Source organism: Kouleothrix sp. (assembly GCF_046328425.1).
In the GTDB taxonomy this organism is placed as follows: domain Bacteria; phylum Chloroflexota; class Chloroflexia; order Chloroflexales; family Roseiflexaceae; genus Kouleothrix.
Genome location: NZ_JAXLWP010000044.1, coordinates 1 through 48,376 on the forward strand (window position 1 = coordinate 1; position 48,376 = coordinate 48,376).

Below are 48,376 nucleotides of genomic sequence, written 5' to 3' on the forward strand. Positions count from 1 at the left end.
AGATCCACGCCCCAGCCCTCGTTGATGATCGTCCAGATGATGATCGAGGGGTGGTTCCAGTCGCGCTCGACCATGCCGCCGATCGTGGCCTTGGCGCGGGTGCGCGCGCCGGCGGTCAGGTTCTCCCAGTTGGGCAGCTCGGTCCAGATCAGCAGGCCAATGCGGTCGGCCGCGTCGTAGTAGCGCGGGTCGGTGATCTTGATATGCGTGCGCAGGCAGTTCAGGCCCATGTGCTTGGCCTTGGCGAACTGGTCGTCGATCTCGTCGTCGCTGAACGGCGTGTAGATCATGCCGGGGTAGTAATCCTGGTCGAGCGCGCCGCGCAGGTACAGAATGCGGTCGTTCAGCATGAGGTGGCCGTTGGGCGAAGTGCTGATCGTGCGCATGCCGAAGTTGGTCGCCAGTGTGTCGAACGGAGGGCTGAAGACGAAGGACGAAAGCTCAATTTCATTCGTCTTCTTCCCTTCGTCCTTCGTCCCATCCTCAAACAGCGCCGCCTCCAGCCGGTACAGGTGCGGCGAGCGCGTATCCCACAGGATGGGGTTCTCGATCGGGATGGCGATCGTGGTGCTGTTCTCGCCGCGCGCAATGCGCTGCTGGTGCTGGCTGGCCTGGCCGTCAGGCGCGGTGAGGCTCAGCGTCAGCAGCAGGTCGCGCTCGGCTGGCCGGCTGAGCTGGGCCAGAACCACAGCCTGCCGCCCCGGCACGTCGGGCGTGACCTTGAGCTGGGCGAGGTGCGTGGCGGCGCGGGCTTCGAGGTACACGCTCTGCCAGATCCCGCTGATCGGGCCATACCAGCTCTGCTTGCCGTGCGGAATCTCGGAAAACGGGTACTCGGGGAAGCGCGCGCTGTCGTCGTTCGGATCGATCACGCGCACCACCAGCTCGTTCGGCCCGTCCAGGCGCAGCGCTGCGCTGGCGTCGAGCTCGAACGGCAGGTAGCCGCCCTCGTGCTCGCCCAGCTGGCGGCCGTTCAGCCACACCGTAGCCAGGTAGTCGACCGCGCCGAAATGCAAAATAGCGTTGGGCTGCTCGTGCCCCGAGGCGAGCTGAGAGCTGAACACTGCCAGCTCGGAGCTCCGCATATCGAAGCGGCGCCGGTACCAGGCCACGCCGCTGTAATCGCGCATATCGTCGAACTGGGCCTGCCATGGGCCTGGCACCTGGATCGCGCGCGGGTTCGCGAGCGTAGCCGGGCGCAGCGTGCGCTCGGGGTCGGGGAAGAACTCCCAGACGCCGTCGAGATCGAGACGTTGTCGGTGCATTACCATTCCCTCCGTTCCGGAACAGCGAATCCTTGGCTGCCTGAAAAGGGTGGCTTGGAGGGACGTTGTCTCTCCGGGAGGCTTTGCGCGGTCGATTGATCGCGGCCGGCAAGGGGTGCGCGAGGGGCGCCGCACTTGCACTCCCTGCTTTTCAGGCAAGCTCTTGGCGAATTGCCGGGGCGCCAGCGTCAGAGTGCGGTCACGCGCACCATGTCGAACGCTGCTGCGGCGAGGTGCGCGTACAGGCCAACCTGCGTGGCCTCCGCCGGCACCGCGATCTCGCCAAGCCACCGCGCCTCCCACCAAATCTCCAGCCGGTCGCCGCGTTTGCGCAGGCGCAGCTGCTGGGGGCTGGCGGCGTCGAAGCCCGGAAGCTCGAATAGCTGGCGTTCCGCGCCGGCGGCGAGCACCCAGCCCGCCGCGCCCTGCTCGATCGCCAGCAGTGGCCCGAGATCGCCGGGGCGCGCGGCCGGGTAGCAGCCGTAGCCGCCGCCGGGCGCGAGCGGCCCGGCCAGCCTGGCGTTGACCACCAGCTCGTACGCGGCCGGCAGCGGGCCTTTGGCGAGCGCAGCGTGCGGCCGCGCGCCGCTGAACCAGAGCTGCCGCTCGCGCAGGCTCCAGCCGTCGTCGCCCTCGGCGCCATGCCAGCCAAGCGCAGCAAGCTCGGTTCCCTCCTCCTCGAAACAATCCTCCCAGCCGGCCGTCAGCGCGAACCCGGCGAAGGCCGCAGCGCAGCCCTGGGTATACAGCCCGATCGTGGAGGGCGCGCCAGGCGGCGCCGCGCCGCGATACAGCGCGCGCCCGTCGAGCGAGATCGTCACGCTGCCGCCGTTCAGCTCGGCGCGCGCCAGGTGGTAGGCCGCAAAATCGAAGCCAGCCGGCAGGGCGATCTCAAGTGGCGCGGCGCCGTTCTGCCGCCACACCCGCGCGTGGCCGGCCTGCGGCAGCAGCCCGAAGCGCAGCCACGGCGCGCCGCCGGCCGCCAGCACAATCCCCAGCGCGCCCTCGAGCGCAGCGGGCGCGCCAGTGTCTGGCAGCGCGCGCAGGCTCAGCTCGGCCACGAACATCGCCTCGGCGGCGCGGCAGGTCGCCTCGGCCAGCGGCGCGGCGTCGCTCTGGATGGCCTCGCCACCGCCTGCCGCCCATGCTCCACCCGCGCACGCCCAGCCCGCGCCCAGCCCGCCGGCGCGCCGCTGATCGAAAAAGTCGGCGAAGGAGGGCGAGTTTGGCACCGGCTGCGGCGCGGTGCTGGGGCCAAGCACCAGCATACGCTCGCCAGCCCAGTCGAGCCGGTCGATCGCCAGCACGCGCGCGCTCAGGTCGCCCGACCAGCGATGGTAGACGCAGAACAGCTGCTGGTTGTCGGGGCCGCGCACCACCGAGTTGTGGCCCGGCCCGATCACCTGGCCCGGCAGCGTCCGCAGGATCGGCAGCACAGCCTCGCCGTCGGCGGCCTGGCGCCACTCGCCAGGCGCGTCGGCGCGGTCGGCCACGGCGTAGCTCACACCGTAGCTCGGGTTCTGCCAGTTGCCACCGCTGAACATCTGGTAGTAGCGCTGTTTGTGCTTCAGCACAAACGGCCCCTCGACGGTATGCCAGCGCACGCCGCCCTTCTCGGCGCGCTGCGGGTCGTACACGTGCCAATCGTAGCGCGGCAGCGTCACTGGCGCAGGCTGCCCGGCCAGCGTGAACGGGTCGATCAGCCGGTCGCGCACGGTGCCGGTGCCAATATGGCTGCGCTCGAGGAAGTCGGTGGCGTAGAACAGATACCACGCGCCGTCGTCGTCGATCAGCACGTGCCCGTCGATCGCGAACGGCTCGCGCGTAAGCCGCCGGCCGCTGTCGGCGAACGGCCCAGCCGGGTGCTCGGCCACGGCCACGCGCATCTGCATTGTCGCCTCGTCGCCAACGCTGTAGTACATGTAGAAGCGGCCATTCGCGTAGGTAACCTCGGGCGCCCAGTAGTGCGGGTGCGGCTCGGCCAGCGGCTCCATCGCGCCGCCCAACGGCTGCCAATGCACCAGGTCGCGCGAGCGCAGCACGCCGAAGCGCCGGCCGTCAGGCGTTTCGCCGGTGCAGTAGGCCCAATACTCGCCGCAATACTTCAGCACAAATGGGTCGGGGAAGCTGTGGGAATACACCGGGTTGAGGTAGGTTTGTTCCATAATCTGCGGCTTTATCCTGGCATGGCGCGGTAGATCACATAGCGCGGTCTATAATCATTGGTTGTGCGCCGTAGCGTGGCGTGCCCCTCAAGCCTGTTCGTGCGCCGCCCCGATCTGCTCGATCTCGCCGATCGCCGCCGCCGGGTCGGCCACATACTGGCGGAAGCGCTCGACCAGCGGGGTGGCGCGCCAGCGCGGCTCCTCGCCGAGCGTATACAGCCCCAGCTCCAGGCGGTACGCTTCGAGCGGGTCGCGTCCGAAGCGGTAGCGCCAGTCGATCATGGTGAACAGCGGGAACCAGGTGTAGCCCATCACCGGAACGCCCGCGCCGCGCAGGCGCTTGATCGCCGCCACCGAGGTTTCGAGCCATCGCGCGCGCACGCGCTCGTTGCCCTTGGCGCTGGTCTCGGTCACGATGATCGGCGCGTTGTAGCGGCGGTAGTAGTCTTCGATCAGCGCGGCGAAGCCGGCGCCGTCCTTCTCGGCGGCGCGGTACACCAGCCGCCCTTTCGCGTCGACGCTGATCTGCTGGGTCGACCACTGCGGGTAGAAGTTGAGGCCGACGACGTCGAGCGTGAGCGGCGAGCGCGCGAAGGCCGCGAGGTCGTTCGGGCTGGCGCCGTTGCGCAGCAGCCAGCCGAACAGCGGATGGCTAGCCGTGACGCGCCCGGTCAGCAGGTCGTAGCACAGAAAGCCGCGGCGCTGATCTTCGGCCGCCAGCACCTCCAGGTCTTCTCGCGCCGCGCGGCTCAGGCCGGTGGCCTCGACGTGCACAAAGCGCGCGTCGGGGTCGGCCTGCTGGATGGCCGCGACGGTGGCGCGGATGCCGCGCGCCAGCTGCATCATGATCGCGATGTAGCCGCTGTCGCCGCGCAGGTACGGCGGCCACAGGCCGCGCTTGCCGCACATCAGCGCGTTGACGATCGGCTCGTTCAGCGGGGTGTACCAGTGCGAAAGGTGCTTGTAGCGCTCGGCGAAGGCCCCGGCGTAGCGTGCTACCGCGCCTGGGTACTCGGCGCTGGCGAACTCGCGGCGCAGCCAGAACGGGCAGCCGTAGTGCATTAAGTCGACGATCGGCGTGATGCCAAGCTCTTCCACCAGGTACGGCAGCACCTCGTCGGTCCAGCGCCAGTCGAACTCGCCCGGCAGCGACTCAACGCGGTACCACGGCACACCCCAGCGAATCGCCTTGACGCCGATCGCCCGCGCCAGCGCCAGGTCTTCGCGCCAGTGCTGGTAGTGGCCCATCAGCTCGTACTCGTCGAGCGCGCGGTGGCCGTTGCGCGTCTGCGGCACAAATGTGTCTTCGATGCCGGTGGCCCAGATGAAATCTTCAGGGCGTGGCCCTAGTTGCATGTGTTGCATTGCTTTATGGTACTGGCTACTTTCTGTGCTGCGATTTTGGCGCTCCGCGCCAAAATCGCAGCACCATCAAGGAAAAGTACCGCTCTGCCGAAGGCAAAAACGCCGGCCGCGTAGGTCGTATCGTCTACAGCTGGCGCGGAGCGCCAGAATCGCAGCGCCGCCGATTATAAGCCATACACCCGCACGTAGTCGAAGTTGGCGGTGAAACCGGCGCCGCCCATCGACACCAGCCCGATCTTGGCGTTCTTGCCAAGCTTGTGCGTCCAGACGCCGCCGCGCTCCCACAGCTGGCCGTCGCGGCTGGTGTAGGCGCGGTACTGCTCTGCGCCGGCGGCGGTGCGCTTCACGATCCGCAGGTAGGTCCATTCGCCGGGCGGGCCAACCACGGTGTTGCCGTAGCGCGGGTAGCCGGCCGGCACCGGCGCCAGCTCCTTGGCGAACTCGGTCTGGCGCGTGTTCCAGATCGATACGTGCGCCAGCTTGACGAAGTTGTCGTCGTCGCCGTAGATCACGAGCCCCGCCTGCACATAGTTGAAGCAGCAGCCCTCGGCCGGCACGTTGAGCTTCACCTTGGTTTCGACCATGTAGTTGCCGTTGGGCGTGTCTTCCAGCAGCACCGACGCGCTGTTGCTACTTTCGAACAGGTCGGCGTTTTGGGTATCGAAGCGGAAGGTGCCGGCATCGAGGCCGTACGTGCCGGCGGCCGGCTGGCGCACCCAGCTCCAGCGCGCGCCGAGCGTGCTGGCGTCGAACTCGTCGGAGAGCGCGGCCACCGTCCGGCCGGGCGTATCGGGCGTGGCAAAGCGCGGGCGGTAGTTTGTGCGCTCGCCGGGCTGCGCCGCCGGCGCCTGCTCGGGCTTATCCGAGGCCCAATCGCCGCCGCGCACCGTCGGCCAGCCATCCTGCCAGTCCACCGGGTCGAGCAGCGCCGGGCGCTTGGTGAAGCCGACCTGGCGGGCGAAGTACGGGTCGTTCACATCCACGGCGTGGTAGATCGTCCACCACTGGCCGTCGAAGTCCTCGAACACGGTGTTGTGGCCAGGGCCAACCCAGCGGTTGCCGTTCATGCTCAGCGCCACCGATCCGCCCACCCGCCCGTCGGTCGGGTCGGTTGGCGTCTCGTCGTCGTTCAGGTCGAGGCCGGAGCGGTCGACGAACGGCCCGGTCGGGCTGGCCGAGCGGCCGACAAACACACTGTAGCCGGTCAGCGGGCCGCGGCAGCAGTCGGTGGCCGACACAAACAGGTAGTAGAAGCCGCCGTGCGCCACGACATTCGCGCCCTCGTACTTGTTCGCCACCGCCACATTCTTCTGGCTGGCCTGGCTGGTGCTGAAGCCGTCTTCCGACAGCACGCGCACCGACACGCCGCCGAAGTAGCTGCCATAGTAGATGTAGTCGGGGCCGCTGGTGCGCAGCACCTCGGGGTCGAACACCCAGCGGCGCGAGCCGGGGCAGCAGTCGGCGGCGTGCGGCTCGATCACCGGCGTGTCGCGGTGCACCCAGGGGCCAAGCGGCGTCGCGGCGGTGGCCACGCCAATCGCGCTGCCGCCGCCCGGCAGGGTGGTGTCGGTGATCGTGTAGTACAGGTGGTACTCGCCGGTCTCGGGGTAGAACTGGATCTCGGGCGCCCACAGCCCGGCGTCGGCCGTGGCATAGCTGGGCCGGCTGGCAAACGCGTCGCCCATATACGTCCAGCGCACCAGGTCGGCCGAGCTGAACATCGGGATCAGGTGGAAGTTATAGCCGCCGCTGGGGTTTGTATCGGTGTCGTTCAGCGGGTCGGTGGTGCAGTACATAAACCAGCGTCGCTCGCCCTTCTGGCCGTAGATCGCCGTCGGGTCGGCGCAGCTCTCGGCCGTGCCGCCGCCGGGGATACGCAGATCGAGCGGGTTGCGGTAGGTGCCGGTTGCGGCCCGCGCCGGCTGCGCGAGGCTCGCCAGCAGCAGCGCCAGCAGAAGCGGCATCCAGCGCCGCGCATGACTTCGTTGCATGTGTTTCTCGCTTTGGTTGGGCCTACACGGCCGGCATCGTCGGCATGCTATAGGCTTGGCTGGAAATAAAAGGAGTTCGGAGGGGCAAGGCCCCCCGGCTGGCCTATTTCCGATAAAGCCTTATGGCTTCGGCATGGGCGCGCGGCTGGGCGGCTGCACCACCGGCGTGTCGCCCTGCCACGTCAGCCGCGCCAACGAAATGCGGCGGTAGGCCACAGTTGAATCCCACGAGTGGTACATCAGCCAGGTTTCGCCATGCTTGCCCACCACCACGTCCTGGCCGCCCGGCCCCAGCGCCACGCCGCTCTTGAAGTCGGTGGCCAGCAGCGGCCCGTTGCCGGGTTTGCTGAACGGCCCGGTCGGCGCGTCGGCCACCGCGTAGCCGATTGCGTAGTCGGCGCCGGCGTAGCTATTGGCCGAGTAGAACAGGTAGTACTTGCCGCCGTGCTTCCACAGCGTCGGCGCCTCGACGAGCTGGCCCTCCCAGCTCTGGTCTTCTTTGATCAGCTTGGTCGGCTGGCCGCTGAGCGTCAGGCCATCGGCGGCTACCGGCTGGATGTACAGCCAGGTGTCGAGGCCACAGCAGTTGCCGTCGTTCTTCCACAGCAGGTAGCGCTGGCCGTCGTCGTCGGCGAACGCGCTGGCGTCGATCGAGCCGCCCAGGTCGGATTGGCAGATCAGCGGCTTCGCGCCCGCGCCCTTGAACGGCCCGGCCGGCTGCGCGCTGGTGGCCACGCCAATGCACTGCTTGTCGCTGGCGGTGTCGCGCGCCACGAAGTACATTGTGAAGGTCTTGCCGCCGTCCCAGCTGGTCACCTCGGGCGCCCAGATCAGCCCGAAGTTCAGCGCGGCCCAGTCCGGCTGGATCGGCAGCGCGTCGTCGAGCATCTGCCAGGCCACCAGATCGGCCGAGCGCGCCACCTGGATGTTCTTGCCGGCGCTGTTGGTTGCGTAGGCGTAGTACTCGCCGCCAACCTGCAGCACGTCGGGGTCGGGGAAATCCTGGTCGATCACCGGGTTGGCGAACTGATCCGGCCCCGGCGTGGGCAGCGCGGTTGGCGCGGCGCTCGGCTGTGGCGTCGGCTGCGCTGCTGTTGGCGCGGCGCTCGGCAGCGCGGTCGGCGCGGCGCTCGGCTGTGGCGTCGGCTGCGATGCGGCCGGCTGGCCGGCGCCGCACGCCGCGAGCACGCAGGCCAGCAGCCAGCCCGCGATCAGCACCGGCGCGCGCTTCATGGGCACACACATGTATCGTCGCTCCACTGTTTCGCGGCTGCACGCTGCCGCCCACGCTGTTTCTGTATCGCCTGGTAGCCGGCGTGCCTGCGCGTGCGCAGCCGGCCGCTCAGCCCTTCAGCCCGGTCATGGCCACATTCTGAATGATGTAGCGCTGCAAGAAGACGTACAGGATCAGCACCGGCGCGGCCGTCACGACGGCGCCGGCCATCAGCTTGCCGTAGTCGAAGGTATACTGGCCCTGAATGGTCGCCAGGCCCACCGGCAAAGTCTGCAGCTCGCGGTCATTGAGGATCAGCAGCGGCCACAGGAAATCGTTCCACGACGTAAGAAACGTAATGATCGCCAGCGTAGCGATCGCGCCCTTGGCCAGCGGCAGCGACACGCGCCAGAAGGTCGTCCACACCGTCGCGCCATCGATATACGCGGCCTCCTCCAGCTCTTTGGGGATGCTCTGGAAGAACTGGCGCATGAAGAACACGCCGAACACGCCCGAGAGGCCCGGCGCGATCACGCCGCGGTAGGTGTTCAGCCAGCCCAGCCGCGCGATCGTCACGTAGTTCGGCACCAGGAACATGATCCCGGGCATCACCAGCGTGGCCAGCAGCAGCCCGAACAGCAGGTTGCGGCCGGCAAACTCCATGCGCGCGTAGGCGTAGGCCGCCAGCGAGTCGATCAGCACCACCAGCGCGGTGAACGCCGCCGCCACGCCCAGGCTGTTCACAAACCAGCGCAGCACCGGGATGGACGGATCGTTGAAAATATTGGTGAAGTTCTCGACCGTAGGCTCGCGGGGGATCCAGGTGGGCTCGAGCGTCTCGACGAATGGTTTAAAGGCGGTGCTAAACATCCAGATCAGCGGCAGCATAAAGAACAGGCCGATCAGGATCAGCACGAGGTAGAGCGCGAGCCGCGCCAGCATGGTGACGCCGGCCGGGCCGCCGCTGACGCGCTCGGTCGGTGCAGGTACTGCTGCCATAGCAAAGCTCCTCGTATGCGCTTATTCCTGCTCGTTGCGCCCAAACACGCGGAAGTTGATCGTGGTGAGCACCAGCAGCGCCGCCGCCACCAGGATCGACATCGCCGCCGCGCTGCCCATGCGGTTCTGGGCGATGCCCTCGTCGTAGATCTTCTGCACAATCGACTCGGTGCCGATCACCCGGCTCTGCGTGCCGGTCATGATGAACGACTGGCCGAACAGGTTGGCCGAGGCGATCAGCGTGATCGTGACGACGAAGATCAGCACCGGGCGCAGCATGGGGATGGTGATGCTGGCGAACTGCTGGAAGCTGTTCGCGCCGTCGATGCTGGCGGCCTCGTACAGCGTGTCGGGGATGTCTTGCAGCGCCGCGAGGAAGATCACGGTGTTGAAGCCGATCGTCCACCACACCGTGCAGATCGTGATCGCCAGCCAGGCCCACGGCTGCGTGCCAAGCCACGATACCGACTGCAGGCCCAGGCGCTGCATGTAGCTGTCGATCAGGCCGCCCTGCTCGAACAGCCAGCGCCACAGCACCGCCGCCACCGTCACCGAGAGCGCGTACGGCGCGAAGTACAGCCCGCGGAACAGGTTGCGCCCGCGGTAGCGGCCGTTCAGCAGCACCGCCAGCAGCAGCGCGCCGATCACCAGCGGCGGCACGCTGTACAGCAGGAACCGCGCGGTATTCGCCACCGATTGCCAGAAATCGCCAAACTGGATGCTGCTGCGGTTCCACAGCAGGTTGGCATAGTTCTGAAAGCCGACAAACGGCCGGTACTCGGGGCGCAGAAAGTCGAAGTCGAACAGGCTGATGTAGATGCCGTAGAAGAATGGGTAGCCGAGAAACGCCGCAAAAAACAGCAGGTGCGGCAAAACAAACAGGTAGGGCGTGGCGCTGAAGCGCCGCGCAGGTGCGCCGCTGGCCGCTGCTCGTGCGGCGCGCGCGGGTTGAGATGTTGCCATACGCAGCCTCCCACTAGAGCATTCGCTCGCCGCCGCAGCGCGCCCGGCCCCTGGCGTGGGGCAGGCGTGCTGCGGCGGCACAGCGCCGGCAATCGTTCGCTATTTGTACTTGGCTGCGTTATCCTGGATGATCTTGTCCGACTTCGCGGCCGCGTCGTTGAGGCCCTGCTTGATGTCCTGGCTCTGGCCGAGCAGGTAGGCGTTCAGCGCGGGCTCGAAGCCCTGGCCCCACAGCGCGCCTTCCAGGCCGGGCACCGGCGGCAGGAACTTCACCGCCTCGACCTCTTTGGCAAATGCCGCCACCGGCGGCGAGACGCTGGCGAGGTCGGCGCTCTCGCGGGCCGACTTACGCGCAGGCACCTGGCCGGCTTTGGCCCACTGCACCGAGTTCTGCGAGAGCCAGCCGACCCAGCAGCCCGCAGCGGCCTGCTTGGCCGGGTCTTCGGTGGTCATGGCCAGCTGGTGCGAGTTGCCCCACACCGAGTAGGTGCTGCCAATCTGCGGCATCTCTGCGAAGCCGACGAACGGCAGCTTGACCATGTCGCTGATATGCCACGGGCCGTGGAACACCATCGCGGCCTTCTGCTGCTGAAACAGCTTCACTTCGGGGTCGCCCGCGCCATTGACCTGCGGCGTGGTTTTGGCTTTCAGATCGTGGATGTAGGTAGCCGCCTGCACGCCGGCGTCGCTGTTGAAGGTAGCCTTGCTGCCGGTGGCGTCGGTGATGTCGCCGCCGAACTGGCGGATCAGCGCCTGGAACCACGCGCCCGTCTGGAACGCGGTGCCGAGCGCCACGCCGGCCACGCCGTCTTTGTTCAGCGCGTCGACGGCCTTCTCGAACTCTTCCTTGGTCATGGGCCGGTCGGTCGGCACGGTGATGCCGGCCTTCTGGAACATGTCTTTGTTGTAGTACAGCACCAGCGGGTGGGTGTCGAGCGGAATGGTATAGCGCTTGTCTTTCACCTGGCCGGCGTTCCACACCGCCTCGGTGAACTGGCTCTGCAGTGCGTCCGCGCCACCGGCTTCGGTCAGCGCGGCATCCGACATAGGCTTGAGCACATTGCGCGCGACCATCTCGCCAATATCGCCGGCGCGGATCACGGTCATGTCCGGCAGGCTATTGCCGGCCGCAGCCGTGTTCAGCTTCTGCAGGTAATCCGGCTGGGCGGTGTGCGTCACCTTGATGCCCAGGCTGTTTTCCTGGCTGAACTTGTTGGCCAGCCCGGTCATTTCGTCGCCGTCGGGGCCGGTGAGCGGGCTCCACATGGTAATCTGCTGGCCTTTGCCCGCATCGGAGCATGCTCCGGCGCTGGCCGATCCGCCGCCGCTCGGCGCGCTGGTGGCCGCCGCCCCGCCCGCGTTGCTCGGCGCGCTGGTGGCCGCCGCCCCGCCGCCCGTGTTACTTGGGGCGCTTGTCGCCGCCGCCCCGCCGCCCGTGCCGCCACCGCAGGCGGCGAGGATCCCGGCGAGCATCGCCATGAGCAGCGCCAGACCCCATCGTCGTGACATGGCCTTCATCGCATTCCTCCCTTAGTGAGTCCTAAGCGATCAATATGCCACGCGCTACACCCGGCGACCTGTGCACCGATCAGCCGGCAATTGGGCGCGCGGTGGAACGGTAGCCGACTCGGAGTATCAATGCCTGGGGATAGTTGCCGAATCGGTCACCGAAAAGATTCAAGCCTCCGGGATGCTCGGCGTCGGGCTTCACGCCAATGCGTACGGCAATAAACGGCTGATCCTGCAATTTTAGTTCCCTCAACGTCACACCCGAGAGCCGCATGCCGTCTACTTCGGTAGCCTGGTCGTTGATATGCCATACTTTCAGCAGGCCGTACTGCGTGTTGCGCGGCGTCCACCATTCCGGCGTCAGCCGCCCGCGCTCGCCGCCAAAGTCGCCCGGCGATGTCCAGGTGCCAACCTCTACGCCGTTGATCCACACCGTGATATCCGAGGGCCAATCGCGGTTGTAGAGCGGCGCCTCCGAGCAGACCTCCATGCTCAGCCGGAGCGACTCGGGCTCGGCCAGGCCGGGCAGGCGGTTGGGGAAGCGATACTCGACATAGCCATGGCGGAACCACAGCAGCTGGGCGTCGGTGCGGCCCGGCTCGTAGAACGAGGCCGGGTCGTCGAGCAGGCCAATAATGCCGGTGCTGCTGAGCAGGCCGCAGGTGGGCGCCGCCTGGCAGTCGACAAACGCGCCGATCGGCATGGTTTGCTCGACGGCCTGGTCGCGCGGCTGCTCGCCCACTGGCAGGTCGATCACGATCCGGTCGTACATTCGCGCCGAAACCTTACGCAGGCCACGGCTGGCAGGCTCGAACTCAGTGCGGATCAGCCCGGCCTCCTCGAGTGTTTCGATGTGCAGCGCGGCTGTGGAGGTTGGAAGATCCAGCGCAGTGGCGATGTCGTTGACGCTCGCCAGGCGCGCGGCCAGATAGCGCAGAATGCGGATCCGGTTGAGCGAGTCGAGCGCTTTAAGCACCCGTTCTAGCTGCGTGCTCTCGGTCGAGTCGTCCAACACCAGGATGCGGCCGCGTGGGTCAAGCGTGGTCACGGCTTGCTCGCTTTCATTCCAATAAGTCTGGTTGAAATCGACTGTGCCGGCCGCTTATTGCCACGAATATATTGTTTCATTCCAATATATTTGTAATATAAACCCGGCAGCGGCACTTGTCAAGAGGGATTTGGGCCAATTGTACCAGGAAGTTAGGAACATTCCAATATTCCTGAAACAGCCACGCGCCCCGGCTCGCAGAATGCGAGCCGGGGCGCGTGGCCGCCAGTGGCGGGCTGCCGAAGCGTCAGTGTGCGGCGCGGTAGTGCAGCGCCGGCAGCTCGCGCAGCCGCGCGGCCGCGCTTTCGGCGGTGATGTCGCGCTGGGCCTCGGCCAGCAGCTCAAAGCCGACCATAAACTTGCGTACGGTGGCCGAGCGCAGCAGCGGCGGGTAAAAGTGCGCGTGCAGATGCCACTCCGGGTGCTCCTGGCCATCGGTCGGGCGCTGGTGAAAGCCCATGGAGTAGGGGAACGACACATTGAACAGGTTGTCGTAGCGCGTGGTCAGAGAGCGAAGAATATCGGCCAGGCCCGCGCGCTCGGCGGCCGTCAGGTCGGGCAGCGCGCCGACCGGGCGCCGGCTGATCACCAGCGTTTCAAATGGCCAGACCGCCCAGAACGGCACCAGCGCCACGAAGTGGTCGTTCGCCACCACCAGCCGCGCGCCGTCGCCCTCCTCGATCGCCAGGTAGTCGCCGAGCAGCGTGCGGCCATGCGCGGCGTAGTACTCGGCCTGGGCGGCCTGCTCGCGCGCCACGTTGAGCGGCAGGTGCTCGGTGGCCCAGATCTGGCCGTGCGGGTGCGGGTTGCTGGCGCCCATCATAGCGCCACGGTTCTCGAAGATCTGCACATAGCCGATCTGCGGCAGCGCGCCAAGCTCCTGGTACTGCGCCACCCAGATATCCACTACGCTGGCAAGCGCGGCCACGTCCATCTCTGCCAGCGTCAGGTCGTGGCGCGGCGAGAAGCACACCACCCGGCAGGTGCCGCGCTCGCTCACCGCGCGCAGCAGCGGCGTGTCGGCGCCCTCCGCGCCGCGCGCAAACTCGCCGGCCGGCGTATCGGGCAGCAGCGCGGCAAAGTCGTTGGTGAACACAAACGTATGCTCGTACTGCGGGTTGTGTAGCCCGCCAGCGCGCTCGTTGCCGGGGCACAGGTAGCAGGCTGGGTCGTAGGCCGGCCGCTGCTCGGGCGCAGTCTGCTCGACCTGGCCTTGCCACGGGCGCTGCGTGCGGTGCGGCGACACCAGCACCCACTCCTGGCTCAGCGGGTTGTAGCGGCGGTGCGGGTGATTGCTTAAGTTGAACATAGCAACCCTCTCTTCGATCGGCTGTTGCCCTATTCTAGCAGAATTTCGCGGCCGGGCACGAATCTGCTACAATGGCGCAGACTGCCACCCCCGCCGCGCGGGGCCGGCCACATCACTCGTGTTGCTGAAAGGAGAACGCCATGAGCGATACATTTGCCGCGCAGATCGACGCGCTGGCCGCCTTCCCGGCTCAGCTCGCGCAGCAGCTCAGCCAGCTGAGCGACGCCGAGCTGCACTTCCGCCCGGCCGACGGCGAGTGGTCGATCCTCGAGATAGTCGGCCACATGCTCGATGTCGGTGCGCTATGGCCCGGCCGCGTACGCCAGATGCTGGCCAGCGAAAACCCCGCGCTCGCGGCGGTGGATCCCGACTGGGTGCGCCAGCGCGACTACCACCGCAAGCAGCTCGCCTTTCTGCTACACGCCATGGCCGAGTCGCGCGCCGAGTATGTCGAGTTTCTGCGCACCCTGCGGCCCGGCCAGCTGGCGCGCCCCGGCCTGCACCCCACGCGCGGCCCGATCACCGTCGGCGAGAGCATCGCCGCGCTGGCCGATCACGACCGCATCCACAGCCAGCAGATCGCCGCTAACCTGGCGGCCTACCGCGCGTAAGCCCGCCGCAACCGGCCCAAAGCAAAGGAACCATACCACAGTGAGCCAAGCCGATCTTGTCACATTCAGCGATGTGCAGGCCGCCCGCGCCCGGCTGAGCGGCGCCGCGCACGTTACCCCCGTCGTCACCTCGCGCACGCTCGATGCGCTGGCCGGCCGCCAGGTGTTCCTCAAGTGCGAGAACCTGCAGCGCGGCGGCGCGTTTAAGTTCCGCGGCGCCTACAATACGATCTGCCAGCTGCCCGCAGACGCGCGCGCCCACGGCGTGCTGGCATTCTCGTCGGGCAACCACGCCCAGGGCGTGGCGCTGGCCGCCCAGCTGCTTGGCACCCCGGCGGTGATCTGCATGCCCAGCGACGCGCCGGCCGTAAAAGTCGCCGCCACGCGCGGCTACGGCGCCGAGGTGATCTTCTACGACCGGCTGCGCGACGACCGCGAGGCATTCGCGCGCGCGATCGCCGCCGAGCGCGGCATGACGCTGGTGCCGCCCTACGACGACCCGCGGATCATAGCCGGCGCCGGCACCGCCGCGCTCGAGCTGGCCGAGCAGGCGCCCGACCTCGACGCGCTGCTGGTGCCGATTGGCGGCGGCGGCCTGATCGCCGGCAGCGCTGTGGCCATGCACGGCGCGCGCCCCGCCACACAGGTAATTGGCGTCGAGCCCGCCGGCGCCGACGACACCCGCCAATCGCTGGCCGCCGGCGAGCGCGTGCGCGTGCCGCCACCCGGTACCATCGCCGACGGCCTGAGGATTGTGATGCCCGGCGCGCTCACCTTCCCGATCGTCCAGCGCCACGTAGCCGATGTGCTGGTCGTCGACGACGACGAGATCCTCGCGGCGGTGCGCTTCGCGCTGCTGCGGCTCAAGCTGGTGATCGAACCATCCGGCGCGGCGACGCTGGCCGCCCTGCTGGCCGGGCGCGTGCCCGCCGGCCTTGGCCGCGTCGGCGCGATCATCAGCGGCGGCAATATCGACCCGCCGGTGCTGGCCGGGCTGTGGTAGCGCGCCCGGCCGCTCTGCCGGTTGACGTTCCGTAGCGCCGCCAGTATAATCGGCGCACGTTTCCCCACAGGCATATAAGAAAGGACGCGACGATGGCGGTCTTTAAGGACTACGAGGATATTCATGCCTGTATGGGCCGGCTGTACGACGAGGCCAAGTGCGACTCGCGCGTCGCCCCGAAGATCAAGGACTCGCACCTGGTGATCCAGTTCCGCTACGAGGAGCCGCACGCGGTTGTCACGATCAACGCCGCCTCCCCGCCTACCCAGGATGGCGCCTACTTCGACGTGCTCTGGGGCGACGACACCGGCCTGAAGCCGGATGTCGAGATGAGAATGAAAGCCGACGTGGCGCACCATTTCTGGCATGGCAAAGTGAACCTGATGGCCGCGCTGGCCCGGCGCCAGATCATCGCCAAAGGCCCCATCCCCAAGATCCTGAAGCTGCTGCCCGCCGTCGAGCCAATGTACGACATGTACCCGCGGCTGTTGCACGAGATCGGCCGCGACGACCTCGTGCTCACATAAGAATGCTCGGAACAAACCTTGCTGCGTACCATCGCTGGCCCTCCCAGAGCGATGCACTCCCGGCGCGCCAAGCCGGAACCAGCGGCTTGCATGCCGGTCGCAGGGCGCGCTACAGTGATGGTTCGGCAGAGCGGAGGCCCGAGGCATGGACACGGAAGAAATGTATCGGCGCGGCGTCGCTGATGCCGATCGCGGCGAGCCACACCCGTTCTACTACGAGCACTACTACCAGTATCGGCGCGGCTACGACCGCGCCAGGCATAGCCGAGGTTTGCCAGGCGGCTTCTACGACCGGCGCAGGCGCCGCGTGCTGCGCTTGGGCGCTGTTGGGGCAGTGCTGATTGTGGGCCTGGCCGCGCTGCTCTTCTGGCGTAACCGATCGCCGGCCACCACCGCCGCGCAGCCAACCCGCACGCAGCCGGTCGCGGCGGCAAGCGCGCCGCCGCCGCGCTCGCCGGTGTTCCCAACGCCAACCATCCCGCCCACGCCACCCCAGGCCGGCCTGCATGTCGGCGGCAGCGCGCGGGTGGTGAATGTCGCCGGCGCGGCGCTGCGCAGCCGCAAGGAGCCGATGCTCAAGGCCGCGGCGACGGCTGCGTTTAAAGAGGGCGAAACCGTCACCATCCTTGAAGGCCCGATCGAGGCCGATGGGTTCGTCTGGTGGCGCATTCAAGGCCCCAGCGGGGCCGGCTGGAGCGCCCAACAATCGCGCGACGGCACACCCTGGCTGCAGGCCAATACCTCATAGAGCGATCTGATACCGGCTGTACAAGCGGCACCGATCATTGGCATAGACACGATCACCACCTGCGCAATCTGTGGATGATCGAGCTATAAGCACAGCCGTGACTTTCTAGCAAAACAGACGTCGTATGCTGCGGCTGCTCTCACATCCGACTACAACGTATAGCACGATGTTGGCGCGTTTCGCCTGATGTTTGAATACGTGCATAACGCATAGGAGGCTTCCAATGGGGCTTTTTGGCAACAGCGACGACATGAAGAAAGTCGGCGAGGACATGCAGAAGCTGAGCGAGCAGATCGCCGACCTTCAGCAGAAGCTCGCCGCGAAAACCACCGAGGCCGACGGCCTGCGCACGCAGGCCGCCCAGGGCGCGGCTAGCTCGGTCGCGCTCGAAGACGCGCAGGCCGAGATCGGCGTGCTGCGCCAGCAGCTGGCCGACATGAAGGCCGCCACCGAGGCGGCTTCGGCAAGTGTGCTCGGCAGCATCAGCAAAGCCAGCGCCGAGGCGCCCGCCGCCCCGGCCGAGGAGGCCAAAGCTGCGGCGCCTGCAGCGGCCGCAGGTGGGCTCACCGCCGGCGCATCGGCGTGGGTGACGCGCGCAGGTGGCCTGCCGCTGCGGCTGCGCTCGGCGCCAAGCCTTAGCGGCGAGATCCTCGACCGGCTGACGCCTGGCACCGAGGTAACGCTGCTCGACGGGCCGCAGCCGGCCGATGGCCACAGCTGGTGGCATGTGCGCAGCGCCGGCGGCGAAGGCTGGGTGGCCGGGGAAGATCTGCGCACCCAGCCCGACTAAGCCCGCACGCCCTGCACCGCTCACCCCCGCGCTCGAGCTCGAGCGCGGGGGTGTCGTTCTTTCCGTGGCCGAAAAGACACGAGCTACGCGGTGCGCGTTTTTGCCTTCGGCAGCGCGGTACTTTTTCATGGATGGTGCTCGGATTTTCGCGCTTTGCGCAAAAATCCGAGCACAAAAGAACGTACGGTACCATGCTGCCGCAGGCAGAACAAGCCCATAGCGCAGGCGACCGCGTAAGTCCTGTAAAAGAGAGATGCAATGAATTCGACCTTTCTGCCCAGCAGCGTGGCTCGGCGGCTGGTGGCTGTGCTCTTCTTCGCCCAGTGCCTGAGCTCGGCGGCGCTGATCGCCAACATCCAGGTGAACCCGATCGTTGGCTCTAGGCTCGGCGGCAGCGACTCGCTCGCCGGCGTGCCCGGCACGCTGCTGCTGATCGGCGCGGCGGTGTCGGCGCACGTCTCGGGGCGGTTCATGCAGCGCTTCGGCCGGCGCCCTGGCCTGGCGCTGGGCTTCGTGGTGGGCACCTGCGGCATGCTGCTCAGCGGCGCAGGCGTAGTGCTCGGCAGCTTCGGCGTGTTCCTCGTGGGCGTGGCGCTGATGGGCGCGGCGCGCGGCGCGGCCGACCAGAGCCGCTACGCCGCAGCCGACACCCAGCCGCCCGAGCATCGTGCCCGCGCGATCAGCACGGTTGTGTTCGCCGGCACTGTCGGCGCGATCGCCGGCCCGTGGCTGGCAAGCTCGCGCGGCAACCTGCTCGGTGGCCTCACCGGCGTGCCCCAGGCCGGCCCAATGTGGGCCGGCGCGCTGCTGTTCGCGATTGCCGGCGTGCTGGTGTTTGTGCTGCTGCGGCCCGACCCACTCGCCGCTGGCTGGGCTGGCCAGCCGCACCAGCCGCACGCCCCCGCCGAGCGTGGCCGCACGCTTGGCGCCCTGCTGCGCCTGCCGGCCGCGCAGCTGGCGCTGGCCTCAATGGTGGTAGGCCAGGCCACCATGGTGCTGGTGATGTCGGTCACATCGTTGCATATGGACCACAATCACCACGGCGGCGACGAAATCTCGCTGGTGTTTATGGCGCATACAATTGGCATGTATGGCCTCTCGATCGTCAACGGCGGCCTGATCGACCGCCTGGGCCGGCGCGCCGCCATCGCTATTGGCGTGGGCTTGCTGGTGGCCGGCGGCCTGCTCGCGCCGGCTTCGCTGCTCGCCGGCTGGCTGACGCTGGCGCTGTTCCTGATCGGCCTGGGCTGGAACCTGTGCTATGTCGGCGGCTCGACAATGCTGGCCGACATGCTGGCCCCGGCCGAGCGCGGCAGCCTGCAGGGCAGCGTTGAGCTGATTGTCAACCTCACCTCGGCTAGCTGCAACCTGCTGAGCGGCGTGATCCTCGATCATTTCGGCTACACCACCCTCGGCGTGGCCGGCGCCGCGCTGGCGCTCGTGCCGCTGTTGCTGGTTGGCCTGCACTGGCTGCGCCCGGCGCGCCGCGCCCGCGTGGCCTGAGCCGGCTTGGCGCGCTGCCAGGTACTACCAAATCCGGCAAAGCACCTGCTGTACGGTGAGAGTTCGGGTGCGACGAAGCCGCACCCGAGCTTTCTTTTGTGCTGCCCGGCTTCGCCGGGCAGCACAGCGGAACAGACAAAGCGTGGGTTCGAAAAATGGTGCATGGGCCGCATATATCTTTGCAATCTATTGACAAAATATTTGCAAAATGTTATACTTGCACAAGTTATAGTATCCATAACAGTAGAGAGAGCCCATGAACAAGCGCTCGCCCATGGCATTCATCTTCCTCACCGTGTTTATCGACCTGCTTGGCGCCGGGATTGTGCTGCCGCTTCTTCCGTACTACGTCAAAATCATCGAACAATCCGAGAGCGCGGCCCTAGCCGAGAACCGCGCGATCATCGTCGGGCTGCTAGCGGCCTCGTTCTCGCTGATGCAGTTTCTGTGCGCGCCGGTGCTGGGGGCGCTCTCCGACCGCTTCGGCCGCCGGCCGGTGCTGCTGATCAGCTTGCTTGGCACTGGCATCTCGTATATTGTGTTCGGCCTGGCCGATCGGCTGCTGGGCTTCGGCGCTGCGGCGGTGCTGGCGGTGCTGTTTGGCGCGCGCATCCTCGACGGCATCACCGGCGGCAATATTTCTACGGCCCAGGCGTATATCGCCGACATCACCACCCCCGAGAATCGCGCCAAAGGCATGGGCATGATCGGCGCGGCCTTCGGCCTGGGCTTTATGCTCGGCCCGGCGCTGGGCGGCCTGCTCAGCGGCATCAGCCTTGAGGCGCCGGCCTTCGCGGCGGCTGCGCTGGCGCTGGCCAATGTTGCCTTTGGCTACTTCATGCTGCCCGAGTCGCTTCCGGCCGAGCAGCGTATCGCCGTGCCGCTGGCGAAAATGAACCCGCTGGCGCGGCTGAGCGGCGTGCTGAGCAACCAGGCAATTCGCCCGCTGCTGGCCGGCGTGTTTATGCTCAACCTTGCGTTTGCGGGCATGCAGAGCAACTTCGCGGTGTACAGCGACGCGCGCTTCGGCTTCGGGCCCCGCGAGAACGCCTTTATCTTCGCGTTCATCGGCCTGATGGCGGTGATCATGCAGGGCTTCCTCATCCGCCGGCTGGTGCCGCGCTTTGGCGAGATGCGGCTGGCGGTGGTTGGCCTGGCGCTGATGGCCGTGGCGTTTACGCTGATCGCGCTCGCGCCGCAGCCCTGGACGCTCTACCCGATCATGGGTCTGCTGGCGGCCGGCAGCGGCATGGCCACGCCCTCGCTCACCAGCCTGATCTCGCGGCGCGTGGCGCCGCAGGCGCAGGGCGCCACTCTTGGTGGCACGCAGGCGCTCAATAGCCTGACCATGGTGCTCGGCCCGCTGCTGGCCGGCGCGCTGTTCGACGTTCTCGGCCTCCAGGCGCCCTACTTCGTCGGCGGCCTGCTGGTGGCCGGCGCGCTGGTGCTGATCGGCATAGCGGTGCGCGCCTCGGCGCCTGCGGTCGTGTCGACCGGCATGCCCTCGCTCTCGCCCGAAGTCGAGTAGTACTGGCTCTGCTGGATCGCTTTCGTTTTGCGATACCTTGCCCGGCAAAGCCGGGCAGGGTATCGCAAATTTCGGGGGTGGCTTCGTCGCCCCGCAGATGCTGTTTCGCGCCCCTCTGCCCACGTGGGAGAGGGGCGTTTGGTTGGCGAGCGGAGCCACACCGAGCCTGTGGTATACTGCGGCACGCAATCGCTCAGTGCCAACGAGGTGTGCTGTGGGCAACGCTACCGGGCCGATCATCGCGATCGGCGACCTGGTGTGGGATGTGCTGGTGAAGCCGTATACAATGCTGCTGCCGGGCGGCGACACGACCGGGCGGATCGCGCTGGCGCCGGGCGGCTCTGCCGCGAACGTGGCAACCTGGATCGCGCGGGTGGGCATGCCGGCTGGCTTTGTGGGGAAAGTCGGCGCCGACGTGTTCGGCGACCTGGTGGTCGGCGACCTCGAGCGCGAGCAGGTGGCGGCGTATGTCAGCCGCACCACCGAGCACGACACCGGTGTGATCCTGGTGCTGATCGACCGCGCCGGGCAGCGCAGCATGGTGACGAACCAGGCCGCCGATTTCCAGCTGATGCCGGCCGACTTGCCGCTCGACGCGCTGCGCGCCAGCAGCCACGTGCATATCACCGCCTGGTCGCTGTTCACCGACCCGCCGCGCGCTGCGGCGCTCCGCGCCGCGCAGGTGGCCAAGGCTGCCGGCGCCACAGTGTCGTTCGATCCTGCCTCGTACCAGATGATCCGCGAGATGGGCCACGACCGGTTTGCGCGCATTACCGCCGCGCTGCCGGTAGATATCCTCTTCCCGAATCGCGAGGAAGGCCAGGCGCTCACCGGCGAGCACGCCCCCGAGCAGATCGCGCAGGAGCTATTCGAGCGCCATAACGGCGCGGTGATTGTGCTGAAGCTCGATAAAGATGGCTGCTTTGTCAAGGCGGGCGACCACGCCCAGCACTACCCCACCGGCGATGGCCCGGTGATCGACGCGACCGGCGCGGGCGATGCGTTCGATGGGGCGTTTCTGGCGCGCTACCTGCGCGACGGCGACCTGGCGGGCGCCGCGCGGTTCGCCAACGATATTGGCAGCTGGGTCGTCGCGCGCTATGGTGCTCGCCCGCCGATCGACGACGAGCTGCGTGCTATTCTGAAGCGATCGTAGCGGCTAGATGTCGGAGTAGAGGCTCGGCCGCAGGCCGCGCGCCTCGAGCAGGCCGCCCAACTTTTGCAGCCCCAGACGTACGCGCGTCTTGATCGTGCCGAGCGGCCGGTTGAGCTTGGTGGCGATCTCCTGGTGCGACATGCCGCCAAAGTACGCCAGCTCGATCGCCTGGCGCTGCGCCTGCGGCAGCTCGCACAGCACCTCGGCGATCACCCGGCGCTGCTCGGTGGCCCAGGCCGCCGCCGGCACGTCCATCTGCTCGTCGATCAGCTGCTGGATAATCGGGTGCTCTACGTCTTCGTACACCGGCGTGGGCCGCGAGCGCAGCCGGCGCAGCTCGTCGATGCACAGGTTGTGCGCGATCCCAAACAGCCACTGCGCTACCCGGCCACGCTCGCGCTCGAAGCTGGCGCTGCGCCGCCATACTCGCCAGAATACCTCTTGCACCAGGTCTTCGGCCATCTCGGGGTTCTTGAGCATCCGCAAGCCCATGCGGTAGACGATCGCGGCATAGCGGTCGTACAGCACCTCGAGCGCCTGGCTGTCGCCCTGCGCAATCGCCGCCATCAGATCGAGATCGCTCGTGGCAGGGCTTCCATCGTGCTGTCGCGCACTGCTAACAATCGGCCGGGTGGCTTTTCCGAGCGTGTTTGCAGCCATGGCAGGTGCCTTCCTCATTCGCTGGTCGGTGTCGCCGGTTCTTGAATGGCCGCATTATACAGCCTTTGCACAGCCTTGTCAATAAATTGAACAGCTATTGCAACATTTATGCCAGGAACTTGTGCAACACGTCGCTCTCCGGCCGGCGCCGCTTCACCAAAACCGAACAGCTTCCGAGCCGCATTCGGGCGCAAAGCGTACGTATATATATGGTATACTGCGCGGCATTGATCACAAACCGCCTGTTTCGGCCTGCGACACAGCCGTGCGTGCGCATACGTGGCGCTGAACAGGCTTCGCACAGAAAGATTGAACCTTCATGCTGCGTACCCGCCTCGAGAGGATCTTTCTCATTCTGCTGGTCACCGTTCCACTGCTCGGCACTCTGTTTGCAATCTGGCTGCTCTGGCAGCGCCTCGTCGGCTGGCGCGATGTCGCGATCTTGGCCGGCATGTATCTCTTCAGCGCGCTTGGCATCACAATCGGCTACCACCGCATGCTGACGCACCGCAGCTTTGAAGCGCACCCGGCGGTGCGTTTTTTCTTTCTGATGCTCGGCTCGATGGCGATGGAAGGCCCGGCGCTCGACTGGGCTTCGATCCACATTAAGCATCACGCCAACACCGACGCCGACGACGACCCGCACAGCCCGCTGCACGGCTTTTTTCACGCGCACATGGGCTGGTTCATGAATGTGTACCACGCCGAGCCCGAGACGTATGGCCGCTGGCTGCTGAAGGACAAGCTCGTGATGTTTATGAGCAATACGTTCTTTGTGTGGGCGGTGCTGGGGTTTGTGATCCCGTACCTGCTGGGCGGCTGGCGCGGGGTGCTCTGGGGCGGGCTGGTGCGGGTGTTCCTGACGCACCACGTCACCTGGAGCGTGAACTCTGTCTGCCATACCTTCGGCGGGCGCATGTTCGACACCGCCGACGAAAGCCGCAATCACTGGCTGGTGGGGCTGCTGGCGTTTGGCGAGGGCTGGCACAACAACCACCACGCCTTCCCGCGCTCGGCGTTTCACGGGATGCGCTGGTGGCAGTTCGACCTTTCGGCCTATATCATCCGGCTGCTCGAGGCCACCGGGCTGGTGTGGAATGTCTGCCGCGTGTCGTTCGAGAATATGCAGGCGCGCCTGGCACGCCGCCCCGAAACACCCTCGGCCTAGTACTGATACGCTGTTCGCTTGATCACGTATAGATTGTGTTGCCCTACGTGGCTTCGCCACGTAGGGCAACACAAAGAAGTTCAGGGGCGGCTTTGCGCCCCCGAACCCCCACCATAGCGCAGGCGCTCAGCGCGCCGATCACGGCCGCACGTGGCCATCGCCCTCGATCACCCATTTGTAGGTTGTCAGCTCGCGCAGCGCCATTGGCCCGCGCACGTGCAGCTTTTGCGTGCTGACTGCGATCTCGGCGCCTAGCCCCAGCTGGCCGCCGTCGTTGAAGCGCGTCGAGGCGTTCACGAACACCGCCGACGAGTCAACCGCCGCGACAAACCGGTCGGCGGCGGCGCGGTCCTCGGTGACGATCGCGTCGGAGTGGTCGCCATAGCGCGCGATATGCTCCAGCGCGTCGTCCAGCCCATCGACCACGCGCGCCGAGAGCACCAGCGCCATGAACTCGGTGCCAAAATCGCTGGCCTGTGCCGGCACAACGCGCTCGCCCGCCAGGCCGGCACCCTTCAAAATCGCCAGCGACTCTTCGTCGGCGCGTAGCTCGACGCTATGCGCCAGCAGATCGCGGGCAATCGCCGGCAGCGCCTCGGCGGCAATGCTGCGGTGCACCAGCACCGTGTCGAGCGCATTGCAGACGCTTGGGCGCTGCACTTTTGCGTTGCGAATGATTGGCACTGCCTTGGCCAGGTCGGCCGCCGCGTCGACATATACGTGGCATACGCCGATCCCGCCGGTGATCACCGGAATGGTTGCTTTCTCGCGGCAGAACTGGTGTAGCGCCGCGCCACCGCGCGGGATGATCACGTCGACATAGCGGTCGAGCCGGAGCAGCTGCTCGACCAGTGCGCGATCGGGGTCGTCGATCACCTGAATGGCGTCGGCCGGCAGCCCGGCCGCCGCGAGGCCGGCGCGGATCACGCCGGTGAGCGCCGCGCACGAGCCGACGATCTCTTTGCCGCCGCGCAGGATCGCCGCGTTGCCCGATTTCAGGCACAGCGCCGCGATGTCGACGGTGACGTTCGGGCGGGCCTCGTAGATCACGCCCACCACGCCCAGCGGCACGCGCCGCCGGTGTACGCGCAGCCCATTCGGCAGCAGCGCCTGGTCGAACTGCTCGCCGACCGGGTCGGGTAGGCGCACCACGGTGAGGGTATCGGCGGCGATCGCCTCCAGCCGCGCCCGCGTGAGCAGCATCCGGTCGAGCAGCGCGGGCGACATACCGGCCGCGCGCCCGCGCTCCATGTCGCCGGCATTGGCCGCCAGCACTTCGTCGGCGCGCTCGAGCAGCGCCGCGGCGATGGCCTCAAGCGCGGCATTCTTGCGCGTGGTATCGGCCAGCGCCAGCGTTCGGGCGGCCGCGCGCGCGCGCTGGCCGATCTCGTTCAGGTCAATCATTCGGTTTCTCTCTCCGTGGTAACACGAGAAACGCAGTGGCCCGCGTCGCCAGTTGATTCTGCCTGCGGCAGCATGGCACTGCCGATCTTCTGCGCACGATCAATGAAAAGTACCGCTCTGCCGAAGGCAAAACACCCACCGCGTTTCTCGTGTCCTGGTAAGCCGCACGCAGCTGGCGCACTCTGTGGTGATGGATCTGCGTGCGATGCCGCAGCCGCAACTGCGTAAGCTCGGCATCTACTGGCCGCCAGGCGACTACAGCAGCACCATATCGTCGCGGTGCACAACCTCAGGCCCGTAGTCGTAGCCAAGCGTCTCGGCGATCTGGTTTGAGCGCATCCCCTTGATCATCCGCAGGTCGCGCGCGCCATACTGCGCCAGGCCGCGGGCGATCTCCTGGCCGGCGCCGTTGAAGATCCGGATCGTCTGGCCGCGCTCGAAATCGCCCTCGACGCCGACGACGCCGGCGGGCAGCAGGCTTTTGCCGCCCTCGGTGAGCGCGCGCGCCGCGCCGCTGTCGGCCAGCACCCGGCTGTGGCGCGCCACCTCGGCAAGCACCCAGCGCTTGCGGCTTTCGAGCCGGCTGGCGATCGCCGGAAAGCGCGTGCCAAGCAGCGCGCCGTCGAGCACCTGCAGAATCACCTCGGGCGTGGCGCCACTGGCGATCACCACCGCCGTGCCGCTGTGCGTCGCAAGGTCGGCGGCGTGGATCTTGGTGAGCATGCCGCCGGTGCCGCGCGTATTGCTGCCGCCCGCCAGCGCGTAGATCGCGTCGTCGATCGCGCGCACCTCGGGGATGAGCTTCGCGGCGGGGTCGCGGCGCGGGTCGGCCGAGTACAGCCCGTCGATATCGCTCAGGATCAGCAGCAGGTCGGCGTCGACCAGGTTGGCCACCAGCGCCGAGAGCGTATCGTTATCGCCAAGGCGGATCTCGTCGACCGCCACCACGTCGTTTTCGTTGATGATCGGCAGCACGCCGTGCAGCAGGCAGGCCAGCAGGGTATTGCGGGCGTTGAGGTAGCGGTGGCGGTCGCGCAGGTCTTCGCGCGTCAGCAGCGTCTGGGCCACCGCAATGCTGTACAGGTCGAAGATCTGCTCGTAGATGTGCATCAGGCGGCTCTGGCCCACCGCCGCCAGCAGCTGTTTGAACGGTAGGTCTTTGCGCCGTGGCGGGAACTGCAGCCGCTCGCGGCCGGCCGCCACCGCGCCCGAGCTGACCAGCACCACCTCGACGCCGCGCGCGCGCGCTGCGGCGATCTGGCGCACCAAGTCGACCAAGCGCGGGCGGTGGATGTGATCGGTGCCGGCGGTGAGCACGTTGGTGCCGAGCTTGACGACGATGCGTTTGGAAAGCATAGATCAGAAGTCAGGAGTTATGAGCCAGGCGCCGGGCGCTAGCAGAGCAGCTGCTTCCGACGCCCGACGCCCGACTGCTTATGCTAGGGGACAAGCCGATACCCCACGCCCCACTCGGTCAGCAGGATCTTCGGGTCGCGCGGGTCGGTTTCGATCTTGCGGCGCAGGTGCCAGATATACACCTTGAGGTAGTCGTTATCTTTGGTATACTCCTGGCCCCACACGCCGCGCAGCAGCGCCTCGTGCTCCATCACCGCGCCGGCGTTCTCGGCCAGCAGCAGCAGCAGATCGTACTCGGTAGGCGTCAGGTCGACGATGTCGGCGCGCACGCGCACCTCGCGCTTCTGCTTTTCGATCTGGATCTCGCCGTTGCCGGCGGTGACGGGCCGGTTGGGCGATGGCACGCGCCGCAGCAGCGCACGCACGCGCGCCATCAGCTCGTCCATGTTGAACGGCTTGCCGAGGTAATCGTCGGCGCCGCTGTCGAGGCCGGTCACGATATCCTGGCTCTGCACGCGCGCCGTGAGCATAAGCACCGGCACCTGCGAGAACTCGCGCAGCTTGCGGCACGCCTCCCAGCCGTCCATCTCGGGCATCATCAAGTCCATGATCACCAGATCGGGCTGGTGCTCCTGGGTCATCATCACGCCTTGCACGCCGTTTTCGGCCTGGAGCACGGCAAAACCCTCGTGCTCAAGGTTGATCCGCACAAGCTCGCGCAACCCCGATTCATCGTCGACGATTAGAATTCTCCGTTGCTGCATACACCCCTCGCTCGCCTGTCAGCGTTGCGCCGACGTTTCTTGCTGTAGTTTGTTGAATAGCGCCTCGACATCCTGTGTCGTCATCGCGCTAAAGAGCAGAAAGCGGACGTTGCCTTCCCGATCGATCAAGAAGCTGGTTGGCAGTACATACACCTGGTAGGCCCGGTCAACGCTGCTGTCGCCGTCGAGTGCGATCGGGTATGTGACATGATGCTCGGTAAGGAATTTGCGAATATCGGCGTCGCCGTCGGCGCCTTTGCGCTCGTTCTCGCGCACATTCACGCCGATGATCTGCAAGCCCTGGGCGCTGAGCTTCTCGTAGGCGGCCTGAAGCGCGGGCGTTTCTTCGCGGCAGGGCGCGCAGTTGGTATACCAGAAGTTCAGCAGCACGACTTTGCCGCGGTAGTCGCTCAGGCGCACTTGCTGGCCGTCGAGCGTGGGCAGCGCGAAATCGCTGGCCGGCCGGCGCACCTCGGCTGCGGGCGGCAGGCTCGCCGCCGCCTGCTGGCCCGAGACGACCCACACCACCGCGATGACGATCAGGCCAAGCAGCGCGCCACCAACCGCCATTGCGATCTCGCGCCGGCTGAGGCCACGGCGGGGCGCGCGCGCGCCTGCGGCTGGCGCGGCGCCAATGCTGGCATCGTAAGCCCTGCGGCGGGCCGGGTCGCGCAGCACGGCGTAGGCACGCTCGATCGCGGCCCCACGCTCCTCGGCAATCTGCTTGAATTCATCGCCCAAGTCGGCGACTCGTTCGAGACTATAGCGTTCGCGCTGGCGCTGGTACGCCGCGTCGATCTCATCGGCGCTTGCCTGCGCGGGCACACCCAGCATGGTGTAGAATGTTTCCATCGCTTTATATAAGAAACGTTAGCAGAGCGTATTTTAACACATTCGGATCGGGGTGTGTAGGGGCAATTTTTACTTTTTACAGTTGCCCGCACTACGCCGCCGATCCGGTATGGGCTTCGCCGTTCGCAAGGCCGTAGCAGTACGCCCCCGGTCAATAGGGTGTCAGGCCGCCGGCTGCGCGCCGGCAGCCTCGGCCTCGCGCCGCAGCAGCGCCCACAGCGCGGCTACATGCTCGCGCTCGGTGCCGATCGAGCCGATCGAGACGCGCACCATCCAGCGGCCGTCGAGCGTGGCGGGCGTGATATACGCGCCGCCCGAGCGGTTCACGCGCTCGGCCCATGCCAGCGTGTGCCGGTCGAGCGCCTCGCCCTGCAGGCCGGCCGGCTCGTGGCGCAGGCACAGCGTCTGGAGCGTCAGCGGCGCCAGCACGCGCCAGCCCGGCGCGCCGGCCACTTGCTCGGCGAGCCACTGCGCGTTGGCCATGTCGCGGCGCAGCCGCGCCTGAAGGCCGGCCACGCCCTGCTCGCGAACGAGGCACCACAGCTTCAGCGCGCGGAAGCGCCGGCCCAGCGGGATGCCCCAATCGCGCAGATTTTTCACCCGGTCGTCCACCGTGCTCTGCAAATAGCTCGGGTTGGTGCTCATAACCCGCACCAGGTGCTGCGGGTCGCGCACGTAGTACAGCGAGCAGTCGAACGAGACGCCCAGCCACTTGTGGGTATTGAGCACAATCGAGTCCGCGCCTTCGACACCCTGCCACATCCAGCGGCACTCCGGCAGGATCATGGCCGACCCGGCCATGGCGGCGTCGACGTGCAGCCACAGGCCGTGCTGGCGCGCCAGCGCCGCAATCGGCTCAATCGGGTCGAGCGCGGTGGTGGTGGTGGTGCCGGTGGTGGCCACCACCGCGCAGGGCACCCGGCCATGCGCCAGGTCGTCCTCGATCGCGGCGGCCAGCGCGTCGGGGCGCATGGCGTAGCGCTCGTCGGTGGCAACAAGGCGCAGGTTGGCGCGGCCGTAGCCGGCCAGCAGCGCGGCCTTCTCCACCGAGCTGTGGCTCTGGCCCGAGGCGTAGACGACCAGCGGGCGCTCTTCAGCCTGCAGGCCGCCACGCGCCAGCGAGTAGCCCGACGAGCGCTCGCGCGCGCACAGCAGCGCCAGCAGCGTGCAGGCCGAGGCGGTATCCTGGATCACACCGCTCCACGCGCCCGAGAGGCCAACCATCTGGCGCATCCAGTCGGCCACGACTTCCTCCAGCTCGCTCAGCGCCGGGCTCGATTGCCACGACAGGCCCAGCACGCCTAGGCCAGTGCTGAGGTAGTCGCCCAGCACGGCCGCCAGATCGCTGTTGGCGGGAAAGTAGCCGTGGAAGTTGGGGTGCTGCCAGTGCGAGAGGCCTGGGACGATGATCTGGTCGAGGTCGCGGAAGATATGTTCAAACGGCTCAGCTTGCTCGGGCGGTGCTGCCGGCAGCTGGTCGCGCACCTCGCCCGGCTCGGCGCGCGACATCACCGGCAGCTCGGCCACGCTGGCGCGGTAGTCGGCAACCCAATCGATCAGCTGGTGGCCGATCCGGCGAAACTCCTCGGGGGTCATGGTGTGCTCCTGTTTGCTTGTAGCGAGAGGGCACCATTGTACATCGTTTCGCGGCGACACCTCGGCGCGCCGCCCCAACGGCGCGCCGCCGGGGCGTGCCTGGCACCCGGCGGCAGTCGCGGCTGTTCATATCAACTTCGTTTGCTATGCGCTGCTGGCTTCGCCGGGCAGCGCATAGCAAAAGGAGGTTTCGGGGCGGCGAAGCCGCCCCAACCCCCCCCAAATACAGCAAGTGTTCAGGCGGATGTGGTATCAGCTGGGCTGGCGGCTATGCCGCGCCCGCCGGCGGGATGTTGTGATTCTGGCAAAACATATTCGTCGGGTCGTAGCGGCGCTTCAGCGCGGCCAGCCGCTCGTAGTGCGCGGGCGTGAAGCCGGCGCGTGTGCGCTCGGCGCCATAGTCGCCATCGCCAAGCCAGCTCGGCAGCACGCCGCCGGTCGAGTGCGGCTGCATGGCCTCAAAGATCGCCTGGGTGTTGCGCTTCACCGGCTCGGCCTGTTGCGGGCTCGTCAGCACGTCGATCGTCTGCATGATAAAGGGAGCGTAGCGCTGGCTGAACGAGGTGCTCTCGGGTGGAACCCGCGTCATCGCGCCGCCCAGGTGGCGAATCTCGAACACCGTGACCGGCGCGCGGCCCTCGGCGCCCACCAGCTCAAGCACGGTTGCGATCGTCGCGGGCGACAGATGCTTCAGCATGGTGGTCTTGCGCCAGGCCGGCATCGGGTCGGCCGGGTCGTTGGCAATCGTTCCGATCGCGGTGTAGGGCATGGTCTGGAAGGTATCGGCGAGCATGCCGCCCAGCGCGCGCAGCGGCTCCAGCAGGCGCTCGCCCTCGCTGGCCGGGCCGGCGTAGGCCGCGCGCACCGTGATGATCGCCCTGCCGCGCAGAAACTCGGGCAAGTGCGGCAGCGGCGGCACGCGCATCAGCACCACCGACGACGTCATCTCGTCGGGCAGCGACTCGGCCCAGCGGCTATATGCCGGCAGCACCTCGGCCGCGCGCTCGATCGGGAAGAACAGCGCGCCGCCATAGATTTCGCTCAGCGGGTACAGCCGGAACTCAAGCGCGGTGACAATGCCGAAGTTGCCGCTGGCGCCGCGTAGCGCCCAGAACAGCTCGGGCTCGCTCGCCGCGCTCACGCGCCGCAGCTGGCCGTCGGCCGTCACAACCTCGGCCGCCACTACGCTGTCGACGGCCGCGCCGTACTTGCGCAGCAGCCAGCCAAACCCGCCGAACAGGCTGTAGCCCACCACGCCGACGGTTGGGCTCGAGCCGTTGAGCGGCGCCAGCCCGTGCGCGTGCGCGGCCTGCACCACCGCGCCCCAGCGCACGCCGGCCTCGACGCGCGCAGTGCGCGCGGCCGGGTCGATCGCCACGCCCTGCATGCGGCTGGTATTGACGCGCAGGCCGCCCTCGAACGGAAAGCCGAAATTGTGCCCGGTGGCGTGCACGCCTACCGGCAGGCGCTGCATGCGCGCGAACTTCACCGCCGCCACTACGTCGGCCGCGCTCGCGGCCATCACCACCACCTCGGGCGAAGGCAGGTCTGAAAGGCCGTAGCCGGCGCGCGCGCTTTCGTAGCCCAGCTGATCGGGGGTGTACACCCGGCCCGGCAGGGCCATAGACAGCAGATCCAGCGCAAACGGGTCGATCGATGATGCTGGTGCAATCGTCTGATATGTCATGGCGTGTAGCTCTCCTTATGGCTCGCTTGTCGTTCGTGTCGTTGACACGCTGTTTCAGACGCGCGAGCCTACGGCAGGGTTACAGCCATCTACGGCAGCGGCTTGACTTCGCGCACAACCACGCGGCGGCCTGGGTCGGTGAATGGCGACGCGCAGCTTGCCAGCGCGAGGTGCCGCACGCTATACCACCAGTAGCCCATGCTCTGCCAGTCGGCGCGCCATGTCTGCCGCGCGACGATCGTGCTGGGGTAGCCGTAGGTCGGATCGTACTCGACCTGCAGGTCGACGGCGTCGCGGCAGACGCATCCGCCCGACGGATCGACCTGAGCGCAGCGGTCGGGCGGCGCGCTCGACTTGGCCACAAACGTAAACAGCCAGCTGATCGTCCACAGGTTGGGGTGCTGGCAGGTATTGTTCAGCACGCGCACCAGCCGCTCGTCGCGCACCTCGACGATCTGGGCGCACGGTCGCCCGCCGACAATCTCGCGGGTGTGCAGGGTGTAGTGGGCCAGCGGCCGCGACTGCCACAGCCTCAGCGCAGCCGCGTAGCGCGCGTCGGCCTGCGCGCCGCAGCCCGCCAGCGCCAGCACCAGCAGCGCACATAGGCACGCGCGTGGTGGCATATTGGTGTCTCCTTACGCTCGCGCACACTGTAGCCGCAGCCGTGGCGGATGTCAACCCGGCGCGTTGCGGGCTGCGCGCGGCGCCGTAGGGCTATTGACGCGCCTATGCCCGCGCCGTATAATGCCGCCGGAAACAGGAGTGAGGAGCTGGCATGAAGCTATTGGTCTTTGTAACCGAATATAGTGCCGCCGACGCCGCCGTCGACGCGCTGGTCGAGCAGGGGTTTCGCGTCACGCGCCTCGCCTCGACCGGCGGGTTTCTGCGCAAGGGCAATACCACGCTGCTGGTGGGCGTCGAAGACAGCGCCGTCGATCAGGCGGTGGCGCTGGCCCGCCGCGCCGCACCTGGCTCGCTAGTGATCACCCTCGACCTGGAGCGCTACGAGCGGATTTGAACATTCTCTATGTCGCCAGCGGCATCCCCGTGCCCGGCACGCTTGGCGGCTCAACCCATACGCTTGAGGTTGCGCGCGGGCTATCGGAGCGCGGCCATACCCTCCACGTGGTCGCATGCTCGGGCGCTGGCTGGGGTGGCCTCGCCGCGCTGGCCCGGCCGATCTCTTCACGCCTCGGCGGCGTGCACGTGCACCACATCAATGTGCCCAAGGCCGCGTCGCTCCTGGCAGCCCCGCTGATCCTGCGGCTCGCGCGCGCCATCCACCCCGACCTGATCATGGAGCGCTACTATAACCTGGCCGGCGGTGGCATCCTGGCCGCGCGGCGCCTTGGTTTGCCCTCGATCCTCGAGGTGAACGCCCTGATCGTCGACCCGCCCGCCGTGCTCAAGCGCCGCCTCGACGACGCGCTGGGCCGGCCGCTGCGGCGCTGGGCGCTGGCGCAATGCCGCTGGGCTGGCCGGATCGTCACGCCGCTACATACCACTGTGCCGCCCGAGATCGCGCGCGCCAAGATCGCCGAGCTGCCCTGGGGCGCCAACACCAGCCGCTTTCCGAGCGCCGAGCTGGCCAGGCCAACCGGCATCCCAACCGTCGTGTTCCTCGGCTCGTTCCGCGCGTGGCATGGCGTTGTCGATTTCGTGAAGGCCGCCGCGATGCTGCTGGCGCTCGGCCGCGACTGCCAGTTTCTGCTGATCGGCGATGGCCCCGAGCGCGCCGCGGCCGAGCGGCTGGCGGCGGCATGGCCAGGGCGCTTCACCTTCACCGGCGCGGTTCCCTACGACGACGTGCCCGCGCTACTGGCCGGCGCGGCGGTAGGCGTGGCGCCATTCAACACCGCGCCGCACCCGGCCCTGCGCTCGGCCGGCTTCTTCTGGTCGCCGCTCAAAGTCTACGAGTATATGGCCGCCGGCCTGCCGGTGATCACCGCCAATATCCCGCCACTGAACCAGGTGATCCGCGATGGCCAGGAGGGCTGGCTGTTCGCCGAGGGCGATATCGCCGGGCTGGCTGGCGCAATTGCCCGCGCGCTCGACAACCCCGCAGCCGCGCGGGCGGCTGGAGCCCGCGCCCGCGCCCGCGTGGCCGAGCGCTACTCGTGGGCGAGCCACTGCGCCGCGCTCGAAGCGCTCATGCGCGAGCTGACCGAGCCCGCAGCCAAGGCGCGCGTATGAGCGGCCCGCTGCGCGTGCTGATGCCCAGCGATGTGTTTCCACCGCGCTGCGGCGGCGCCGGCTGGAGCGCGCACACCCTGGCGCTGGCGCTGATCGCGCGCGGCCACGCCGTCACCGCGATCGTGCCACGGCGTGTGGCAGCGCGCCACGCACGCGCGGCCCAGCTTGAAGACGTGCTGGGCGTGCCGACAGTGCGCGTCGACTACTGGGCGCCGGCGGCGCCGATCGTGCAGAACTACTTCCGCCACGAGCGGCTGTGGCCGCGCCTTGCCGATGCGCTCGTCGACTCAGCTGCCACCATGCCAGCGCCCGGCGTGCCAGCTCCAGTTATTATTCACGCCCAGCACGTGCAGGCCGCCCCGGCAGCGATCGCCGCCGGGCGCCGGCTTCGCGCTCCGGCGATCATCACCGTGCGCGACCAGTGGCCCTGGGATTATTTCAGCACTGGCCTGCACGCCAACCGGCTGCCCTACCCGCGCCAGACGTGGGCCTCGCTCGCGGCCGATCTGCCGCTGCGCCTGGGGTTTGCGCGCGGCGTGCCGGCGCTGGCTGGCATCCCATATATGCTCGCGCACCTGCGGCGGCGCCAGCAGGCGCTGCGCCAGGCCAGCGCGGTGATCGCGGTGAGCGCGTATATCGCCGGCCGGCTTGCGCCATTCGTCGCGCCCGAGCGGCTCCACGTCATCCCGAACATGGTCGATCTCGCGGCCGTCGACGCGGCGCTCGCCGCCCCACACACGAGCCTGCCGATCGGCAAGCCCTACCTGCTGTTCGTCGGCAAGCTCGAGCGCAACAAAGGCGCGCAGCTTCTGATCGAAGTGTTCCGCGCACTTCGCGCGCAAGAAGCTGAAAGCGCGGGCAGCGATGGCGCGCATCCGCTCGCCGCGCCCGAGCTTGTGATCGCGGGCGACGGCCCGCTGCGCCCGGCGCTGGAGCACGAGCTGGCGATGCTCGGCGTACGTACGCGCTTCCTCGATTGGGCCGCGCACGACGATGTGCTGCGGCTCATGGCCGGCTGCGAGCTGTTGCTGTTTCCTTCGGCCTGGGGCGAGCCGCTGAGCCGCGTGCCGCTCGAGGCGGGCGCCTGCGGCGCGGCTGTGCTGGCCATGCCCACCGGCGGCACGCCCGACATCATCCGCGATGGCGTGAATGGCGCGCTCGAGGCTACAACGCGCGGCTTCGCTAGGCGTATGGCCGCGCTCATGGCCGACCCGGCAGGCCGAAAGGCGCTTGGCGCAGCCGCCCGCCACACCGTCGAGCAGCGCTTTTCGCCGGCTGCGGTCGCGCCGCGCGTCGAGGCGCTCTACCGCGAGCTGGCAGCCGCGTTCATTATTTGAAAAATCGCGGCTTGACTCGCGTATGCGTATTCGTATACTTGCTGTATACTGGGCTCAGGGCTAGCATACATCCGGTAGAATTGCTCCAGCCCGCCCTTCCAACACGAAGCTCACCGAAACGTTACCTGTACCTCGGCACCAAACCATGGCGCACTAGCTGCCTTGGCATAGCTGCGCCATTCTAGCCATACGAAGAAGCAGAAGCGAACATAAGCGGGGTGACTATGACGTCATCGGTTTCGCCATTTGAACTTCCTGTCCCGGCGGGCCCCAACGATGTCATCACTTCGCTTCGGCGCGGTCTTACCATCCTCGAGCTGCTGGCCAACGAACCCGAGGGTCTGCTGGCCAAAACGGTAAGCTTCCGCACTGGCCTAAACCTAAGCACCTGCTACCACCTGCTGAATACGCTCATGGCCGCCGGCTATGTCGCCAAGCAGCCCAGGACTCAGCGCTTCGCGCTCACCGGCAAGATCAGCTTTCCCACCCTCACCTCGATCGAGCAGGCGCACCTGCTGCCGCAGCTTCAGCCGCACCTGCACACCCTGCGCGACCTCACCTCGGAAACCGCCTACCTCTCGCTGCGCCACCACAACGAGATCGTCGTCAGCGCGATTGTCGATAGCCCGCAGGCGCTCAAGGTATCGCTGCTCCATGTCGGCTACAACGGCGCCGCGCACGCTATGGCGCTTGGCAAAGCCATTTTAGCCTACCTCGACGAGCACGATGTTTCGGCGTACCTGTTCCACTGCGGCATGCCTGCGCTCACGCACAAGACTATCTCGGAAGAGGCGGCGTTTAAGTTCGACCTCGCGAACGTGCGCTTGCGCGGCTACAGCCTCGATCTGGAAGAGTTCGTGGCCGGGGTTTGCTGCATTGGCGCGCCGATCTTCGGCGTGGCCGGCCGCGTGGTCGCGTCGCTGGCGATCTCGCTGCCGGCCAGCCGCTACTACGCCGGCAGCGACGCGCTGGTGCGCCACGTGTGCGACGCCGCCGCCGCCGCGACGCGCACGCTTACACTGCTGCGCTACGCCCAGCCCTCAAGCTACGCGGCAGTTCCCTAGCCTTATACCAAATTCGCTTGATGACTGACACTTTGGTGGGGGTTTGGGGCGGCTTCGCCGCCCGCTCTTAGAGCCTGTTTGAAAAGGGGTGCGCGAGGGCTATGCCCTCGCACTTCCCTTCTGGCGGGTGGCGGCCACATTCGTGGCCGCCACCCGCCAGAAAAGTGGAAACTTGGAGGGACTTTGTCCCTCCAAACCACCCTTTTCAAACCGCTTCTTATGGGATGCCCTGCACGGCCACGCCGGGCGCCCCAAAACGAAACTGATCAAACAAAGACCAGAGCGACCGCGCATGTATGCTGCGCAATCGCTCTGGCCGTGGATGTGCCTGCCCGCCTACGCTGCGCTAGCGCGCGCCGCGCACCCGCCGGGCCAGCGTCGCGCCCACCAGCAGCAGCGCCAGCGCGCCCGCCAGCAGCAGCGCCGTCGGGTCGCTGCCGCCGGTTTGAGGCAGCGCGGTAGGCGCAGTGATCGAGATCTGCACCATCTCGGGCTTGCCGTTCGCCGCGATCACCGGCGCGTCGGGGCCGGGGAACTCGTAGGTGCCAATCTTGCCGGCGTCGATATGCAGCATCGGCCAGACCTTGGTGTCAACCTTCAGATCCTGCGACAGCTCCACCTTCACGTTCGGGTTCTCGCCCTTCTTCACCGCCGTCTCGCCAAGTACCGCGCCCGGCCCGCCGCCGTCGTCGATATGCACGACGATCCAGCCATCCTGGCCGGCGCTCACATTCGCCACCGTGATCGTCTTATTGACGATCGGCTGATCGGTGGCCGTGACCTTGCCGGTAGCCTGCGTGGCCGGCGCGGCGCCGGCCAGCGGCGCGACAGCCAGCGCGGCCAGCAGCAGCGCGGCCAGCAGCCCAAGCGTACGAACGTACCGAAACATGCCACCCCTCCTTATTATCGGCTTCCAGTGCTACCCATTAAACGTTGACCAAAGCAATTTTTGCAGCTCGGAGCGGTCGGTGGCCGGAATCGCCCCTGCGCTGAGGGTGCCGTCGAGCACGCGCGGCCCGCTTGGTGCGCCACTGCCACCAGCCGGCTCGATCGTGACAAACATGGCCTGGTAGCTGCTGATCGGCTCGCGGGCGCGTACTAACACCCAGCCGTTGCCATTGTGCGCGTCGAAGGTGCCGCCGCTCACCTGCTCGCCGCCGTGCACCAGCCACACCTGGTACTGCTGCCCAGGCGGCAGATCGACCAGCTGCTGCGCCACCAGGCACGCGTCGGCGCCCTGCGGCGTAAGCCAGAAATGCCCGCGCGCCGTGCTGCCGTTTACCGCATACCAGTGCAGCGAGGTGTCGTTCAGCAGCGCGATCATGGTTTGCCAGCTTTGGCGATCCTCGGTGATCAGCGCGGCCTGTGCCCGAAGCTGGCTCTGGAGCGAAATATTCCAGCCAAGCAGCGCCAGCGCCAGCGCCGCAAAGGCGTAGGCCGCCCATACCGGCCGCGCCAGCCGGGGCCAGCGCGCGCGCGGTGCCGCCTGGGATGCCGCCGCCGGCCGTGGCTGCGCCGCGCGCTCGACCGCGCCGATGATGCGCGCCCGCAGCTCGGGCGAAGGGTCGTGCTGGGGGGCGTCGTAGGCCAGCAGCCCGGCCACAGCGCGGTATTCGCGCAGATCGCCTCGGCAGCGCGCACACAGCGCCAGGTGGCCCAGCGCTTCGGGTGAGGCGTTGGCCTCGCCGAGCGCGTAAGCCGCCAGCCAGGGCTGAAGCTCATCGCATTGTGAGACGGTTTCAGAGTCCATTGCTCGTGTTCGCTCGGCGTGTTGCCGCAATGAGTCACACGCCCGTGGAGGCCCTGCTAGATCTACGCAGCAGCCGCCGTTTTGAATCTATTCGTCGGCGAACAGCCGCCTGAGCGCCTCGCGCAGCTTATCCATGCCCAGGCGCAGCCGCGTGTGCACCGTGCCAAGCGGCAGCTGCAGCTGCTCGGCTACCTCGCGCCGCGTCAGGCTGCCCCAGAACACCAGCTCCAACACCTCGCGCTGCGCCGGCGGTAGCTCGCGTAGCGCCTGCTGCACCTCGTTGCGCAGCAGCACTTCGTCGTAGCTTGGGTCGATCGAGGCCAGCGGGCCGAGCGACTCGTCCGAGATCTCGCGCCGCGCGTCTTTGCCACGCCGGCTGCGCAGCTCGTCGATCGCCCGGTTGTGCGCGATCGACAGCAGCCACGACGACAAGCTGCCCTGGCTGGGCTGGTAGCGCTCGACATTGCGCCAGCAGCGCATAAACACGTCCTGCGTGATCTCTTCGGCCGCGCCGCGATCGTTCACGATTCGCAGCGCCATGCTGAACACCAGCCGCCCATAGCGATCGTACAGCACGGCAATGCCAGCGGCCGGCTGCTCGCGCAGCAGCGCCGCTAGCTCGGCATCGCTCGATGTGGCCGACACGGCGGTGATCGCTCCGTCCACGGCTGCCGCTCCTTGCCGGGGTGTAGGGCTGGTGTATGCCAAACGTGCGCTGCGTATTGTAGCACGGAATAGCGCGCAGGTATGCTACAATGCCACTCGCCCCGCCGATCGCCGACGGTAGATTGTAGATGACCATGGAAACCCAACAGCCGATCCGCGTTGCGATGCTGGCCCGCGTGGTGTTCCCGCTGCACGGCTTCGGCGGGATCGAGCGCCACGTCTTTCACCTGGTGACGCACCTGGCCCGCCAAGGCGCCCGCGTGACGCTGTATGTCCAGCAGCACGCCGGCATCCAGCTCGAGGCAGGCCAGCAGCAGGCCGCCGCAAGCCTCGGCGCGCTGCTTGAGCGTATCGAGTTTCTGCGCTACGACTACACCTCGCCGCGCCTGCGCCCTAACTCGATCCTCGGCCGCCAGATCAACTACCCCTGGTATACCTGGCAGCTCGGCCAGCGCGTGGCCACGGCCGCGCGCGCCGGCCACTACGATGTCGTGCACGCCCAGGGCCTGTGCGCCTTCGGCTATGGCTGGCTGCGCCGCCGCGACCCACGGCTGCGCGCCCTGCCGTTTATCGCCAACCCCCACGGCCTCGAAGAGTACCGCACGCCCGATTGGCGCAAGTGGCTGGCCTACGCGCCCTTCCGCGCGCTCTACTCGTATGGCACCCGTAGCGCCGACCGCGCGATTGCTACCGATGCCTGTACCCAGGGCGACTTGCCGCGCTACCTCAAGGTCGAGCCGGCGCGCGTGGTGGTTATTCCCAGCGCGATCGACGTCGCCGAGTGCATGGCCTGGGTCAGCGCTGCCCACCGCGCCGCGCTGCGCCAGCGCCTGCGGCTCGGCGAAGCCAGCCTGGTGCTGCTGAGCGTCAGCCGGCTCGAGCGCAACAAGGGCTACCATGTGCTGGCGGCGGCGCTGGCGCAGCTGCGCGACCGGCTGCCGCCGCGCTGGCGCTGGCTGCTGGTGGGCCAGGGCAAGGAGCGCGCGGCGCTCGAGGCCCAGGTGCGCGACCTTGGCCTGGCCGAGCACGTGACCTTTGTCGGCACCCTGAGCGACTCCGAGCTGCACAGCCTGTACGAAGATATCGACCTGTTTGTACACCCTACCCTGTACGAGGGCTCGTCGCTCGTGACGCTCGAGGCAATGATTCACCGCAAGCCGGTGGTCGCCTCGGCCGCTGGCGGCATCCCCGACAAAGTCTTCGATGGTACGAACGGCTTCCTGGTGCGCCCAGGCAGCGTGGGCGACCTGGCCGCGCGGCTGGCGCAGGCGCTCGAGGCGCGCCAGCACTGGCCTGCCTGGGGCGCCGCGAGCGAGCAGATCGTGCGCAGCACCTTCGACTGGCCGGTGGTTGCCCGCCAGACCCTGGCCGAATATGCGCGGATGATCGCCGCCGCCCCGCGCGCCGCCTGAACCCGCCTTTTTGCGCCTCGATATGGTATAATGTGCCAAATCGGGTGAGAGCTAGAAGGGGCACCCCGTGAGCGCAGCCGAAGCACTGGCCCAGATCGCCGCCGAAGTGAATGTCTGCACGCAGTGTAAGCTGCATCGCGGCACGATCAAGGCCGTGCCGGGCGAGGGCCCGGCCACTGCGAAGATCATGTTCATCGGCGAGGCGCCTGGCTTCAACGAAGATCGCCAGGGCCGCCCGTTCGTCGGCGCGGCCGGCCAGTTCCTCTCCGAGCTGCTGGCGCTGGCCGGGCTACGGCGGCAGGATGTGTTCATCACCAATGTGGTGAAACACCGCCCGCCCAACAATCGCGACCCCGAGCCCGACGAGATCGCCGCCTGCGGGCTGTTCCTCGAGCGCCAGATAGCCGCGATCGACCCGCGCGTGATCGTGACGCTCGGGCGCTTCTCGATGGCCAAGTGGTTCCCGAACGAGCGCATCTCGCGCATCCACGGCCAGCCGCGCTGGGTCGGCGGGCGGCTGATTGTGCCGATGATGCATCCGGCTGCGGCGCTGCACCAGCCGCAGAACCGGCCGCTGATCGAGGCCGATTTCCAGCGCCTGCCCGAGATCCTGGCACAGGCCGAGCGCGAGCTGGCGAAGCGCGCCCCCGCACCGCCGCCCGAGCCCGATGAGCCGGAGCTGACGCAGCTCTCGATGTTTTGACACCCACGCGGGTTATGAAGATGTGGGAGTCGGCAAATTGCAAACAGCCAGCACCTTGCCGGCCCGTGACTGCTCTATGAAATCATATCGGCTCTCAGCCCCTGGCCGCCGTAGTGCCCTGGTGCTGCTCGTCGGCGCGCTGGCGATCTGGGCGGTCGCGCTGTGGGTCTTCCGCGAGACGCTCGGCATCAGCTATGCCCCGGCCGCGTTCTGGGCTACGCTGCGCCAGCAGATCGAGGCTGGCCTGTCGATCAGCCAGATTGTGCCGGCGCTGCTCATGCTGGTGCTGATCGTTGCGACGCCGCTGGTGATCTGGAATATTCTCGAAGAGTGGGCCGCCACCTACACCCCGGCCGACGATGGCCTGCGCTTCGCGGCGCTGGGCGTGGCGCTGGTATACCCTTGGGACGCAATCAGCGGCATCCGCCGCACCGACGCCGACGCCGACGAGCCAGTCGATGAGCTGCTGCTGCGCTCCGACTATACCAGCCAGATCCGTAACCCACTGCTGCGCTTCCTGCACGCTCAGGCGTATGGCCGCCTGAAACTGCCGATCTACGCCGGCCTCGAGGATCGCGCCGAGCTGCTCGACGAGATCCGCCGCCGCACAGGCCTGGCTGAGCCTAGCGAGATACATACTGGATAGTCTCTGTGCTGTTTCGTCTCTCTCACGGTCACACGGTCTGCCTGAGTGCGGCAGACCTGAGGATATTGGAAAATCGGAATTGGAGCGGTCGCGCTAGCGATCACGATACATACTAGCTGAACTGGCCGGGCGGCCGCACGCTGCCCCAGGCTGGTTGGCTTTGCGTATCGTGGGCGCTGGGCGGCCTTTGAGAAAGGAGCGAAGTACGGGCCTTCCGTGATTCCGGCCGGCAACCGACTTCACAAGAACTTATGGCGAAAAATAGAGTGCGAGTCATACCTCTCGGCGGCGCCGGCGAGGTGGGCCGCAACATGTGGGTTCTCGAGTACGGCGACGAGATCCTGCTGCTCGACTGCGGCGTGATGTTCCCCGAGGCCGAAATGCTCGGCGTCGACCTCGTGCTGCCCGACATCACCTACCTGCGCGAGCAGAAAGACAAGATCAAGGCTATCCTGCTTACGCACGGCCACGAGGACCACATTGGCGCGCTGCCACACCTGATTGCCGACTTGGGTTTCCCGCCTATCTACGGCACCCCGCTGACAATCGGTATGGTCACGGGCAAGTTCAAAGAGCATCGCCTGCTCGACCGCGCCACGCTGGTGCGCTTTCAGGCGGGCGAAAAGCTTACCATCGGCACCTTTACCATCGAGCCATTCCACGTGGCTCACTCGATCCCCGATACCGTCGGCTTCGGCATCACTACGCCCGCCGGCCTGGTCGTCTACCTCACCGATTGGAAGTTCGACCATACGCCCGTCGATGGCCAGCCAACCGACACGACGTTTATCGCCGATCTGGGCCGACGCAGCCCGCTGGCGCTGATCACCGACTGCGTGCGCGTCGAGTCGAAGGGCTATACTCCCAGCGAGCAGACCGTCGGCGAGGCGTTCGATAACATCTTCGCCACCGCGCCCGGCCGAATCATCGTGGCGACGTTCGCCTCGAATATCTCGCGCGTGCAGCAGGCGATCGACTCGGCCGAGGCGTATGGCCGCAAGGTCGCGCTGGTCGGCCGCAGCATGGAGAACAACAGCAAGATCGCGCTCGAGCTGGGCTACCTGCGCGTCGAAGAGGGCACGCTCATCCGCCCGCACGAGGCCGGCAACTACCCCGACGACCAGGTGGCGATCGTCTGCACCGGCAGCCAGGGCGAGCCGATGGCCGCGCTGGCGCGCATGGCCAACCGCGATCACCAGCACGTCAAGATCAAGCCCGGCGATACGGTCGTGGTCTCGGCCACGCCGATCCCCGGCAACGAGATCTCGGTCGGCCGGGTGATCAACAACCTGTTCCGCCTTGGCGCCGACGTGATCTACGGCGTGCAGGGCGTGCATGTCTCCGGCCACGCGTACCAGGAAGAGCTGAAGATGGTGCTGGCCATGCTCAAGCCCGAGTTCGTGGTGCCATTCCACGGCGATTACCGCCACATGGTGCTGTACCGCAAGATGGCGCTGGGCATGGGCGGCCTGTTCCAGCCCGAAAATGTGATCCTGGCCGAAAATGGCTCGATCCTCGAGTTCAGCCGCAACTTCGGTAAGATCACCGGCAAGGCCCAGGTTGGCTATGTCTATGTCGATGGCACGACCGTCGGCGATGTTGGCAATGTGGTGGTGCGCGACCGCCAGCTGCTCGCGCGCGACGGCATCCTGATGGTGGTGGTGAGCATCGACCGCACCACCGGCGAGCTGGTGGCCGGGCCCGACGTGGTGTCGCGCGGCTTTGTGTATATGCGCCAGTCCGACGACCTGATCGAGGCGACCAAGGGCGCGGTGCGCGACGCGCTGAGCGGCCATACCGGCGACGGCACTACCGAGACCGATAGTATGTTCATTCACCGCAAGATCAAAGACGCGGTCAGCGAGTTCCTCTATAGCCAGACGCGCCGCCGGCCGATGGTGATCCCGGTGGTGATGGAAGTCTAGCCGCCAACCCTCCGCCGGACACAGAACGAGACGGCCTTCTGGGCCGTCTCGTTCTGTGTTCGGCGGGCTCTCGCTACGAGGCCGATATGCCCGGCTCGCGCTGCATGCGCGGCGGTGGCTCGGCCGCCTCGAGCCGCAACCGCTCGAACAGCTTGTCGCGCAGCGCGTGCAGGCGCTCCTGGTAGCTTGCCGCGTGGATCGACTCAGTCCACATAATCAGCGCGTCCTCGCCATTGTCGGTGTAGTAGCGCGGGCGCGTACCGGCCGGCTTGAAGCCGTACTTCAAGTACAGCTGCTGAGCCACGACATTGGTAACGCGCACCTCGAGCGTCAGCATATCGGCGTCGAGCGCCACTGCCTGGTCGATCAGGCCGTTCAGCGCAAGCTCGCCAATGCCCCGCCCGCGGTACTCCGGCGCAACGGCGATGGTGGTTATATGGCCCTCATCGACGCTCAGCCACAGCCCGCCATAGCCAACGATCGGGTACGGGCTGGCCGGCGGCTGCGCCGCACCACCAAAGAGCGCCGGTAGAATATTGGCCAGCAGGCCGCGGCGGGCGCTGTGGTTCGGGCTGCGCGGCGGCGGCGGCGTGGGCGATGCGCGGGCGACAATATAGCGGCTGTTGGCGGGGTGGCGCAGCTCGTGGCGGTAGGTGTTGGCCGACCAGGTGGTGGTGAAACTGCGGTGCTCGATCCGCTGCACCTGCTCGATATCCTGCTCGACCATCGGCTCGATGAAGTAGTACATCGGCGCCTCGTGGGTATGCGTGCCGTGCGCAGCCTAGCGCGCGGCATTCTCAAGCGCTTTGGCGCTGGCCACCTGAATGAACTCGCCGTACTTGCCATCTTTGCCGAACCCGCCGCCGCTCTTGAAATCGCCGGTAACTTCTACCAGCCCCCACACATAGCCGGGCGGCGAGCCTGGCCCCAGGTGCAGCTTGCCCGATTCGTCAGGCGGGAAGCCTTCCATCCAGAACACCTTGCCGATTGGCTGCGGGCTGCTGCCATCCTTCTCGGTCGAGATCCCCTCGGCCAACACAAAGATGACGCCATTCCAGAAATAGTAGCCCTGCGTAGTGACGCGCTGGCCGTTGTACTTCGCCGGGTCGCCGGCTAGGTCGAGCAGGCCAACCTTGCCGTCGCCAAGCGGCTTGTTCTCGATACGCGTCTCGGTGCGCTGCACGCGCTCGATCGACTCGGCCGAGGCTACCTGCAGGCGATACTTATACTTGCCGTCGGGCCCGTAGCTGCCGCCCGCGTCGAACTGGCCGGTCAGCCGCACCAGGCCGTACGTAGCATCGCCGGGCTGATGCAGCTGGCCCAGCACCGCGTCAGGAAAGCCATCGACCCAGATCGTATCGCCGTTGGGCCGCGCGTTCAGGCCATTGTCGAGCGTGCTGATCACCGGGGCGAGCACCGACAGATCCGGCGAATCGCCGCCTTTCAGGTAAAAGCCGTTTACAGTGATCTGCTTGCCGCTATACTGCGGCGCGTCGCCGATCAACTTTTGTATTGATAGAGCGCTGTCCTGGCCGCAGGCAGCGAGCGCAAAAGCGGCCACCAGGCCGGCGATTGCCACGAACCTGCGCGTGTTCCAAACCATCATTCCAGCGTACCTCAGTCGTTTCGCATAATCGCGGCAGCATTATAGAAGCGGCGGCACGACTTGTCAACGCTCGGGCAGTTTGGCCGCGAGGCGGGCGCCACGATGCGCTAATAGGGTGTAATCCACATGTCATTTGTGAAGCCCGTGATTGGTTGACCATGGCGGGTGCCGCTGCTTATAATTTACTCAACTTGAGGAGGATCTCGCTATGACTGCGTTATTTGTCGCTCTTGGGATTATGGTTCTGGCCTTGCTGGTGCTTCTGCTCTGGTTCGTGCCGCATATGCTGCAGAAGCAGGCCACCGACGTAGCTGGCGAAACAACCAAGCTGCGCGAGATGCTGCTCGACCTACTGAACGAGCAAGAGGCCGTGACCATGCGCCAGACTCAGCTTGGCTCCTCGATGGCGCAGCTACAAGATCGGCTGAGCGAGATCGTGCAGGGTGCCGGGGCGCGCAGCCCCGCGCCGCAGCCACTGCCCGAGCAAACCGTGCAGCAGCTCGAAAGCCGGCTGGGCGCGATCCAGGCGCAGATCAAAGAGTGGGCCGAGGGCCGGCAGCAGGGCGCGCGCGTCAAGGCCGCGCAAGATAACGAGGCCTGGGCGCACCTGATGGGCCTGCTGGCTGCCATTCAAGATCGCGTCGGCACGCTCTCGAAGGACCGCGCACAGGTGATGGCCGGGCTTCAGGCCGGCGCGCTGCTCGAAGAGCTCGAGCAAGAAATGCAGAACCTGCGCAGCATCTCGGAAGAGATCGCCATGCTGCAGTGGCGCCTGCGCCGCTCGCTGAACGAGCGCGAGTCGAATATCTCGGTGCTGCGCACGCGCGTCAGCAGCGGCGACTGATCGCCGCGATCTTTGGCCGAGCGCTGGCTTATGCATACTCGTAGGACAGAAGTCCTGAATTGGCATATCGACCATAACCAACATCCGAGCACCGGCGGTTCTTATGGTATAGTAGAATTGTGGCGCACCACAATCGTCCGACCATAGAAACTGCCGCCAACACATACAGGCACTCTTATGAGTATCATGGTCGTCGATCAACAAGTTGTGCACTACGAAGTTTTTGGCTATGGGCGGCCAGTGTTGTTCCTGCATGGCTGGCTGGGCAGCTGGCGCTACTGGTTCCCTACCATCGAGCGAGTGGCCGAGCATTTCCGCACCTACTCGTTTGATTTCTGGGGCTTCGGCGACACACGGCTGGGCCAATCCACCCCCGAGAGCATCCAAAGCTACTCCGACCAGGTGATCCGCTTTCTCGACGAGCTTGGCATCGACCGTGTGGTGCTGGTGGGCCACTCGATGGGCGGCATGGTTGCGCTGAAAACCGCGATCAACAACCCTAAGCGCGTGAGCCGGGTGGTGGCCGTCGGCGCGCCGATCGTCGGCGACTCGCTCTCGTGGCTGCTCAAGCTCACCGACCGGCCGGTGCTCGCCGATGCGTTCGCGCGCATGCCCTGGTTTCGGCGCTACATGTTCCGGCTGTTCCTGGGCGAAACCAACGACCCGGCCGTGAACGAGATCCTCGACGATAGCGTGAAATCAAGCTCCACCACGCTGCGGCGCGCAGTCGGCTCGATGTGGCGCACCGACCTGCGGCCCGAGCTGCCGCGCCTAAACGTGCCGGCGCTGATCGTGCACGGCGGGCGCGACGAGATCGTTCACCCCAACCAGGCCGATCTGTTCGACCACATCCCCAGCGCCGAGGTGGTGGTGATGCCCGAAAGCCGCCACTTTCCGTTTCTCGACGAAGCCGAGCTGTTCAACGAGACGTTGCTGCGCTTTCTGCGGCAGGACGCGCCCCGGAGCATGCCGCGGCGCGCACGCAGCCGCCAGATCGCGCCGGTGAGCGGCTAAGCGCAACACCTTATTCGGCTGAGCACTTGCTGTATGGTGAGGGTTCGGGGGCGGCAATGCCGCCCCCGAATTTCTTTTTGGTATGCGCCGTGCAGCGCATACCAAAGAAATGATCAAACCGAGTTGCTATGAGCAACAGCCTTCTACAACCCCTTGACGCGCCACGCTGCGATCATTATAATATCCCTACCCCCGTGGGAGGGGGTAGAAAGAGCATCGCATGGAAAACAAACAGCAGCTGCGTAACCGGCTACGCTCGATCGAGGGCCACGTGCGCGGCATCGAGCGCATGATCGACGAGGACGCCTACTGTGTCGATATTATCAAGCAGGCGCTTGCGGTACAGCGGGCGCTCGAAACGTTCAACAAGATCGTGCTGGAAGGCCACCTGGAAGGCTGCGTCACCACCGCGATCCGCAGCGAAGACTCGGGCGAGCGCGAGCGTGTGATCAGCGAGCTTCTTCAGCTCTTCGAGACGCACAGCAAGCTCTAGTAGTCCGTCAAAGCTGACTTGAATAATCGCCGTTTGACTGGTATCCTGGCTGCAACTCACACGCTCAATCACGTTCAGGAGGCCAGTCATGCCGAAGAAAACCTTTCAAGTACAGTTGTCGCTCGCTGAACGCGCTCGCTTGCAGACACTTGTGAACAGTGGCAGTTCGCGCGCACATACTCATATCCATGCGCGGATCTTGCTCAAAGCCGATCAAGGCCCGGATGGCCCTGGCTGGACTGATGCGATGATCTGCTCAGCGTTGGATGTCGGCATGTCGACTGTTGCCCGCGTGCGCCAGACTGCGGTGCAACACGGCTTGGAGGCTGCTTTGCAGCGCAAGCTGCCCAAACGTGTCTACACCCGCGCCTTGGATGGCGCTGCTGAAGCCCATTTGGTGGCCTTGGCCTGTAGCACTCCGCCCGAGGGTGCCGGACGCTGGACGTTGCGCCTGTTGGCTGAACGCATGGTCGAATTGGAGTATGTCGAAGCCGTCTCGCATGAAACCGTCCGTCAGACACTCAAAAAAACGAACTCAAACCGTGGCGGATAGATGAATGGTGCATTCCACCAGAGGCCAATGCTGAATTTGTGGCGCATATGGAAGACGTGCTGGAGGTCTATACTTGGCCCGACCGCGACGATATTCGGATCATCTGTATGGATGAAGTCAGCACGCAGTTGCTCAGCGATACGCGTGAAGCCATTCCAGCACAAGCGAGTCACCCCAAGCGCCAAGATCACGAATACGAGCGCAATGGCACGGCCAACATTTTCATCGGCTTCGAGCCATTGCGCGGACAGCGTTTTACGAATGTCACCGAGCAGCGCACGCGTGTGGATTGGGCGCAGTGGGTAAAGGAATTGGTCGACGTGCGCTATCCGGAGGTGGACTTGATCGTGTTGGTGATGGACAATCTGAATATCCACAGCATTAGCTCACTCTATGAAGCGTTCGCACCTGCAGAAGCCAAGCGCTTAGCGATGAAGCTGGAGATTCACTACACACCCAAGCATGGCAGTTGGCTGAACATGGCCGAGATTGAAGCGAGTGTGCTGCGCCGCCAGTGTCTCGATGATCGGCGTATCCCGGATCGAAAGGTGCTGGCCCGCGAGCTACGCGCATGGGAACGCCGGCGCAACCGCCACAAGGCAACGGTTGAGTGGCGCTTCACAGTGGAGGATGCTCGCATCAAGCTCAAACGGCTCTATCCTTCGATTCAGGATTGACGGACTACTAGCGACGATGTTCGAATACGGCCCGGAGATCCGACGGTTGATCTACACGACCAATACGATCGAGGGGTACAACCGGCAACTGCGCAAGGTGACGAAGACGAAAGGCTCGTTCCCGAGCGGGGAGGCGGCGCGCAAGCTGCTGTTCTTGGTCACACGCGAGATCACGCGGAAATGGACGATGCCGCCACAGGATTGGGCGCGCATCCGCAACCAGCTCGCGATACGCTTTGCGGGGCGCTTCCCAGCGGAGTAAAACCGAGAGAGTGCCATTTACACAGTCGATTTGACAAACTCCAAAGCTACC

Annotated in this window: 44 protein-coding genes and 1 pseudogene; 22 read left to right on the forward strand and 23 right to left on the reverse strand. The window is 66.7% G+C overall.

Translation table 11 applies throughout. The features are described 5' to 3' along the window. The 10 genes from U0177_RS27445 to U0177_RS27490 all read right to left on the reverse strand — a co-directional run. A partial coding sequence (locus U0177_RS27445) for a glycoside hydrolase family 2 protein (RefSeq protein ID WP_409573877.1) occupies positions 1-1,265 on the reverse strand: 1,265 nt, incomplete at its 3' end. Positions 1,266-1,453: 188 nt separating this feature from the next. Next, positions 1,454-3,430, reverse strand: a complete 1,977-nt coding sequence (locus U0177_RS27450; protein ID WP_409573878.1) for a glycoside hydrolase family 43 protein — start codon at positions 3,428-3,430, stop codon at positions 1,454-1,456. Between the two features lie 87 nt (positions 3,431-3,517). Next, positions 3,518-4,786, reverse strand: coding sequence for a family 1 glycosylhydrolase (locus tag U0177_RS27455; protein WP_409573879.1), 1,269 nt, complete (start codon positions 4,784-4,786; stop codon positions 3,518-3,520). 173 nt (positions 4,787-4,959) lie between these two features. Beyond that, complete coding sequence (locus U0177_RS27460) at positions 4,960-6,786, reverse strand: family 43 glycosylhydrolase (protein WP_409573880.1); 1,827 nt, start codon at positions 6,784-6,786, stop codon at positions 4,960-4,962. Between the two features lie 120 nt (positions 6,787-6,906). Next, positions 6,907-8,019: a family 43 glycosylhydrolase gene (locus U0177_RS27465; RefSeq protein WP_409573920.1), complete on the reverse strand. Its 1,113-nt coding sequence runs from the start codon at positions 8,017-8,019 to the stop codon at positions 6,907-6,909. Positions 8,020-8,128: 109 nt separating this feature from the next. After that, a complete protein-coding gene (locus U0177_RS27470) occupies positions 8,129-8,998 on the reverse strand; it encodes a carbohydrate ABC transporter permease (RefSeq protein ID WP_409573881.1) in 870 nt (289 codons plus the stop codon). Between the two features lie 21 nt (positions 8,999-9,019). Further along, entirely contained in the window at positions 9,020-9,961 is a 942-nt protein-coding gene (locus U0177_RS27475; protein WP_409573882.1) for a carbohydrate ABC transporter permease, read from the reverse strand. 99 nt (positions 9,962-10,060) lie between these two features. Continuing rightward, a complete protein-coding gene (locus U0177_RS27480; protein ID WP_409573883.1) occupies positions 10,061-11,470 on the reverse strand; it encodes an ABC transporter substrate-binding protein in 1,410 nt (469 codons plus the stop codon). 79 nt (positions 11,471-11,549) lie between these two features. After that, the gene (locus U0177_RS27485; protein WP_409573884.1) at positions 11,550-12,518 is read right to left on the reverse strand and encodes an ArsR/SmtB family transcription factor; all 969 of its coding nucleotides are present in this window, start codon (positions 12,516-12,518) and stop codon (positions 11,550-11,552) included. A 247-nt stretch (positions 12,519-12,765) separates the two neighbouring features. After that, the gene (locus U0177_RS27490) at positions 12,766-13,827 is read right to left on the reverse strand and encodes a UDP-glucose--hexose-1-phosphate uridylyltransferase (RefSeq protein WP_409573885.1); all 1,062 of its coding nucleotides are present in this window, start codon (positions 13,825-13,827) and stop codon (positions 12,766-12,768) included. Positions 13,828-13,967: 140 nt separating this feature from the next. Between U0177_RS27490 and U0177_RS27495 the strand changes: the two genes are divergently transcribed. The 8 genes from U0177_RS27495 (at position 13,968) to U0177_RS27530 (ending at position 21,693) form a co-directional block, all read left to right on the forward strand. Continuing rightward, the gene (locus U0177_RS27495) at positions 13,968-14,438 is read left to right on the forward strand and encodes a DinB family protein (protein WP_409573886.1); all 471 of its coding nucleotides are present in this window, start codon (positions 13,968-13,970) and stop codon (positions 14,436-14,438) included. A gap of 40 nt (positions 14,439-14,478) precedes the next feature. Then, positions 14,479-15,441 carry a threonine/serine dehydratase gene (locus U0177_RS27500; protein WP_409573887.1) on the forward strand — a complete coding sequence of 321 codons (963 nt, stop codon included), beginning with the start codon at positions 14,479-14,481 and terminating at the stop codon, positions 15,439-15,441. A gap of 92 nt (positions 15,442-15,533) precedes the next feature. Continuing rightward, positions 15,534-15,968: a hypothetical protein gene (locus tag U0177_RS27505; protein WP_409573888.1), complete on the forward strand. Its 435-nt coding sequence runs from the start codon at positions 15,534-15,536 to the stop codon at positions 15,966-15,968. A 145-nt stretch (positions 15,969-16,113) separates the two neighbouring features. Continuing rightward, positions 16,114-16,716 carry a hypothetical protein gene (locus U0177_RS27510; protein ID WP_409573889.1) on the forward strand — a complete coding sequence of 201 codons (603 nt, stop codon included), beginning with the start codon at positions 16,114-16,116 and terminating at the stop codon, positions 16,714-16,716. 223 nt (positions 16,717-16,939) lie between these two features. Further along, the gene (locus tag U0177_RS27515) at positions 16,940-17,506 is read left to right on the forward strand and encodes an SH3 domain-containing protein (protein WP_409573890.1); all 567 of its coding nucleotides are present in this window, start codon (positions 16,940-16,942) and stop codon (positions 17,504-17,506) included. A 258-nt stretch (positions 17,507-17,764) separates the two neighbouring features. After that, positions 17,765-19,009: an MFS transporter gene (locus tag U0177_RS27520; protein ID WP_409573891.1), complete on the forward strand. Its 1,245-nt coding sequence runs from the start codon at positions 17,765-17,767 to the stop codon at positions 19,007-19,009. Positions 19,010-19,265: 256 nt separating this feature from the next. Further along, positions 19,266-20,537 carry an MFS transporter gene (locus U0177_RS27525; RefSeq protein WP_409573892.1) on the forward strand — a complete coding sequence of 424 codons (1,272 nt, stop codon included), beginning with the start codon at positions 19,266-19,268 and terminating at the stop codon, positions 20,535-20,537. A gap of 214 nt (positions 20,538-20,751) precedes the next feature. Continuing rightward, positions 20,752-21,693, forward strand: coding sequence for a carbohydrate kinase family protein (locus U0177_RS27530; RefSeq protein ID WP_409573893.1), 942 nt, complete (start codon positions 20,752-20,754; stop codon positions 21,691-21,693). 3 nt (positions 21,694-21,696) lie between these two features. On the opposite strand, the gene U0177_RS27535 is transcribed toward U0177_RS27530, so the two are convergent. Then, the gene (locus tag U0177_RS27535) at positions 21,697-22,353 is read right to left on the reverse strand and encodes an RNA polymerase sigma factor (RefSeq protein ID WP_409573894.1); all 657 of its coding nucleotides are present in this window, start codon (positions 22,351-22,353) and stop codon (positions 21,697-21,699) included. 319 nt (positions 22,354-22,672) lie between these two features. Here U0177_RS27535 and U0177_RS27540 point away from each other — a divergent pair, with 319 nt between their 5' ends. After that, the gene (locus tag U0177_RS27540; protein WP_409573895.1) at positions 22,673-23,521 is read left to right on the forward strand and encodes an acyl-CoA desaturase; all 849 of its coding nucleotides are present in this window, start codon (positions 22,673-22,675) and stop codon (positions 23,519-23,521) included. Between the two features lie 138 nt (positions 23,522-23,659). Here U0177_RS27540 and U0177_RS27545 read toward each other — a convergent pair whose 3' ends face one another. The 7 genes from U0177_RS27545 to U0177_RS27575 form a co-directional block, all read right to left on the reverse strand. Then, entirely contained in the window at positions 23,660-24,925 is a 1,266-nt protein-coding gene (locus U0177_RS27545) for a glutamate-5-semialdehyde dehydrogenase (protein ID WP_409573896.1), read from the reverse strand. A 255-nt stretch (positions 24,926-25,180) separates the two neighbouring features. Further along, complete coding sequence (gene proB, locus U0177_RS27550; protein WP_409573897.1) at positions 25,181-26,281, reverse strand: glutamate 5-kinase; 1,101 nt, start codon at positions 26,279-26,281, stop codon at positions 25,181-25,183. A gap of 83 nt (positions 26,282-26,364) precedes the next feature. After that, positions 26,365-27,045, reverse strand: a complete 681-nt coding sequence (locus U0177_RS27555; protein ID WP_409573898.1) for a response regulator transcription factor — start codon at positions 27,043-27,045, stop codon at positions 26,365-26,367. Positions 27,046-27,063: 18 nt separating this feature from the next. Further along, positions 27,064-27,897 carry a redoxin domain-containing protein gene (locus U0177_RS27560; protein WP_409573899.1) on the reverse strand — a complete coding sequence of 278 codons (834 nt, stop codon included), beginning with the start codon at positions 27,895-27,897 and terminating at the stop codon, positions 27,064-27,066. A 162-nt stretch (positions 27,898-28,059) separates the two neighbouring features. Further along, entirely contained in the window at positions 28,060-29,493 is a 1,434-nt protein-coding gene (locus tag U0177_RS27565) for a pyridoxal phosphate-dependent decarboxylase family protein (protein WP_409573900.1), read from the reverse strand. A gap of 268 nt (positions 29,494-29,761) precedes the next feature. Continuing rightward, positions 29,762-31,180, reverse strand: coding sequence for an FAD-binding oxidoreductase (locus U0177_RS27570; RefSeq protein WP_409573901.1), 1,419 nt, complete (start codon positions 31,178-31,180; stop codon positions 29,762-29,764). Positions 31,181-31,269: 89 nt separating this feature from the next. Next, positions 31,270-31,803, reverse strand: a complete 534-nt coding sequence (locus U0177_RS27575) for a hypothetical protein (protein WP_409573902.1) — start codon at positions 31,801-31,803, stop codon at positions 31,270-31,272. Positions 31,804-31,955: 152 nt separating this feature from the next. Here U0177_RS27575 and U0177_RS27580 point away from each other — a divergent pair, with 152 nt between their 5' ends. From U0177_RS27580 to U0177_RS27595, 4 genes are all read left to right on the forward strand, one after another. Then, a complete protein-coding gene (locus tag U0177_RS27580; protein WP_409573903.1) occupies positions 31,956-32,198 on the forward strand; it encodes a cyclic-di-AMP receptor in 243 nt (80 codons plus the stop codon). After that, positions 32,195-33,373: a glycosyltransferase family 4 protein gene (locus U0177_RS27585; protein ID WP_409573904.1), complete on the forward strand. Its 1,179-nt coding sequence runs from the start codon at positions 32,195-32,197 to the stop codon at positions 33,371-33,373. The genes U0177_RS27580 and U0177_RS27585 overlap by 4 nt, the downstream gene beginning before the upstream one ends. After that, a complete protein-coding gene (locus tag U0177_RS27590) occupies positions 33,370-34,710 on the forward strand; it encodes a glycosyltransferase family 4 protein (RefSeq protein ID WP_409573905.1) in 1,341 nt (446 codons plus the stop codon). The genes U0177_RS27585 and U0177_RS27590 overlap by 4 nt, the downstream gene beginning before the upstream one ends. Before the next feature lie 224 nt (positions 34,711-34,934). After that, complete coding sequence (locus tag U0177_RS27595; protein WP_409573906.1) at positions 34,935-35,774, forward strand: IclR family transcriptional regulator; 840 nt, start codon at positions 34,935-34,937, stop codon at positions 35,772-35,774. Between the two features lie 346 nt (positions 35,775-36,120). Here U0177_RS27595 and U0177_RS27600 read toward each other — a convergent pair whose 3' ends face one another. The 3 genes from U0177_RS27600 to U0177_RS27610 form a co-directional block, all read right to left on the reverse strand. Continuing rightward, positions 36,121-36,663 carry an LPXTG cell wall anchor domain-containing protein gene (locus tag U0177_RS27600; protein WP_409573907.1) on the reverse strand — a complete coding sequence of 181 codons (543 nt, stop codon included), beginning with the start codon at positions 36,661-36,663 and terminating at the stop codon, positions 36,121-36,123. 30 nt (positions 36,664-36,693) lie between these two features. Further along, positions 36,694-37,524 carry an anti-sigma factor domain-containing protein gene (locus U0177_RS27605; protein WP_409573908.1) on the reverse strand — a complete coding sequence of 277 codons (831 nt, stop codon included), beginning with the start codon at positions 37,522-37,524 and terminating at the stop codon, positions 36,694-36,696. A gap of 87 nt (positions 37,525-37,611) precedes the next feature. Further along, positions 37,612-38,190 (reverse strand): sigma-70 family RNA polymerase sigma factor, encoded by a 579-nt coding sequence (locus U0177_RS27610; RefSeq protein WP_409573909.1) that lies wholly within the window; start codon positions 38,188-38,190, stop codon positions 37,612-37,614. A 134-nt stretch (positions 38,191-38,324) separates the two neighbouring features. On the opposite strand from U0177_RS27610, the gene U0177_RS27615 reads away from it, so the two are divergent. The 4 genes from U0177_RS27615 (at position 38,325) to U0177_RS27630 (ending at position 42,876) form a co-directional block, all read left to right on the forward strand. Beyond that, entirely contained in the window at positions 38,325-39,602 is a 1,278-nt protein-coding gene (locus tag U0177_RS27615; protein ID WP_409573910.1) for a glycosyltransferase family 4 protein, read from the forward strand. Positions 39,603-39,669: 67 nt separating this feature from the next. Continuing rightward, positions 39,670-40,305, forward strand: a complete 636-nt coding sequence (locus U0177_RS27620; protein ID WP_409573911.1) for a uracil-DNA glycosylase family protein — start codon at positions 39,670-39,672, stop codon at positions 40,303-40,305. 76 nt (positions 40,306-40,381) lie between these two features. Next, positions 40,382-40,951, forward strand: coding sequence for a hypothetical protein (locus tag U0177_RS27625; RefSeq protein WP_409573912.1), 570 nt, complete (start codon positions 40,382-40,384; stop codon positions 40,949-40,951). A 251-nt stretch (positions 40,952-41,202) separates the two neighbouring features. Then, on the forward strand, positions 41,203-42,876 hold the full coding sequence (locus U0177_RS27630) for a ribonuclease J (RefSeq protein ID WP_409573913.1): 1,674 nt from the start codon (positions 41,203-41,205) through the stop codon (positions 42,874-42,876). A gap of 73 nt (positions 42,877-42,949) precedes the next feature. Here U0177_RS27630 and rimI read toward each other — a convergent pair whose 3' ends face one another. Both rimI and U0177_RS27640 read right to left on the reverse strand, forming a co-directional pair. Next, positions 42,950-43,624 (reverse strand): ribosomal protein S18-alanine N-acetyltransferase, encoded by a 675-nt coding sequence (gene rimI, locus U0177_RS27635; protein WP_409573914.1) that lies wholly within the window; start codon positions 43,622-43,624, stop codon positions 42,950-42,952. A 33-nt stretch (positions 43,625-43,657) separates the two neighbouring features. Then, positions 43,658-44,482, reverse strand: a complete 825-nt coding sequence (locus tag U0177_RS27640; RefSeq protein WP_409573915.1) for a hypothetical protein — start codon at positions 44,480-44,482, stop codon at positions 43,658-43,660. 208 nt (positions 44,483-44,690) lie between these two features. Between U0177_RS27640 and U0177_RS27645 the strand changes: the two genes are divergently transcribed. The 5 genes and pseudogenes from U0177_RS27645 to U0177_RS27665 form a co-directional block, all read left to right on the forward strand. After that, positions 44,691-45,326, forward strand: coding sequence for a hypothetical protein (locus U0177_RS27645; protein ID WP_409573916.1), 636 nt, complete (start codon positions 44,691-44,693; stop codon positions 45,324-45,326). A gap of 177 nt (positions 45,327-45,503) precedes the next feature. After that, entirely contained in the window at positions 45,504-46,340 is an 837-nt protein-coding gene (locus U0177_RS27650) for an alpha/beta fold hydrolase (RefSeq protein ID WP_409573917.1), read from the forward strand. Positions 46,341-46,560: 220 nt separating this feature from the next. Next, positions 46,561-46,833 carry a metal-sensitive transcriptional regulator gene (locus U0177_RS27655; RefSeq protein WP_409573918.1) on the forward strand — a complete coding sequence of 91 codons (273 nt, stop codon included), beginning with the start codon at positions 46,561-46,563 and terminating at the stop codon, positions 46,831-46,833. 88 nt (positions 46,834-46,921) lie between these two features. Then, positions 46,922-48,063, forward strand: a protein-coding gene (locus tag U0177_RS27660) for an IS630 family transposase (RefSeq protein ID WP_409573919.1) whose coding sequence is annotated in 2 segments (ribosomal slippage) — positions 46,922-47,357 and positions 47,357-48,063 — 1,143 coding nt in all. Because the reading frame shifts where the segments join, the coding sequence is not laid out codon by codon here. Between the two features lie 7 nt (positions 48,064-48,070). Continuing rightward, positions 48,071-48,325: pseudogene (locus U0177_RS27665) on the forward strand (transposase); the annotation flags it as partial. Positions 48,326-48,376 lie beyond the last annotated feature (51 nt).

What these genes read in the sequence shown, in the direction of transcription:
- U0177_RS27450 (WP_409573878.1), bottom strand. Translation starts at nt 3,430, where the DNA reads ATGGAACAAACCTACCTCAACCCGGTGTATTCCCACAGCTTCCCCGAC.
- U0177_RS27455 (WP_409573879.1), bottom strand. Translation starts at nt 4,786, where the DNA reads ATGCAACTAGGGCCACGCCCTGAAGATTTCATCTGGGCCACCGGCATC.
- U0177_RS27460 (WP_409573880.1), bottom strand. Translation starts at nt 6,786, where the DNA reads ATGCAACGAAGTCATGCGCGGCGCTGGATGCCGCTTCTGCTGGCGCTG.
- U0177_RS27465 (WP_409573920.1), bottom strand. Translation starts at nt 8,019, where the DNA reads ATGAAGCGCGCGCCGGTGCTGATCGCGGGCTGGCTGCTGGCCTGCGTG.
- U0177_RS27470 (WP_409573881.1), bottom strand. Translation starts at nt 8,998, where the DNA reads ATGGCAGCAGTACCTGCACCGACCGAGCGCGTCAGCGGCGGCCCGGCC.
- U0177_RS27475 (WP_409573882.1), bottom strand. Translation starts at nt 9,961, where the DNA reads ATGGCAACATCTCAACCCGCGCGCGCCGCACGAGCAGCGGCCAGCGGC.
- U0177_RS27480 (WP_409573883.1), bottom strand. Translation starts at nt 11,470, where the DNA reads ATGTCACGACGATGGGGTCTGGCGCTGCTCATGGCGATGCTCGCCGGG.
- U0177_RS27490 (WP_409573885.1), bottom strand. Translation starts at nt 13,827, where the DNA reads ATGTTCAACTTAAGCAATCACCCGCACCGCCGCTACAACCCGCTGAGC.
- U0177_RS27495 (WP_409573886.1), top strand. Translation starts at nt 13,968, where the DNA reads ATGAGCGATACATTTGCCGCGCAGATCGACGCGCTGGCCGCCTTCCCG.
- U0177_RS27505 (WP_409573888.1), top strand. Translation starts at nt 15,534, where the DNA reads ATGGCGGTCTTTAAGGACTACGAGGATATTCATGCCTGTATGGGCCGG.
- U0177_RS27510 (WP_409573889.1), top strand. Translation starts at nt 16,114, where the DNA reads ATGGACACGGAAGAAATGTATCGGCGCGGCGTCGCTGATGCCGATCGC.
- U0177_RS27515 (WP_409573890.1), top strand. Translation starts at nt 16,940, where the DNA reads ATGGGGCTTTTTGGCAACAGCGACGACATGAAGAAAGTCGGCGAGGAC.
- U0177_RS27520 (WP_409573891.1), top strand. Translation starts at nt 17,765, where the DNA reads ATGAATTCGACCTTTCTGCCCAGCAGCGTGGCTCGGCGGCTGGTGGCT.
- U0177_RS27525 (WP_409573892.1), top strand. Translation starts at nt 19,266, where the DNA reads ATGAACAAGCGCTCGCCCATGGCATTCATCTTCCTCACCGTGTTTATC.
- U0177_RS27535 (WP_409573894.1), bottom strand. Translation starts at nt 22,353, where the DNA reads ATGGCTGCAAACACGCTCGGAAAAGCCACCCGGCCGATTGTTAGCAGT.
- U0177_RS27540 (WP_409573895.1), top strand. Translation starts at nt 22,673, where the DNA reads ATGCTGCGTACCCGCCTCGAGAGGATCTTTCTCATTCTGCTGGTCACC.
- U0177_RS27545 (WP_409573896.1), bottom strand. Translation starts at nt 24,925, where the DNA reads ATGATTGACCTGAACGAGATCGGCCAGCGCGCGCGCGCGGCCGCCCGA.
- proB (WP_409573897.1), bottom strand. Translation starts at nt 26,281, where the DNA reads ATGCTTTCCAAACGCATCGTCGTCAAGCTCGGCACCAACGTGCTCACC.
- U0177_RS27555 (WP_409573898.1), bottom strand. Translation starts at nt 27,045, where the DNA reads ATGCAGCAACGGAGAATTCTAATCGTCGACGATGAATCGGGGTTGCGC.
- U0177_RS27560 (WP_409573899.1), bottom strand. Translation starts at nt 27,897, where the DNA reads ATGGAAACATTCTACACCATGCTGGGTGTGCCCGCGCAGGCAAGCGCC.
- U0177_RS27565 (WP_409573900.1), bottom strand. Translation starts at nt 29,493, where the DNA reads ATGACCCCCGAGGAGTTTCGCCGGATCGGCCACCAGCTGATCGATTGG.
- U0177_RS27570 (WP_409573901.1), bottom strand. Translation starts at nt 31,180, where the DNA reads ATGACATATCAGACGATTGCACCAGCATCATCGATCGACCCGTTTGCG.
- U0177_RS27575 (WP_409573902.1), bottom strand. Translation starts at nt 31,803, where the DNA reads ATGCCACCACGCGCGTGCCTATGTGCGCTGCTGGTGCTGGCGCTGGCG.
- U0177_RS27580 (WP_409573903.1), top strand. Translation starts at nt 31,956, where the DNA reads ATGAAGCTATTGGTCTTTGTAACCGAATATAGTGCCGCCGACGCCGCC.
- U0177_RS27590 (WP_409573905.1), top strand. Translation starts at nt 33,370, where the DNA reads ATGAGCGGCCCGCTGCGCGTGCTGATGCCCAGCGATGTGTTTCCACCG.
- U0177_RS27595 (WP_409573906.1), top strand. Translation starts at nt 34,935, where the DNA reads ATGACGTCATCGGTTTCGCCATTTGAACTTCCTGTCCCGGCGGGCCCC.
- U0177_RS27600 (WP_409573907.1), bottom strand. Translation starts at nt 36,663, where the DNA reads ATGTTTCGGTACGTTCGTACGCTTGGGCTGCTGGCCGCGCTGCTGCTG.
- U0177_RS27605 (WP_409573908.1), bottom strand. Translation starts at nt 37,524, where the DNA reads ATGGACTCTGAAACCGTCTCACAATGCGATGAGCTTCAGCCCTGGCTG.
- U0177_RS27615 (WP_409573910.1), top strand. Translation starts at nt 38,325, where the DNA reads ATGGAAACCCAACAGCCGATCCGCGTTGCGATGCTGGCCCGCGTGGTG.
- U0177_RS27625 (WP_409573912.1), top strand. Translation starts at nt 40,382, where the DNA reads ATGAAATCATATCGGCTCTCAGCCCCTGGCCGCCGTAGTGCCCTGGTG.
- U0177_RS27630 (WP_409573913.1), top strand. Translation starts at nt 41,203, where the DNA reads ATGGCGAAAAATAGAGTGCGAGTCATACCTCTCGGCGGCGCCGGCGAG.
- rimI (WP_409573914.1), bottom strand. Translation starts at nt 43,624, where the DNA reads ATGTACTACTTCATCGAGCCGATGGTCGAGCAGGATATCGAGCAGGTG.
- U0177_RS27640 (WP_409573915.1), bottom strand. Translation starts at nt 44,482, where the DNA reads ATGATGGTTTGGAACACGCGCAGGTTCGTGGCAATCGCCGGCCTGGTG.
- U0177_RS27645 (WP_409573916.1), top strand. Translation starts at nt 44,691, where the DNA reads ATGACTGCGTTATTTGTCGCTCTTGGGATTATGGTTCTGGCCTTGCTG.
- U0177_RS27650 (WP_409573917.1), top strand. Translation starts at nt 45,504, where the DNA reads ATGAGTATCATGGTCGTCGATCAACAAGTTGTGCACTACGAAGTTTTT.
- U0177_RS27655 (WP_409573918.1), top strand. Translation starts at nt 46,561, where the DNA reads ATGGAAAACAAACAGCAGCTGCGTAACCGGCTACGCTCGATCGAGGGC.